Here is a 57,671-nt window from a genome sequence, read left to right as displayed (position 1 = left end):
ATGCGGGCACCGATGATGAGCATACATACCGTTGCTGCAGGCGGTGGCTCCATCCTGCATTTTGACGGTACCCGTTATCGCGTAGGCCCTGACAGTGCAGGTGCCAATCCTGGCCCCACCAGTTACAGGCGCGGTGGTCAATTGGCCGTAACCGACTGCAATGTCATGCTGGGTAAAATCCAGCCCAGCTATTTTCCTAAAGTGTTTGGCCCCAAAGCAGACATGTCGCTGGACAGGGACGCCGTTGTAGAAAAATTTACAGCCATGGCAGCAGAGATAGAAAAAGCCACAGGCATACGCAAGTCCCCTGAAGAAGTGGCAGAAGGCTTTATTGAAATTGCCGTCGGCAATATGGCCAATGCCATCAAATTTATCTCGGTACAGCGCGGCCATGATGTAACTGACTATACCCTGACCACCTTTGGCGGCGCTGGTGGCCAGCATGCCTGTTTGGTGGCAGATGCGTTGGGCATGACTAAAGTGTTTGCCCATCCATTTTCCGGCGTTTTGTCTGCCTACGGCATGGGCCTGGCAGACCAGACTGCCATGCGTGAACTGGCGATGGAATTACCACTCGCGCCCACCTCCATGCCAGCGCTGGAAAAAGAACTGGCGCGCTTGTCCGACGCAGCCAGCAATGATTTGCTGAGCCAGGGTGTCGCACCAGAACACCTCAGCGTCAAACAACGCGTGCACTTGCGCTATGAAGGGACGGATTCTGTCATCGTCGTAGCGATGCAGGATATTGCCAGCATGATTCATCAATTTGAATCTGCCTACAAAAAACGCTACTCCTTCCTGATGACTGCCAAGCAGCTCGTCATAGAAGCGATTTCTGTCGAAGCCATAGGTAGCTCTGGCGAAGGCAATGAAACTGTAGAGCAGTTGCCTCCACGGGAGAATGCGCAGCCCTTGAAGCCAGTGGAAATCGTGCAGTTATTCTCTGGTGGACAATGGCATGACACAGGCTTGTATGACCGTGATGACATGCGCCCCGGTGACAAGATCAAGGGGCCAGCCATCATTGCAGAAAAAAATGCCACCAACATCATAGAACCAGGCTGGGGTGCGGAAGTGACAGCACTGGACCACCTGGTATTCACTCGTCTGGAAGCTCGCCCCAAACGCCAGGCCATAGGCACCAAGGCTGACCCGGTCATGCTGGAAGTGTTCAATAACCTGTTCATGAGTATCGCCGAACAAATGGGCTTGCGCCTGCAAAATACGGCCTTCTCGGTCAATATCAAGGAACGCCTGGATTTCTCTTGTGCCCTGTTTGATGCAGAAGGTAACCTGATCGCGAATGCACCGCATATCCCTGTGCATCTGGGTTCCATGGGTGACAGTATCAAGACCATCATCCGCGCCAATGCAGGCAGCATGCAGCCGGGTGATGTGTATATGCTCAATGACCCGTATAACGGCGGCACGCATCTGCCTGACGTTACAGTCATCACGCCTGCCTTTAATGCCGAAGGTACCGAAGTATTGTTCTACGTAGGTTCACGCGGCCACCATGCCGACATAGGTGGCATCACGCCTGGTTCCATGCCCGCAGACAGCACGGTAGTCGAAGAAGAAGGTGTGCTGATCAATAACTTCAAACTAGTCAGCGCGGGAAAGTTGCTGGAAAAAGAAACCATCGCCCTGCTCTCTTCCGGCAAATACCCTTGCCGCAATATTCATCAAAACCTGGCTGACTTCCAGGCGCAAATTGCCGCCAACCAGAAAGGCGTCGATGAACTACTCAAGATGGTGCAGCACTATGGCCTGGATGTCGTACAAGCCTATATGGGCCATGTACAGGACAATGCAGAAGAAGCAGTAAGGCGCGTCATCACTGCCCTGCAAGATAGCAGCTATGAATACAAGCTCGACAATGGTGCCATCATCAAGGTCGCAATTCGTGTTGACCATGCGTCACGTTCTGCTGAAGTGGATTTCACTGGCACCTCGCCGCAACTGAATAATAACTTCAATGCGCCGAGTGCGATTTGCATGGCTGCCGTGTTGTATGTCTTCAGGACCCTGATTGACGATGACATCCCGCTCAATGCCGGTTGCCTCAAGCCATTGAAAGTCATTATCCCTGAAGGCTCGATGCTCAATCCGCGCTATCCGGCGGCGGTCGTATCCGGCAATGTGGAAACCTCAAGTTGCATCACCAATGCACTGTATGGCGCGCTGGGCGTGGTGGCATCTTCACCTGGTACCATGAATAACTTCACCTTTGGTAATGATGATTATCAATACTATGAAACCATCTCTGGCGGCTCTGGTGCGGGCGAGGGTTTCCATGGTACGGATGTAGTGCAAACCCATATGACCAATTCACGCCTGACTGATCCAGAGATACTGGAATGGCGTTACCCGGTCAGGCTGGAGAGCTATGAAATCAAGCCAGATTCAGGCGGTGCAGGTCGCTGGCATGGCGGCAATGGTGGCGTGCGCAAGATACGCTTCCTGGAAAACATGACGGCTTCGATACTCTCGAATAATCGTGTGTTTGCCCCCTTTGGTGCTGCGGGTGGTGCTTCTGGTGCCTGCGGTAAAAACTATGTCATCAGAAATGATGGCAAGACCGAGGAACTGGGTTTTGTCGCCAGCACCGATATGCAGCCTGGCGATATCTTCGTCATTGAGACGCCGGGTGGGGGTGGCTACGGGAAAGCATAAACACTCGTTGCAGGTTTGAAGCTTGCAGCAAAGGCTGGGGAAGAGATCTCACCCGAGATATCACCCAGCCTTTTTATTTTGCGACAAACAGTTGCAGAAATCATGCAAACCCAAGAGAACTAATATTTCCCCATCTCAACTTCAACTTTTTAACAACGTTAATATTATTATTTATCGATAATTTATCAATAAATTATATGTAAACTCATTAATTTTCATCGATAATAAATTACCGACTGCAATCACAGGAAATCCGGTTGGTAATCGCTGCTACTAATCACATTGCACACTGCCTCTTCAGCACATCATGCAAAGGCGATTTTTTACTGCACATCATTTCCTTATCTATTTTTGAGAGTATTAAATGAAAAAGACTTTCCTTGCCATGAGCATGATGAGTGCTATTGGCTTTATGAGCACTTTCGCCGGTTCTGCCGCAGCACAATCCACTGTCACTATTTACGGTATCGCTGACACCGGCATCGCCATAGAAAAAGGTGGCAGCGCTGGCTCTGTCAACAAACTGACCAGTGGCATAGGCTCAGGCTCACGCCTGGGCTTCAAGGGTACAGAAGATCTGGGCGGCGGCCTGTCTGCCTTCTTCCTGCTGGAGAGCGGTATCAATATTGATGCAGGTTCTTCAGGTCAGGGTGGCTTGATGTTTGGACGCCAGGCCTACGTCGGCATCAAAGGTGACTTTGGTAGCTTGACTGCAGGTCGCCAGTACACACCAGAATACCTGACCCTGGCCTTTGCCGATCCTTTTGGCACAGGCTTTGCGGGTGATGCTGCCAATATCATGCCCAACTCTGGCACTGGCGCCAGCCGCATGGACAATACCCTGAAGTACGTCACACCTTCTTTTGATGGTTTTACGGGTGAGCTGGCATATGGTTTTGGCGAAACTGCAGGTGACAATTCTGCGGGTCGTCAAATTGGTGCTGCGATTGCCTACACCTCTGGCCCGTTCGCAGTACGCCTGGGTTACCACAACCGTAACAATGACACGGCAACGCTGAAAAATACTGACGATGGCAAAACCACTTTGCTGGCTGCGACTTATGATTTTGGTGTAGCCAAAGCCCATCTGGCTTATGGCATCAACAAGGGCCTGAACAGCTCACCATTGCGCAATACGGCTAACCCTTATGGCAGCCTGATCGCGCCAACAGCATCGACAGATTCCACAGACTTTTTGCTGGGTGTGACTGTGCCTTTTGGCAGCAACAAGATATTGGCTTCCTATATCCGCAAAGACGACAAGACAGCAAAGAATCAGGATGCCAGCCAGTTGGCCGTGGCGTATGTGTATTCCTTATCCAAGCGCACTGACCTGTATGCAGCCTATGCCAGGATAGATAACAAAAATGGCGCTGGCTACACAGTAGGCAGCGCCATCGAGGCGGGTTCTGGTGATAGCGCACTGCACCTGGGTATACGCCACAGCTTTTAAATAAAGCCTGCTGTGTCGTTTTACGCCGGAATAATTAAGGATTATTCCGGCACTGCTATTAAATTAACGATGCTGATTAATCGCATCACGCGTTTCCAGCGCCACACGGCGGATAGCATCTGCCGTGCTTTCGCCCGCTACTGGTGTGGCATATAAAATGGCGCGGGAAGAATTAATCATCATGCCCGTACCTGCGGCTGTTTTACCAGCCTGCACAGTCGCCGCAATATCACCGCCTTGTGCACCTATGCCTGGCACCAGCAAAGGCATGTCACCGATGCCTGCACGCACCTGTGCCAATTCTTTCGGGAAGGTCGCGCCCACCACCAGCGCGCATTGGCCATTGGTATTCCATTTATCCGCCACCAGCTGCGCCACGTGCTGATACAAGGGCTTGCCACCTACATCCAGAAATTGCAAGTCAGAGCCACCCGCATTGGACGTACGGCATAATACAATGGCGCCACGGTCTTTCCATTCCAGATAAGGGGCGACTGAATCAAAACCCATATAAGGATTGACGGTCACAGCATCAGCGTCATAACGCTCGAAAGCTTCGCGTGCATATTGTTCTGCTGTCGCACCGATATCGCCGCGCTTGGCATCGAGTATCACCGGGATATGCGGATAAGCAGACTTGATATAGCGACAGATTTCTTCCAGCTGGTCTTCAGCACGCAGGGCAGCAAAATAGGCAATTTGCGGTTTGAAGGAGCAAGCCAGGTCTGCAGTTGCATCCACCACGGTTTTGCAAAATGCATAAATGGCATCTGGCTTGCCTGCCAGTTCTGCCGGAAAGCGGCTGACATCCGGGTCCAGGCCTACGCACAGCAGGGAATTATTGGCCGACCAGACAGCGGAAAGTTTTTCTATGAAAGTCACGATTTACCTCTTACAGTGGGGCGTGGCAGCGCACGCATAATTGGCGACATTATACCTTGCAGCACTCTTGGAATTGGCCTGCACGTCAGCAAGTTCAGCACGGCGCAGGCAAAAACTGTTTATCATGCCTGCAAATCCCCCTACACACATTGCCAGAGTGCCAAAATGAAAACACCCGCAGAAACACCCATCAATATGCTGGCACTGGAAAATCAATTCTGCTTTGCGCTGTATTCATCATCCCTGGCGCTGACCAAGGCTTACAAGCCCATGCTCGATGCCCTGGGCCTGACTTATCCGCAATATCTGGTCATGCTGGTCTTGTGGGAACAGGATAATGTGCTGGTCAAAGATATAGGCCATGCCCTGTTCCTGGATTCTGGCACCCTGACGCCCTTGCTGAAACGACTGGAAGCGAATGGACTGCTGGAGCGCCATCGCGACGAAAGCGATGAACGCCAGGTGAGGATCACGCTGACTCCGGCAGGCAAGGATTTGCGTAATGCCGCCCTCGACATCCCACAAAAAATTCTCTGCGCCAGTGGGCAAAGCAAGGAAACCCTGATGCAATTGCGCAGCCAGCTCAATGATTTGCGGAATGAATTATTAAATCCTTAAATTACTACATCCTTAAATTAATAAATCCTTAACATTTTCTCTCATTTGAACTAATCTGGCTTGCTAATGCTATCGCGATGATAGAAAAAGACAATCGTAATTTAGATTGCACACAATTAAATTGTTCGCTATAGTTCATCCATCGACTCAGCAGTCGAACCTAAACAACCAGTCAATTTAAATCAGGAGTTCACCATGCAAGTACTTTACACAGCAAATGCAACAGCAACCGGCGGTCGTGATGGCCGCGCCGTTTCCAGCGACAATCAACTTGAAGTCAAACTGACGACACCAAAAGAACTCGGTGGCGCTGGTGGTGAAGGCACCAATCCTGAGCAATTGTTTGCTGCCGGTTACTCTGCCTGCTTTATCGGTGCGATGAAATTTGTTGCCGCTGCTGGCAAAATCGCCCTGCCTGCTGACGTCTCTGTCAATGGCCTGGTAGGCATAGGCCCGAATGGTAAAGGCGGCTTTGGTCTGGCTGTGACGTTGAACGTCAGCCTGCCAGGCATGGATAGTGCGGCGGCAGAAGCACTGGTACACAAGGCACATGAAGTCTGCCCTTATTCCAATGCAACACGCGGCAATATCGAAGTGACTTTGAATATCTTGTAATGTCTGGGCCATTGAGCCCAACGGAAACCAGCAGCCAGGCTTGCAGAATGATTTTCTGCCAGCCTTTTTATTTCTCCGTCACAAAATCACAGTCAGATAAAAATCCCGGCATGAATGTAAAGCGTACTTGACATATTTATTCTTTGATCTATGATGACAAGCATGCTTTACATCTCTCGGGATGAAACTGCCTGGGCAAGACTTGCTCCCTGTCCTGAAAAAAATCAGGATTAGTCTTCCAGGTATTTTTTATGCGCATGCATGTAAAGCAAACTTTACTCTTTCTAACGACTACCCTCTGGAGAAGATAATGCGTGAGAAACAAGCCCAAGCTATTTATTTACGTGAACTTTTTGCGGCACTGGCAATGTATTGCCTGTTTGTATTCGGCAGCAACTACATCGCTGACCCTATGGTCGCCAGCCCTGCCCGCAGCGCCATCATTGCCAGCCCCATCTTGCCAGCCTTATTGATGGTCTGGAGCATAGTCAGGCAATTCCAGCGCATGGATGAATATGTACGGCTCTGGTCATTGGAAAACCTCGGCATGGCAGCGGCGGTGACCGCCGCTTTCTCTCTCAGCTACGGCTTCATGGAAACCACCGGTTTCCCCAAACTCAGCATGTTTGTCACCTGGTCTCTGGTCATGGGGTCCTGGGGTGTGATCACTTGCCTGCGTAGCTGGAAAGAGAAATCGCAATGAAAAATATCGTCAGAGAATTGCGCAGCCAGCACGACTGGAGCCAGGCCCAGTTGGCGGACTTGCTGGAAGTATCTCGCCAGACTGTGAATGCGATAGAAACTGGCCGTTACGACCCCAGCCTGCCATTGGCTTTCAGCATTGCCAAATTATTCCAGCTACCGATAGAAAAAATATTCGCGGCTGAATAAGACACTGTTTAAATTAAAAGTCACGAAAAACTTCCAGAATAAGTAGGAGCGACTTCAGTCGCGAACCATTTTGCCGGATCCGGCTTTCCCAGCAGTATCAGCTAATCGCGGCTGAAGCCGCTCCTACAAAATATAGGCATCATGCAAAATAAATCCCTTGTACAAGAGTTTGCGCAAGGGGTTTATTTTGACATGCCAAGGCATCAATGCTGATGTGCCGCTTCTGCTTTCTCCAATACGTCCAGCACAGGTGCGGGTGCTTTCAAGCTCTTGCCAGCCTGGCCATCTGCCGGGATTTCTACCCAGTCCAGCCTGCCTTTTTCACACAACTGCGTGACCTTGAAATACACCTTGCCAGCCTTCTCAGGCAATTTCACCTGTATGGCAAACTCATCATAATGCGCATCTGGCAAAGGGCCGCCAGTCCAGCTCACTTCCCGCACATCCTGGCTGATGGTTTTGCCATGCGAGTTATACGGCACACTCAAGGGCAAAATGCTGGTATCGATTTTCCACCCTGCCTTGGGCATGGGCTTGGCACCGCTGACGCTTTCAGGAATGCTGACCTTGACTGCCGTAGTAGCACTGCCCTCGCAACCATGGCCTATCTTGAATGTCAGTTTGTGATAGGCCCCTGCATTGGCAGTGGCCTGCTCCAGCGTGACATGGGCATAAGCTGTTTGCACCAGCAAATTCCCGGCGGCAAAAAGGCTGCATATCAGTAATTTTTTCATGTCATTATCCTCGATGTGTTTTGTTGATGCCCAGGCAGTGGCTGCCATTCCATGACATGCGGCCTGGCTTCATATGTGATGGCCTGCTGCAAATAAAAGGCATAGGCATGCCACACTGACAGTGCGCATATGGCCGCCAGATTAAAGCATTGCAATATCTTGAAGCCAGCGGCAATTCTGGTTTTATTCATAGCGCCACCCATCAGTGTTGCGCAGCCTGGTTCAAGGGCTTGGCCGTTGCCTTGATTTCTATGATTTCACGCTTCTTGTCCTTGCCTTCAACAACCAGGGTAATCGGCACGACATCGCCATCCTTGAGCTGGCCTTTCAAGTCCATCAGCATCACATGATAGGCACCTGGCTTGAGTTCCACTACCTTGCCTGCGGGCAGGTCCATGCCATCGACGGCGCGCATTTTCATGACATTGTCGACCATTTCCATTTTGTGGACTTCAGCAATACCGGCCACGGGCGAGCGCACTTCCAGCAAACGCGCATCCTTGGCAGACTTGATTTGCATGAAGGCACCAGTGGCTTTTTGCTGTGCCACGGTGGCACGCACCCAGGCATCGCTAACCGTGACCTGGGCCTGTGCAGACATGCTCAATACGGACACTGCCAGGGCCATCATGATTTTATTGAATGTAGTCATTTTTTATCCTTTAAATAATTTACTGGTTTATGCAGCCATCAGCGCACGCAAATCTGCCGCGCACTGTTCTGCCGTTTGTTCATGCTTGAAAGCCAGGCGTATCTTGCCCTTGGCATCAAACACGTAGCTGATGGAGGTATGATCCATGGTATAAGAACTGCCACTGGGTACTTTCTGGTAAAACACCCTGAAAGCGGCAGCCACTTCCTGCGTTTGTTTCATGTCCCCATACAAGCCCAAAAAGCCGGGGTCAAATGCTTGCATATATTGTTTCAGCAATTCCGGGGTATCTCTTTCCGGGTCTATGGTAATAAAAATCACCTGCAATTGCTCAGCCTTGTCAGCCAATAATTTGCGTATGTGCACAGCACGGCTCAGGGCGGTAGGACAAATATCCGGGCATTGGGTAAAACCAAAAAACACCAGCACATACTTGTCCTTGAAACTGGCCAGGCTATATTCCTTACCATCTTGCCCGCGCAAATGAAAATCATTGGCATAAGGAGCACCAGTGATATCTATGCCGGTGAAAGCGACAGGCGTGCGGCTGCAAGCCAGCAATGACAAGCCGCCTAGCAGCGTCAATACAGAACGACGTTTCATTTCGATTTCTTTTATTCATTCACCATCATCGATGGTGATGGATTAATAGCGCTCAAGCATCTACAAATGCATACAGCTAAAGCAGGAAGATATTCAAACCAGATAGACAGGCGGGCCGCGCGGCTGTGCCGCAATCCAGGCAAATAAAGTATGTGGGGATTGATAAAACAGTAAGGGTGCAGCCTCAGGCATGTTCAGCTGCGGCAGGCTGGCGACAGATCCAGGCAAGACAAAATCATGCCCCGCATGCGGCAGGCAATAAGCACAATGCACAGCCATATGCTGCTGGTCTTGCGCAGGCTTGCCAGGCACCAGTTTGATGAACTTGCCAGTCACAGCATCGATCAGTTTGACACCCTCAACACTACAGACCTCAAGCACACCTGGCTTGTTGCCAACGCTGCTAATATCACCAATAGTCTTGCCCACACTCATCCCGCCAGCCATGGCTGGCAGCAAACCATTAAGCACATTGAATAACAAGGCAAGACATGCAAGCCATATCGTCAAGTGCCGGGGTCGGAGAGAAATACGCATGCGCAGATTATAACCAATGCGCAGACAATTGAAAAACAAGTTAGCAAAACAGGCAAGCCGCACCCATGAAAGGCCAGTGACAGAGCACTGGCCTTTCATCCTGCATAAAAATTACATCCGCATCACATCAATAACAAAGCCCCCGTTTCCAGTTGTGGCCTGGTGTGCAAAGTCTGGCCCTTGTTATTATTGAAGTCGTTGGCCGCCAGACTGGTCTGGACTACGCTAAGGCCTATGCCCGTCAGATTACCATTCAAACCATATTGATAACTGAGGTCACCACCTATCGCCACCGTGTTCGATCCATACAAGTGCGCATCCAGCATGGATGTCATGACAGCCCATTGATTCAGGTTTGGTGTTGCCGTCAGGCTGGCATCAAACTTCTGCACCAGTTTGCTGAAGTCAAACACTTCGACCTTGCTATTCTTCGTCTTGTCAGTCGAAGCTGCATCATAATCGCCACCTTCGGTGATGAATTGCAGGCGGTCTACCCCACGCAAACCCTGGTTGGCATACCAGTCTTTCAAGGTGATGCTGTCACCCTGGCCCAATTTCAGCACCAGGTCCATGCCGGATTTGCTCAGTGACAGGTCAGCATACTTGATACCCTTGCCCAACGAAATGGTATTGCCGTTGACCTTGTTGTTCTTGTAGATGTCAGCACCGTCACCACGATTAAAGGCAAACACATTCAAACCCTGGCCAGGGTCTATCGTGTCATTGCCTTTGCCACCAGCATACCAGTGGTTGCCCACATTCATGGTAATAGTGTCGTCGCCATCACCACCGTCGACCAGCTTATTGCCATAGTCGCCAGTGATGCTGTCATTGCCAGCACCGCCCTGAGCAACGTCGTTGCCATTGGCCAGGGTGATCGTATCGACGCCATTGCCGCCATCCACATAGTCATTGCCATAACCAGCGCTGATGATGTCGTCGCCGTTGCCGCCGTACAGGGTGTCATCCTGATCGCCGCCATCGAGATTGTCGTTACCGTCACCGCCGTCCAGCATGTCATTGCCATTGCTACCGGTGAGTTTGTCGTCGCCAGCGCGGCCATACAGGATGTCTATGCCATCGCCACCATCCAGGGTATCGTTGCCATTGCCACCGTCGAGGGTATCGTTACCGCTGCTGCCGTCGAGCAAGTCATCGCCATCTTCGCCGTACAAAACGTCGTTACCACTTTGGCCGTACAAACGGTCATTGCCGACACCGCCGTAGGCGACGTCATCACCATTGCCACCATCAAGCTTGTCGTTGCCATAGCCACCGTAGAGAGTGTCATTGCCGTCAACACCAAAAATGGTATCGTCGTTACGCCCACCACGCACTACTTCAGCAGCGTTACCACCATTGACAGTGACTTGCTTGACCAGCAAATCATCCCAGCTCACTTGCTTGCCGTCAGAGAGCATGAATTTCTCGATAGGCGACACTACCTTGCCTTGCGCATCAAGGGTGACTTCAAAGTCCAGACCCTGACTGGCGTCACCATCTGCAGTAATTGCGCGTACCTGGGCAAACTTCTTGTTACCTACCGTTGCAACCGAGGCTATCAGGTTGTCCAGACTCAGACCAGCGCCAAAGTGCAGCGTATCCACGCCCGAGGTATCCGTGATGAGGTCCAGCCCATCACCCTGGGCATAGTAATAATGATCGTCCCCTGCATCACCATTCAAGACATCATTGCCTGTGCCACCTGTCAGGCTGTCATTACCGGCACCGCCGGACAGCGTATCCGCACCGGCACCACCATTCATAACATCGGCAGCCGCCGTGCCGGTTAAGACATCAGCAGCATCTGTACCGGTGAGGCCACCAGTAGCAGCACTGGCAATATGCAAGACCAGCTTGCTGCTGGCCAGTAAACCGCCCTTGTCTTTGGCAGAGATAGAGACAGCCAGGTCCCCCACGGCAGCATGATCTGGCGTGCCGCTCAGTGTTTTAGTCTGAGCGTCAAATACCAGCCAGGCTGGCAAAGGCTTGCCATCTGCCATGGTCGCGCTGTAAGTCAAGACATCACCCGCATCAGCATCAGTGAAAGACCCTGCTGGCAAAGCAAAGCTGAATGCGGCTTTCTCAGTCAAAGTCTGGTCGGCCAATACCTTGGCAGCCACTGGCGCAGTGTTTGGTGCGACGTATCCTGTCACATGCAAGTTCAATCCTGTCTTGGCTGTCAGACCGCCCTTGTCCTTGACCGAGATGGACAAAGACAAGTCCCCCACAGCGGCATGATCTGGCGTACCACTCAGGGTCTTGGTCGTGGCATTAAATGTCAGCCATGCAGGCAAAGGCTTGCCATCTGCCAGGGTCACGCTGTAGGTCAATACATCACCTGCGTCAGCATCGGTAAAGGTGCCTGCAGGTACAGCGAAGCTGAAGGCTGCTTTTTCTGTCAGATTCTGGTCTGTCAGAGTTTTTGCAGCGACCGGTGCGGTATTTGGTGCAACGTAGTTTGCCACATGCAAATTCAAGGCTGTTTTTGCAGTGAGGCCACCTTTATCCTTAACCGAGACCGACAATGCCAGATCACCGACCGCAGCATGATCCGGCGTGCCACTCAGGGTTTTGCTTACCGCATCAAACGTCAACCAGGATGGTAAAGCCTTGCCGTCTGCCAGGGTCACGCTGTAGGTCAATACATCACCTGCGTCAGCATCGGTAAAGGTGCCTGCAGGTATAGCAAAGCTGAAGGCTGCTTTTTCTGCCAGGCTCTGATCTGCCAGAGTCTTTGTGGCGACCGGTGCGGTATTTGGTACAACGTAGTTTGCCACATGCAAATTCAAGGCCGTTTTTGCAGTGAGGCCGCCTTTGTCCTTGACCGAAACCGACAATGCCAGATCGCCGACTGCAGCATGATCCGGCGTGCCGCTCAAGGTTTTGGTTTCAGCATCAAACACCAACCAGGATGGTAAAGCCTTGCCGTCTGCCAGGGTCACACTGTAAGCGAGCACATCGCCTTGGTCTGCATCAGCAAAGAGAGTATCTTGTATGATCAGGCTAAATGCTTTCTTTTCAGTCAGTGTCTGATCTGCCAGGCTGGCTTTCAGTTCAGGTGCAGTATTAACCGCTGCAGACGCTGTCACGCTCAGACTAAAGTCAAGGGCTGCTGATAGTTGACCACCATCCTTAGCTGTTATGCGCAGCGCCAAATCACCAATGTCTGCATGCCCAGGCGTGCCGCTGAGCTTGCCAGTTTTTTGATCAAACTTGAGCCAGGCTGGCAGAACATCGCCACTGGCAAGGTTGACGTTATACGTCAGGGTATCACCAGTATCCGTATCTCTGAAGAGGCCATCAGATAAAGTAAAACTGAAGTCTTTGTTTTCGGTAACTTTTTGAAGGGCGATAGAGCCTACTGCAACTGGGCCCGTATTAGTACCAAGCCCCGGCCTTGCTGGTGCACGCGCGATCATCTGATTCAAGCTTAGCTTACCACCATCTGCAAATTCAAAAGTTTCGATGCCAAATCCAAGTTTATCCTGTTCGTTGGCTAAAGCGATTCTTACACCCTTGTTTTCACCCCAGGTAATATCCAAGGTTTGATGCACAGTATCCGCATCAAGTTTGCCCCAGGAGAAATGCAAATCAGCAAGTTTAATGCTCGCATCAAAGATAACTTTATCCTGCGGCAAAGTGCTTTGATCGATATCTACCCAGAAGAAACCTTCTGCCGGGAACCCAAATCTGCTACCTTCGGCAATACCTGAATCGAAAATAATATCAATTCCTGTGTCGGCGCCAGACAGGCGATACTGATCGCCCATGGCACCGCCGTTCATGAAATCATTTCCGTTACCACCTTTTATTTCATCGCTTTGATAAGTCCCAAGTAAAATGTCATTGCCAGCACCGCCAGCGATATTTGATCCAGAAATAAAGTTGTCGTTCGCATAGAAAACAGATTTAACATCGGATGGCTCTGCATTAAAAGCTTTTATTGCAGGGTTAAATAGCGTCCATGAAACTTGTTCAAATGCCGGGTCAAATTTGATAGCGTTGTTATCAACAGGTGTTACTGGGGTAGCAGAACGAAGCAAGACTTCTTCCGCTGTCCATGTAGTCCCATCTGCAAACTTCACTAATTCAACACCGCCAGAATATGTCGCATTCCAGCTATTTTCATAATGTTCACGCAATGTGATCTGGTCGTTTGTACCATCGATTTTTAATATCAACTGATTTGTCTGAGGATCTTTTTCTACAGTCACATCGCTGGTAAAAATGTCAGGACCAAATTCAATAACGTCAATTTCAGTGCTGGAAGTTGTACCTGCTTCTTCCACAACATCCATCCCAAATCCGCGCGAAAATCTGTAAGTATCACCGCCTTCACCACCAATTAAGGTGTCGTTGCCCGCACCTGCAGTCAGGGTGTCATTGCCTTCGCCACCAAACAATAAATCATCGCCTTCGCCATCAATTAATTGATCATTACCGGCATCACCTCTCAAGACATCATTGCCACCCTTGCCATCAATAACGTCATTACCTGAGGTACCATTAATAATGTCGTTACCTGCAGTACCATTCATAACATCGGCAGCACCGCTTGCAGTATCAGAGCTATTGGTCAGCAAGCGCGTGACCAGAGTATCTACACTCCAATAACTGCCATCGGCAAACCGCAAGCGAGAGATACTGTTGGAACTCGTGGTTTCAGTTGCATTGTCAAAGAAATTTTCAATATCAAATGCATCTTGCGTTCCACGTACCTGCACCTGCAAAGTCTTGCCGTTGCGGGATACAATCAGGTCATTACCATGAATATCTGCCTTCAGGGAGATAACATCATTACCTGTGATTCCACCTGTACCTGTAATTTTATCGTGGCCGTAGCCTGCTCCAAAAACATAGGTGTCGCTACCAGTGTTGCCAACGAGGATATCGTCTCCCTCTCCACCGTCCAATGTGTCGGCTCCACCAAAGGAATAAAGTTTGTCATTACCAGCTCCGCCAGACAAAAAGTCCGCATCAGCAATGATTTCCGGGCCTTTAAATGAATCTAACTGACGCAATCCATTATTGGAATTATCATAAATAGTGTCATTCCCGCCGCCGCCAATAAGCCTGTTATCGCTCTTATTGCCAGTAATAACATTATCATTACCGTCACCACTCAAATTAGATGCGCCATTGAGGTCGCTCAGGAAAATATTCTCGACATTTTGATAATTCTCCAAAGAGAAAGAGCCAGTTTTGGTGACATCAAAAGTGACGGAATCATTACCTTCGCCTGACTTCTCAAGTATGAGATCGCCATCTCCGACGATATAGACATCATCCCCCTTTCCTCCAGCCAGTGTATTGACCGCCTTATTCTGACTACCATCCAGCACATTATTCAGCTCATTGCCAGTGCCATTGATAGCTGCATTGCCAGTCAATACGAGATTCTCCACATTGGCAGTCAAGGTATAGCTAACACTGGCTTCGACAGTATCTGCAGCCTTGATTCCATAATTGGCGGAAGCCTCGGAACTGCGCTCAATGACCACGTCTCCAACATTGTCAACAACAAACGTATCATTGCCTTTACCACCTATCATGGTATCGGCACCAATACCACCATCAATCCGCGGCGCACCTTCAGTAGTCTGAGAGAGGTCGATAACATTATCGAGCGCATTTCCTCGGAATACACCCGGGATATATATATACGATGCCGTCGAAACTGATCTTGTATACAAAATGCCATTGGTTTTAACAGTCAGGTTCTCTACATTGTCTGGTAGCGTGGCGTTATAAGCTGTCGTCACTATAGTGTCGATTCCTTCCCCACTATTTTCAATGACAGTGTCCCTTAAGTAATCTGTCGTATCATAGCCATAGTGCCCTGGTACGATGTAGGTATCATTTCCAGCGCCTCCAATTAATGTGTCAGAGAGACCATTGCCGCCATCAAGAATATTATTTCCACTATTACCCTTGATGACATTACTGTTGGCATTTCCTGTAGCGTTGATATTTGCCGTCCCTGTCAGCTCCATGTTCAGAACAATCGACGAATCGACACTTGTACCAGGCAACTTGTAAGAGACTGAGCTAAGTACCTTATCTTTCCCTCCTGGCACGCCAACCAAAATCTGATCAAAAGGATGATCGACAACAAATACGTCGTCACCTGCCGTACCAGACATGACGTTTGGCGAACCGCCCTGAATGATTGTTTTGGATGCGATCGTACTGCTATCCCATACAGTGCCGTCAGCAAAAACAAAACTCTCAATTGCCAGATCTTCTGTTGTACTAAAGAAATCACCAATGCGGATTTTTTGATCAGTCCCATTGATTTCAATGAGTAAATCATCAATGTTGATACCATTCGGGGAAGTCGTAACATCACTGGGAACACGTGTAATCGTGATACCTCCTGGGGAGATCCCTTCACCAAAAACAATTTGGTCTTTACCGTTTGCCACATTGCCATCATCACGTTCGAAAATATAGTCATTTCCCTGGCCAAGGCCTATACGGTAAATGTCATTACCTGTTCCGCCGCGTAAAATGTCGTTTCCTAATCCACCAATCAGTGTGTCGTTGCCACTCCCACCGTACAATGTATCGTCACCGGCGCCACCATCAATCAGGTCGTTCGCAGCTGTGCCAAAGAGTTCGTTATTGGCATCAGTTCCGGTTAATACTTTCCGCCTGATTTCATCCAGATTCCAGACTGTGCCATCAGCAAACAAGACTTGCTGAACGCCGAATCCTCCTAAACCATCCGTATTCGAGCTTGCATATACTTCTAACCGGTTCCCAGATATTTGCTGTTCAAAAAGCATTAGGTCGCCCAGGAAGGTCAGTTTAATTTCAGACGGTCGGATCCCCTCGGTGAACTTGATAACATCTGTTTCCAAGTGTTGCTCAGATGCGATAACGTCCTGCCCCCAGTCAGCATCAAAAACATAGGTGTTATGACCTTTTCCGCCTCCCATCCTGTCATTACCGGCGCCACCGTTGATCGTATCATCGCCGTCACCAGCAAAAATAATATCGTTGCCGTCTTCGCCATAAATGAGATCATCTCCAGCCATACTATAGATACTGTCATTGCCAGCGCCTGCATGGATAGTGTCATTCCCATTAAAGCCCAATATATCGTCTTTGAGAGATGACCCTGTATCGGCTATCGTCAAGATCGCTTTCGCGTCCCAAATGGTTCCATCTGAAAAATGAATTTCATCCGTCGTACGTAACTCATTATTGGCACTAATAGCATCCCATATCTTCAGCGTTTCACCGGTAGATTTAATCTTGAGTATCAGATCGCCTCGATATGTACCCAGACTATGAGTAATACTGACATCTCCAGGAGCTGTACCTTCCGCAATTTTTATAATATCCTTCCGTTCTGTTGAGGCATCTTGCTCATAAATTTCATCATCCCCATAGCCTTTACCCCAGACATATGTATCATTGCCACTGCCGCCCATAAGAACGTCGTTGCCACTTCCGCCATCAAGAACATCGTCTCCGTCACCACCATCCAAGGTATCGTTGCCTGCGTCACCATTGATGGTGTCATTACCGCCCGCACCATAAATACTGTCGTAACCACTTCCACCATTGATCAATTCATTCGTAGAAAATCCAACGATAAAGTCCTGCTGATCAGTGCCCAAAATCGCAGCAGCTTCGATATTTTTCTTGTCCCAGATCGTACCGTCAGAAAAACGGATTTCATTTACCATGGCAGCCTGGTTCACACCGTTCTGATCAAAACCATTAAAAACCCTCAAGCTGTCAGTGCCCCCCTTAATACTAAGGGTAACGCTTGAACCATCATTACGCACAACCACATCACTGACATTGGTATTAGCTTTAATCAAAATGCGATCCAAACGATTACTCGCTTCATCATCATTTATGATCAGATCGTTGCCACTACCTTTCCCCCAAACGTAAATATCGTTACCAGAACCACCGGTTAACAAATCGTCACTGGCACCACCGCTCAAGTAATCGTTGCCAGCGCCGCCCTTCAATTCGCTACTATCCGGGCCACCAAACAACATGTCGTCGCCATCATTCCCCTCAAGGCGACTCCATCTTGTTTCGGCAAAAATAATGTCATTCAACACAGTGCCGCTATAAGTGCTGCTCGTCGTTGGCGTCGTGATGATGCCTTGCTCCTGATAAAGCGCCGTGGCAGCAGCGCTAAGAGGCGTGGTACGTATCAGTTGCTCCATCAACTGTCGCCCATCCCAATTACTGGATGTGAGCAGCGGTACAACATATTTATTGAATTCGATCAGGTCAGCCAATCCCTCCAATGAATTATTCGCAGTAATTTTTTCAAAGTATGCTTTAGCCTTGGCGTCGTTTAAACGCATGCCCGAATTATTTGTCAGATCAATCTGAACAAACAAATCCTGGAAGCGTGTTTGCAATAACAAACTGCTGTACACAGAGTCACGCAAGCTTAACCAGGCGAAATCGAGAACGGCTAACCGCTCACTTTCAAGTTCCACTGTAGAAATGTTTCCTGGGCCGACAACTACTCTACGCTCCAGGAAATTAGTGCCGTTAAATTTTTCAAGCGCATCAATTCGTTTGAAAACGTCAGGCTGCGCTTTGGCAAAATTCTGGACAGCTGTTGATCCACCTGCGCCCATTGCCTTACTCGCAGTCAGGCTCGTTGCCATACTGCTTGTCGCGCCCCATGCAACGACAATGTCATCCAGCATCGCACGTTGCTCTGCATGCGTTTTTGCATTGGCAAAAGCGATGAGTTTGTTTTTAAGCGCTTGGCCAGCCACAGTAGTCATACTTGCAGCTTCTCTCAAATCTCTGACTTGACCAGAACCCTGCATATCAGGCAAAACGTCGACGCCTGATGCCAGGGCGATGTGGTCCGTAAATTTACTATGGAAGGTGTCTTCTGCCAGATTGACGTCTGCAACCTGGCCAGCTTCGCCAACAGTACCTTTATTACCATCCTTCTTGGTATACGTTCCCAAATCAGCAATTTGATTGCCATTCGCCAGGAATACACTATTAGAAGTTTTTGCCACATTGAAACTGACGATACCAACCTGATCAAGTGAGAATAATTCACCAACCTGAGACAAACCATCTTGATTCAAGTCACGCCAGACCCTCAGTTCACTCCAATGCGTATCCTGACTATCTACCTTGCCATCATGATTGCTGTCTTGATCAGCCAGTGCGGCAAAACCATCAACGGCTTTACCCCCAATATATAAAGGAGTGGAATCGCCAAATAATTCCGCACCTGTGTCAATCGTGCCATTTCCATTACGATCAAGCGCCAGGAAACCATCGTCAGAGGCAACCCAGCCTGTAGCAGTTTTAAGTCCGTCACCATCATGATCAAACAAGATGGGATTTGTTGGAGAAACACCAATCGTGTCAAGACCATTGCCGTTCAAATCGATAGTCAATGGATCACGACGACGCTGCCATTTGATTGCGTTGTTATAATTTGTTGACGTCCCGATGCCAACACTTCTTCTTTCAATGCGAACCTGTGGATCAGGACGAGTGTGACCATTACCTCCTGTATTAACAATATCACCCGGTTTCACGTCACCTGGAATTGGAATATGACCATCACCCGGCGTCACGTCACTTGGAATTGGAATAAGACCATTACCCGGAAGCACTTGAGAAGGAATATTCGGGCCACCATTCTCAGGTTTCTCTTTAGGTAAATTGTCCGAAGTTTTACCAGTCGAGATGCTGGGATTCCAGACTGACACAGCAAGATCAGGGGGACGCGCTTCAACCGCCGGGGCTGTATCTGGTCGCATATCTGGCTTGGACAAAATCGTGATTTCACCAGGCCCGAGAGTTTTCTCAGTTGTACCATTTATAGTTGTGGTAGTGGCTGTGCCACTGCCATCCGGATTGTACTTGATTGTCGTATTCGAAGTAATGCCTAAACCACCTTCACCGAAGGTGGTTTCAGTTCGTGTGCCGTTTCCATCATCAGTAGAAGTTTTATGCGTACCATTGGTGTACACCGTAAAATTGGTGATCACACCATCTTTCTGATATGTCGTCACATTTTGTTTCTCTGTACCGTTTCGACCACCTAAGGAAAACTCGATGATATTACCTTTACTGCGCTCATCGGTTGATCCATCGTCACGTTTACCATCACTGATATAAACCCCGCCAGTTGTACCATCAGGTTTATTATAATTTGACGAGACAAAATTACCCACTTTGTCATAGATGACACTGGAGCTAGCTCCATTTACCGTATCATTGACATAACGCATGTGATTACCATCAACACCAAAAGCAATACCGGTACTGACCTTGTTAACATCCGTTTTTTCAATTCCAAAACTGCCATCTGCTTGCGACCAGAACAGTTCTCGAGGGTTGTTTTGACTATCACGCTTTATGACCGTGATATTCCCCCTGCCATCATCACTGATTGTGCGGGTGCTTTTATCTGCATTGACGGTGACAGACGCATACTTGCTACCATCAAAAGTCTCTTGACCGTAACTGCCATCTGGGTCTTTCCAGGTGTGGGCAGTCTTTTGCCCCCAGTTGGTATAGAAAGTCGTTTCAGTGGCGCCGTCAATGTCTTTGCTGAAGACTTGTTTACTGCCGTCAGTCAGTATGGTTGTACCAGCCTGGACACCGTCGGCACCTTGATAGAGATTTCCTTTGCTGCCGTCATGCTTTTTCCAGTCGGTCATGGTACTACCATCATTTGCAACCTTGGTAGTTTGTTCACTTCCATGGCCATCATTACTGTAGATGGTTTTTGTACCATCTATATATTTCATGTTGCCATAACTGTCGTCTGGATTAGTCCATTTTTCGCTTTTCTGTGCGCCATCTTTATCAACAATAATCTCTCTCGTTCCCCCTTTTTTGTCATCCGAGAAATATGTTGTATTCCCATCTCGATCTTTGGATTTTCTTAGAATAGAACCGTCTTTGGGACTGATAGTTTCGCTACTTTCGGTGCCGTCCCAAAGCGTCGATGAAGATTCAAATAATTTCCCATCTTTATCATATCGCTTATAAAATTTACTCCCATAAGAGTCTTTAGAATTTTCTACTTTAGTTTTATCTGCAAAGACAATCGTTTCAGTCCTTGAACCAGTTTCTGGGTTAACGGTTGTAGTCTCGACATTTCCATTTTTTCTCTCTACTATCTGACTCGTGACATTATTATTTTTGTCGAGAACAATTGTAGTTTCTGTTCCTGTTTCAAGATCTCGTTTATAACCACCGTGCTCACCGGTATCTTTGTGAAGCCAACTACCTTCAATCTTTATATTGTCTTTATCATATTTTGCTTGTGAAACGTTGGTATCAGACACAATCTTCACGATAGAAGTACCGTCTTTTGCGATACGATCTTCCCTACTATAGGTAGCTGCCCCATTTAGATCAGACGCCGGTTTCACTTGAAACAATTCTACTTTTTCACCAGTTTCCCTGTCAGTATAAGTTGTGACGACATTGAAATTAAGGTTTTCTCCATAGGTTACATTTCTTTTAAGTACTGGCTCAGACGCCCATGGCTTTCCTGAAAACTCGTAGGTAGTTCTCTCACCTGTGCCTGAATTTAATTGCACCTCATGCGTACCGCCAGTTGTCAAATCCGGTATGGTCCAAATAGTGTCGACTCCAGAAGCTCCGCTTTTTGACTTGACTATTGCTCCGTTAGAGAAAGTCGTCACATCCCAGTCTTGTTCTTTGGAAAAGACTGGTAAGTCGCCATTCATTTTAGTAAATATTTTATCAACAACACTCCCTGCAATCCCGCCCGCCGCCGCACCAGCTGCTATTACAACACCAAACCCAATAACAGCTCCGAGTGGCGTCGCCAAAGCAAGCCCTTCAACAAAGCCAAGCGCAAGTGAGGAGGCAAGAAAACCAACTCCCATTTCTACGCCAAGCACAGTGCTCTTCTCTCTCAGAATGCGAGTGGCTACGTCATGTTGACCGCGTTCATCAGCTTCTGCGGCTTCCTTAGCAATTTGAAGCGACTCCAGTCCCAGTACGGCAACGCCGGCCAACAATCCAATAGCTTCGAGTGATGCCTTACCACTTTGTTTAGCAATTTTTATGAAATTCTTTTCAGCTAGAAGCTCAGAAGATGCGCCTTGTTCAGCTAAATATTTCGCCTCTTGTTTTAAATATTCCGAAAACTTTACTTTATCTTGAATCGCAAAAGCTTCATCCTGAACACTCCAATTCATGAACCTCTTTAAGTTATCAATTGAAAGTTCGCTTAAAAAAACATCCTTTCTGGCTTGAGATACAACAACGTCCTTCACATCTGAGAAATTAGGTAATTTATTTAACTCAGACACTTCTATACGATTTATTGTCTTACCAGTGTTTTTTAAAACCTCTGGTAATTCGCTTTGATAGAAAACACTAGTTTTGTCAGCACCAGTGCCCATGTAGAGATAGTTACCTTTAGCATCGCGAGTGTATGCTCTAGATGCATAATCCCATACCGAATCTGAACTAACGCGATTTGGAAAGGGTATGTCAACATCCTTTCCTGCCATATAGAACTCCATTTTACGACGCATCATTTTCTCCATCGCAATCTTTTGGTCTGCAGGAGGTAAGACTATCAGTGCATCGAGTTGAGCCTGTGTCATTTCCTTCACCAGTTCTTTAGCTACGGCACTTCTCATCGCGCTAAAAAATCCAGAATCAGGATTATCAATAAATTTTGCTATTTCGCTGTCACCAATATAAACTGCATTAGCTCTCGAATCCAAAGTAGCGGTGTAAGCGATGGACCTCATCGTCTTGTCAGAGTCTGGTAAAAGCCCGCCATAAAGCAAATATGTAGATTCACTGTTCCCGGATATGACAGAGCCTGAAATTTTCTTTAGAAAATCAAATAAGTTGCTGACTGTTTTATATTCCCCATTTGCCACGCCTCGCGCCAGTTCGATCGAAGCTTCTTCGGCAGTATAAAGTCCGTTAATAGGCATAATTTATTTTCCCGTTTCTTGCGAAAATTCGAAAACGGTATCTATATTGTCAAATTTAATACCCAATTTTTCGGAAAATATATTTGCTGCATCTTGATACGGTAAACCTAACTCAAGAAAAGCTGACGCGAATGACTGCTGCATGTCAGAACTCTGCCATTTATCGGAAGACAAATTAACATTAACCTGAACAGAAAATTTAATAAACATTCCAGTCACAAATAATTCATAAACTGTATTCTCATAAGAAAAAATATACACTTCGGATATTGCAGACTCTCGTGACAAGACTGGCACCTGCGCATTACATAGGTATGAGTTTCTTTCTCGATCAATCACCCAGGTTTTTCCAACCAAACGCGTCACATCTGCGCTAGCAAGTTCATCTAGGCAACTAGCCTTTCTCAAATCCATTTTTATTTTCTCAACATCCAATTCAGAAATTTTTTCTTTTATATATTTCATGCTAGCTCTCACATTAAAAACCATTTTCATTGAGAACATATCTGATAAATCTTTGTTTAAAATCAGAATCTGTTCGTACTTGCTGTGCAATCACTGCCGCAATTTTTACATTCAATTATTCCCTAATTTTTTTATAAATCTTTATTTAATATATCGGCTGTTAGCCAAAGTTCCAATCAATTCGATCTCTTCTACTTTACAAACTCAGTTGAAAAGCAGGATTTATACACTCATCTTCCTTTTAGAAAAAGAGAATCGGTAATCTGGTGCTCTAATATCGAAGCCCATTTAATTTTTTCAATATCCAACTCAGAAATGATCTCTTTTCTGTAATTCATACCATCTCCTTCTTGATCACATGACGCCTATTAGGTAAATTTTCTCAATTGACATTTATCTGCTAAATTCCAATTTTTTTGGAGATATCAATAAATCATACGAGAAGCAATGAAATCAATTAGGATCAAGAAAAAATCCTTATTTCGCTTAAATTTACATTCATAACTACTTTAAGATTCATATCTAAATAGCTCACTTCACCGTTCCCGCCCCGCCTCACTAACCGCCTTCTGCACCGGCGACAACAAATACTCCAGCACACTACGCTTACCCTGATTAATTTCCGCCACTACTTGCATACCCGGTGTCGTGCTGAGCTTGTTCCCCTGCGCATCAATCAGCGTTTGCTGGTTCAATTGCACCCTGGCTTTGTAAGTAGCGACGCTGGTGTTGCTGCCACCGTTACTGCTGGCATCGCTGTTCTGGCCGTTGTTTTGCTTGCTGACTTCCGTCGCATCTGCACTGACGTGTATCACTTTGCCCTTGAGCATGCCGTAACGCTGAAAGGGGTAGGCAGCGAGTTTGATCTGGGCTGACTGGCCTACCTGCACAAAGCCGACATCTTCATTCTTGATTTGTACATCGGCATATAGTTGCTCGTCTTTGGGGACGAGTGTCAGTACGACACTGCCGGGCTGCACTACTGCGCCGCGAGTTGTCGTGGCGAGGTCTTTGATGATGCCGTCTTGCGGGGCTTTGAGTTCCATCAAGCCTTCTTTGTAATTGCTTTTGTCCAGGGTTGGCTGCAGCTGGGCGATACGTGCGCGTATGTCGGCCAGTTCTTTTTGCAGTTCAGACTGGTAGTTGCTCTGGATCTGGCTGAGCTTTTTTTGCTGCGCATCGATGGTGGCATTGAGTGCGGCGACGCTGGCGTGCTGGGCATCGAGGTCTTTGGATTTCTCAAGTGCTTCGCGTTGTTTGTCGGCACTGGCGAGGTTGCCGACATAGCCTTCTTTTTCCAGCTTGCTGTAGGCGTCTGCTGTCTTTTTGTAAGTGGGCAGGGTTTGTTCCAGTTTGCTTAAGATCTCTGTGGCGCTTCTGCGTTCATGCTCTGCCCTGGTCAGTAAGGATCTTTCCTGGTCGAGGTTGTCGAGATAGGCTTTGCGGTGGGCGTGGTACTGGCTTTGCACCTGGGCGAAACGGGTGGCATCATCGCCTGCCTTGGTGAGCATGGGCTGGTTGGCGAGTTCTGCTTCTATGCGGCGCACTTGCAGTTGCTGGCTGGCGATGTCGCTGCTGACGCTGGTTTTATCGGCACTGGCGAGGGTGGTGTCTAGCCTGGCGAGGACTTGTCCGGCTTTGACGCTGTCACCTTCTTGTACCAGGATTTCTTTGAGTACGCCTGCTTCTGCGGGTTGCACGATCTTGACCAGGGTCTGGGGCGTGAGTTTGCCTTCGGCAGTGGCGATGATGTCGAGCTGGCCTATGGCTGCCCAGACCAGCAGGATGAAGACTAATACACAGACCGCCCACAGGACGATGCGACCTATGTGGCTGGGCTGCTGGGTTTGTATGAGATGCAAAGGGTCATGCCAGCGGCTGGGTGGGCGCAGGGGGATGATTTTAGCGGTGCTGGACGCGGTCTTTTCTGATGCGGCAGTTTGTGTTGCTTGTGCTGCTGATGTCGCATCTGGCGTTGTCATGCCCTGGTCGGGCTGGGGTGTTGGTACTTGCTGCATGGGTGCTTGCCTGTCTTGTTCTTTACTTGCTCAATTTTGGATTTTTTTGTCCGGCTTGTCTTATTTCTTTGCCCTGTTTGCCTTGGCCTATGCGGCGGTACTCGCCTGCACCGCCACGGGTGCCGGGTGCATTTGCTGGGCACCGTTATCAGTCAGGCGATAGATGGCATCGACTTTGAGGCCTTTGGGCAAGCCATGGGTAATAAAGAGCATGGTGACTTTGCCTTTGAGGGCATTGATGGTCTGGGCGAAGTGTTCTGCGGTGGTGGTATCAAGGGCGCTGGTGGCTTCGTCAAAGATGAGAATGCTGGGGCGTTTGAGCAAGGCGCGGGCAATGGCGATGCGTTGCTTTTGACCACCGGAGAGACCGGCACCACGTTCGCCGATTTCGGTCTGGTAGCCATTGGGCAGGGCTTCAATGACGCTGTGGATTTCTGCCATTTTGCAGGCGGCGACGATTTGCTCGAAGCCTGCATTGGGGCTGGCCATTTGCAGGTTGTCGTAGATGGTGCCTGAGAATAAGGTGGTTTCTTGGGGGACAACACCAAAGTGGCTGCGCAGTTCATTGGCAGACAGGTAGCGTATATCGACATTGTCGATGAGGATGCGGCCCTGGCTGGGCTGGTAGAAGCCTTGCATGAGTTTGGCAAGGGTACTTTTACCGCAGCCTGAGGGGCCCATGATGGCGATGGTCTGGCCTTGTGGGATGTGGAGGTCAAGGTTTTGGTAGACGGTGGGCAGGTGTTCGCCATATTTGAAGGCGAGGTTGTGAATTTGTATGCTGCCTGCCTTGTTGCCATCACGGGCGGGGATGACGGAGTACGGTTCTACCGGGGCATTCATGAGGTCGCCAAGGCGGTCTATGGAGAGGCTGGCTTGCTGGAATTGTTGCCACAGACCGACCAGGCGCAGCATAGGTTGTGACAGGCGGCCTGAGAACATCTGGAAAGCGACGAGCATACCGATGGTGAAGGCAGTGTCATGCATGACGGTGTAGGCACCAATTGCCAGTATCAACAGGCTCATGATTTGCTCAAGCAGGTTGGCAAAGGTGTTGTAGGTGTTGGCCAGTTGTTTGGTGGCGAAACCTGCTTGCAGATAGCTGGCGAGGTAGCCGCTGTATTTGCTGTTGAGCTGGGGTTCAAGCTGCAGGGATTTGACGGTTTCGAGACCAACGATGTACTCGGTCAAAAATGCCTGGTTGCGCGCACCGAGCTGGAATTGTTCTTGCAGTCTTTGCTGGAACAAGGGGGCGACGATGGTGCTGAGGATGACGATGGTGGTGAGTATGGCTAAAGCAATCAGGCTCAGGGTGACGCTGTAGTAGAACATGATGCCGACGAAGATCAGCAGGAAAGGCAGGTCAAGCACGAGGGTAACGCCAGCGCTGGCGATGAATTCGCGTATGGTTTCTACGCCATGCAGACGGGCGGCGATGACGCCGGTAGGCCGGTGCTGGAAGTACATGGGTGGCAGCTTGAACAGGCGTTCAAACACGGCGGAGCCGAGTACGGCATCGACGCGGTTACCGGTGTGCAAAATCAGGTATTGGCGCAGCCAGGACAAACCCGCAGAGAACAGCATGAAGACGGCCATGCCTATGGCAATGACGATCAGTGTGCTTTGGGTGTGGTGGACGACGACCTTGTCGATGATGGCCTGGGTGAACAAGGGGGTGGCCAGGGCAATCAGTTGTATTACCAGTGAAGCCAGCAGGATTTCTTGCCAGAGCTTTTTATGCTTGAGCAATTCTGGAATAAACCAGCGGAAACCAAATTGGCGTTGCTGGCTGGCGGCCTGATCACTATCCGGGTCTGCTGCAGGATCGGCTTGTGGGGTGATGCGGGTAATCTGGCCCTGGTAACGCTGGGAGAGTTCTGTCAGAAGGATGCTGCGGGGGCTTGCGTCTGAGGATTCTACGAGGAGGACTTGGCTGGTATCGGCTTGCAGGATCAGGGCGGGGACTAGCGTGGGGGCAGATGTTGGGGCGGGTGTCGGTATATCCGGACTTCGCTCTTTATCTGTCGGACTTCGCTCGTCAATTCTATAGGCGACGTCGGTGACTTCACTTGCTGCTTCCAGAGGACTTAGCCAGACGATCAAAGGGAAGGATTGCTGGTGTAATTTAGTTGCCTTGCATTTGCGGGTGTCGGCAGTAAAGCCATAAGACTTTACAGCGGTCAGCAAGCCATCGCTGGTATACGGGGCGGCAAACTGCTGGGTGGCCAGTTCAAGTGAAAAGGGCTTGCGATGCAGTGCGCACAAACCTTGCAATGCCCAAAACCAGGCATTGCGGTCTAGAGAGTGAGAGATCATGAAGAAAATAGAAGAGAAGAAGATGTTTGCCGTAGGAGCATGCCTACATTATGTATCGCATTGTATCTTTTATGCCGAAGAAATGCAATTTCTTGTGAAATAAGTGTACAAAATTCAATTTTTGTGCATTGATATATTTACATGCGACTTAATTTCCGCTAAGCACTATTTACCAGCCGCATTATTGCTCAACTACACTAGCGACCCCAGACGGCGTCGTTTGTCGAAAAAATTTCTACACGCTTGTAAATTTCCAGGCTCCCCCGCGAATAAAAGAATAAGCGTTTGGTGATGCAAGACACGATGCACGCTCAATATCAACGCAATATTCCAGAGGGATACCATGGCTGTTCTGTTACGCATTTTTGTATTTATTTTATTTTTTTCATATTGGCCTGATACTGCATTTTCTCAGCCGGACAAGGCCAGTGCGCCAACTATGCCAACTGCATCAGGCATGACACTGGAGACAGTCATGCAGCGCTACCTGGCTGCATTGGGGGATATTAACAAGATGCAGATCAGGCGGATCAAGATGCGCGTTACGGGGATTGCACCATTTGCAATCCCTATCACGATAGAATCCAAACGTCCGAATTTGGTGCGCAAGGATATGCAGTTAAAGGAGTATGCGCAGGTGGCCAGCTATGACGGCAAGGATGCCTGGATGATCGATACTTTCCTGCCCAGCGGGATGCAAGCCGTCGATGTGCCCCAAAAAGAATTAGCTGATTTGCTGCAGGAAAGTTATTTTGACGGCGCCCTGGTGGAAGCATACAAGCAGGGGTTTCCTCTGCGTTATGCCGGCATTGAGCGGCATGATGGGCGAACTGTCCATGTATTGAAATTGAAATTGCCAGGCACTAACGAATTAACCATACACCTCGATAGCAAGAGTTTTCTCGAAATCACACATATACAAAAAGTTCTGATTAATGGGCGCATGAGTGAACTCACCGTCCGTAGCCACGATTATCGCAAGCAGGGTGATTCCATGACCCCCTATCGCTTTGACTTTGTCAGCAAGGGTGAAAACTACAGTGGGAGCATGGTAGTGGATTCCGTAGAAAATAATCCTGTGATTGCCACGAGCCGCTTCCAGCGTCCAGCAGCAAAAACCGCAACGCATTGAAGCAACATACAAAACGCACTGGCAATGAATGTCGCGCAATCTGAGCCAAGGCTTGTAGCAAGCTAGCCACTAACGATTTATTCAGACCTTAGGTATATGGACGAAGAACTCTTCTTGCAACAACTTGCTGCCCACAAGCGCCTGCTCTACAAGGTGGCTTATGGCTATTGCCGCCATGCAGAAGACCGGCGTGATCTGGTGCAGGACATGGTGATGCAGTTGTGGCGTTCGTTCCGTAGTTTTGATCAGCGCGTGCAGTTTTCTACCTGGATGTATCGCATCGCCATGAATGTCGCGATCTCGCATTATCGGAGCGAAAAGCGACAAGTGCGCGACACGCTGCCACTGGAAGAATTTGGTCTGGATATCGCTGAGGCAGAACAGCTTTACAGTGCCCAGAGCGACAATATGCGCATGCTGGACAAACTCATCAGTGAACTTGATGAGTTGAATCGTGCCCTGATCCTGCTGTTCATGGATGGTCATGGCAATGATGAAATAGCCAACATCATGGGCCTGAGTGCCAGCAATGTTGCCACGCGCATGACGCGCATCAAACAGAAGCTGCAAACCCGCTTTGCAGAAGGAGGCTAAGATGAATCTCGATCTATTGAAAGCTGAATGGGCAACCAGGGACCAGCGCCTGGAACAGGCCGTGAGAATGAATACGCAGATGTTGCGCCTGACTTTACTGGAGCAGCACAGGCGCGACATTGCCAAATGGAGCTGGACAGATAAATATGAAATCATCGCTGGCACGCCTGTGCTTATCTTTCTGATCTGGTTCCTGAGTCATCACATCAGTGAATGGCAATTTGCCTTGCCCGCCTATGCCATGCTGACCTGGACGGCTGCCATGCCTATCCTTAATCACAGGTTACGCCATGCTTTGCAAGAGATGGATTTTGGTCAGCCCATCACAATGGTGCAAAAGCAATTGGCTGAACACAAAGCGCGTCGGTTGAGCCTGTTCAAATGGGCATTTTTACTGGGGCAGATAGTCTGGTTCATCCCTTTCATTGTGGTGTTTTTTAAAGGTGTGTTTGGTGTTGACCTGTATCTGAAAACCGAAAACTTCATAGGACCCAGTCTGATCGCTGGCGTCTTGTTTATCCCGCTGGCTATAGCTATCTCCAAACTGCTGTCGGGGCGCTTAAAGCACTCGGCACGCTTCCAGGCTTTCACGGATATGCTGGCTGGCAATGATATTATTCAAAGCCGCCAATTCCTGAGCAAGATTGCGCAGTTTGAGGAAATGCCGCGTGAAGCAGAGTGAAGTGGCTTGCTTGTGTAGCAGAGCATGAACCGTGCTATGGTTGATGGCAATCACTTTGACCAGACATCGCAACACTATCGCTCAAACAAACATGATCCCCTATTTCAATAAAGAGCAAGTCAGCACTGCCCTGTCGTATGTCGCACTGATACCCGCCTTGCGACAGGCTTTTACTGAAGACATGATCGTACCCAGGCGACATGCACATACTTTGTCGGAGGCAGATAGTTCCAGCCTCTTATTGATGCCGGTATGGCAGCCGCAAGGTCATCTGGGTGTGAAGCTGGTAACGGTCGCACCACACAATACGGACTTGCCAACTGTGCATGCCATCTTTATCTTGTTTGATACCAAGACCGGTGCGCCACTGGCTTTAATGGATGGTGAAGAATTGACTTTACGACGTACGGCGGCGGCCTCTGCGCTGGCATCGTCATATGCATCACGCAGCGATGCTCGACATTTACTGCTGGTGGGGAATGGCAGTCTGGCACCGCATATCGCGGTTGCGCATTGCCAGACCAGGGCAATTACTGATATCAGTATCTGGGGCAGATCCGTCGAGAAATCGGAAACTGCGGCACAAGTGATACGCGAGCATGCAGAGTTTCTTGCACATATCAGGCTGCATATTGTTGAAGACCTGGCAGCAGCCTGCCATGCGGCCGATATCATTTGCTGCGCGACGACCAGCAAGACACCGATTGTATTAAGCGACCATGTCAGAGTGGGCACACACCTGGATCTGGTTGGCGGCTTCAAACCTGATATGCGTGAAGTGGATGATGCATTGATGAGCCGGGCAACTGTGTTTGTCGATACCTATGCCGGTGCTTTGGCGGAAGCCGGGGATATTACGCAGACGCTGGCGAATGGCAGTTTATTGAGGTCAGCGATTGTGGCTGAACTGGCGGAGCTATGCTCGGGTAAACATGCTGGGCGCAAGGATGATGCGGAGGTAACGGTGTTTAAGTCAGTGGGGACGGCGCTGGAGGATTTGTGCGCGGCGAATTTGGTGTGGGTGGGACAATATTGAGGTAGGTTGAGCCCCGTAGGTTGGGCTACGTTTTATCAGCCCAACACTGGGCCTGAACAAACGTATACGTCATTTAAACGCCGAGTGTTGGGCTGGTAAACCGCAGCCCAACCTACGCATGACATATACATTCAGCAAAGTCATCGACCTTGCGATATCCAAATCAATTCTTAGGAAACCCACCCAGCAAAGCCGCGCGTTTTTGTGGCTTGGCTGGTGTGTTGGCGTTGGATGGCGATGCCATTGAGGCCGTCGTATTGCTACTATTTGAACTGGCACCAGAACTTGGTTCGTAAGGCTTAAGGAACCATGGATCAACTTTTTCTTTTGGCGGCTGATAGCTACGTGCCGGGCGTTCACTTCTTTCACCACGCTCAGAACGGTCGCGACCACCTGAACGATCACCGGATTCACCACGTTCACGCGGTGCGCGGTGTTCTGGCTGATGGACGGATGTTGCCACAAAACCGGCCAGATTCAGGCGCACGATTTTTTGCTTGATCATTTTTTCTATATCGATCAGCAAGCGCTCATCCTGATCCGTATGCAGGGAGATAGCATCACCCTTGGCACCGGCACGACCAGTACGGCCTATGCGATGGACATAGTCTTCGGCGTTATACGGCAAATCAAAATTGATGACGCAAGGCAGTTCGGCGATGTCCAGGCCGCGCGCAGCAACGTCAGTTGCCACCAGCACTTCAACTTCACCCTGCTTAAAGGCTTCGAGTGCGGCCATGCGTTCTTGCTGTGACTTGTCACCATGAATCGCCGATGCCTTGACACCCTGCTTGACCAGATGCACGGCCAGGCGCGAAGCACCTATCTTGGTATTGGAAAACACGATGACCTGCTTCAAGCCGCGTTCACGGATGATGAAGGACACGGCATCACGTTTTTCTTCCGTCGACACCTTGTACAAAATCTGTGTAACATTATCAGCGGTAGCATTGCTGCGTGCCACTTCTATGGTCTGCGGATTGGTCAGGAAACTGGCTGCGAGCTTTTTGATCTCTTGTGAGAAAGTCGCAGAGAACATCAGGTTCTGGCGCTTCTTCGGCAGCAGGTTGATGATGCGCTGCAAATCAGGCAGGAAGCCCATGTCCAGCATGCGGTCTGCCTCATCCATGACCAGGATCTGGACCTGCGACAGGTTGACGGTTTTTTGTTGTACGTGGTCAAGCAAACGACCAGGTGTGGCGATCACGATCTCAACACCGTTGCGCAAGATGGCGGTCTGCGGTGCCATGTCCATGCCACCAAATACGACAGTGGAACGCAAAGGCGTGTGACGAGAATAGGCTTTGACGTTTTCTGCAACCTGGTCAGCCAGTTCACGTGTCGGCGTCAAAATCAGGGCGCGTACAGGGTGGCGGGCCGGTGAAGCACTGGTGCTTGCATGGGCCAGCAGCAACTGGATAATAGGCAAGGAAAAACCTGCCGTCTTGCCTGTGCCGGTCTGGGCTGCGCCCATGACATCACGGCCTTGCAAGACTACCGGGATAGCCTGTTCTTGAATGGGGGTTGGATGCACATAACCCTGATCTGTCAGGGCGCGCAAGATTTCCGGCGACAAGCCGAAATCAGCAAACTTCACTTCTGGTGTAGTTTGTTCAGTAGTAGGTAGATCTGGGGACTTGATATCAGTCATGGTAGTTGGTGGGCCCAGCAGGACTTGAACCTGCGACCAACGGATTATGAGTCCGCTGCTCTAACCAACTGAGCTATGGGCCCAATTCTTTCTGCAAGCTTTGCCTGCCTTAATCTGAGGTTAATCCAGTTTGGAAAAATACTTCAGGTTTTGCAGGTAAAGCCAGATGGTGCCGCCTGCAAAAAATTGCGCCAAATTTCAGCACAACAATTTCAATGGGCACCGGAAAACCGACGCCCATTATATAACATTAATTACCTTCTAGGAAGCTCTTGAGCTTGTCTGAACGTGATGGATGACGTAATTTTCTCAAAGCCTTGGCTTCTATCTGACGGATACGTTCCCTGGTCACATCAAATTGTTTACCTACTTCTTCCAGGGTGTGATCAGTCGACATTTCAACACCAAAACGCATGCGCAATACTTTTGCTTCACGCGGCGTCAAGGAGTCGAGCACGTCTTTTACGACATTGCGCATCGATGCATGCAAAGCTGCATCGGCCGGCGCCAATGTGTGATTGTCTTCGATGAAATCGCCCAGATGGGAATCATCATCGTCGCCTATCGGTGTTTCCATGGAAATCGGCTCTTTCGCAATCTTCATGATCTTGCGAATTTTATCTTCCGGCATTTCCATCTTGATCGCCAGCGTTGCTGGATCAGGCTCTACACCTGTCTCTTGCAAAATCTGACGGGAGATACGATTCATTTTATTAATCGTTTCTATCATATGCACAGGAATACGGATCGTGCGCGCCTGATCGGCGATAGAACGGGTAATAGCCTGACGTATCCACCATGTTGCATAGGTAGAGAATTTATAACCGCGACGATATTCAAACTTGTCCACGGCTTTCATCAAACCGATATTGCCTTCCTGGATCAGATCCAGGAATTGCAAGCCACGGTTGGTGTATTTCTTGGCGATGGAAATCACCAGACGCAAATTGGCCTCGGTCATTTCACGCTTGGCTTTACGTGCCTTCATTTCACCCGCGGACATCTTTTTATTGATGTTGCGCAGATCAGGCAAAGGCAATACTACACGGGATTGCAGGTCGATCAGTTTTTGCTGCAGTTGTTGCACTGAAGGGATGTTACGGCCCAGCACAGCACTGTAGGAATGACCAGAATTCACTTCACCTTCAACCCAGCTCAGATTGGTTTCATTACCAGGGAAAACCTTGATGAAGTGGGAGCGTGGCATGCCACAACGATTAACCACAACTTCGAGTATCTGCTTTTCTACATGGCGCACTTCGTCCACCTGGCCACGCAGGGTGTCGCACAGTTTTTCAACGACTTTTGCAGTAAAGCGTATGCCCAGCAATTCGCCAGAAATGGCTTCCTGTGCCTTGATATACGTCTTGGAGTTGTAGCCCTCTTTTTCGTAGGACTTGCGCATCTTGTCAAAATTCGTGGAAATGATTTCGAATTTTGCCAGTGCATCGCGCTTCAATTGTTCGAGTTGTTCAGCAGAGATTGCAGCAGCGCCTGCGGCACCGCCATCATCGTCTTCTTCTTCCTCTTCTTCTTCCTCTTCTTCTTCGTCTTCTTCAGACGACTCTTCGGCCACCACGACAACTACCGGCGCAGCTTGCTCGTCGGCATTCGGGTCAACCAGGCCATCGACGATTTCATCAATCTTGATTTCATCGGCGGCGATGCGTTCAGCCGCAGCCAGGATTTCTGCAATCGTGGTTGGACAGGCGGAGATCGCCTGTATCATGTCTTTCAGGCCTTCTTCGATTTTCTTCGCGATGACGATTTCGCCTTCGCGCGTCAGCAACTCAACCGAACCCATTTCACGCATATACATGCGGACAGGGTCAGTGGTGCGACCAAAATCAGAATCAACTGTCGACAGTGCGGCTTCAGCAGCGGCTTCAACTTCATCATCATCGGTCGTGACAGTGACAACGTTATCCGACAACAACAGGGTTTCAGCATCAGGTGCCTGCTCGTAGACAGCCACGCCCATGTCATTGAAAGTACCGATGATGCCTTCGATGGCTTCAGGGTCGACAACGTTTTCTGGCAAGTGATCGTTGATTTCTGCGAACGTCAGGTAGCCACGGTCCTTACCCAGTTTGATCAGGGTTTTGAGCTTCTGGCGACGGCGTTCGAGTTCTTCTTCAGTCGCTTCAGGATCAGAAGAGAAGGCATCTTTGAGCAAAGCCTTTTCTTTGGCCTTGCGGTCTTTTGCCTTGGCCTTGTCGATGGCTTTCATCTCGGCACGCTCTACTGCATTGAGCGCGGCGATTTCTTCATTCTCAGGCTGGTATTCTTTTGGCTTGCGACCACGACGGCCAGGCACCTTCACCCCGGGCAATACATAGCCGGAAGTGTCGATTGCGGCAAGCACCGCAGCATCGGTCGTCTGGCTTACGGTAGGCGCAGAACCGGATTTGATTTCCTGCACCTCTGGTGCAGCTTTCGCTGAATTCTTGGTTGGCTTAGTCACTGTCTTTGAATCGGTTTTGTTAATTGTCACAGAAGCTTTCGATGATACGGATACTGGTTCTGGCCGGGCTGCAGATGCACTCCTGGTTTTTCCACTGAGCTGGGATTCGGCCGCTTCTGCTGGCTGAGTCCCTTTTCTTGCCAGTGGTGTCGCATTCTTGCCGCTCACTTCCTTACCAGCCGTTTTTGTCGCAGACGCGGATACTGCATCCGTGTCTTTGGCTTTTGTTGCCGTTTTCAATACTGCTTTACTTGTTGCCTGTTTCACCTGGACTGTCTCTGCTGCCAGTGAGGTCTTTATCACTTTAGGCGCTTTAACGTCTTTCGCAACCCCTTTTTGTTCCGCTGCTTTGTCCGTTTTACTGACATTCACAGCCTTACTACTCGTACTCCGTGCAACAGACGCTGCAACTGTCTTTGCCTTGGTGTCAGCACTTGCTGCGGCTTTCACTGCCTTGCTCGTCGCTGCGGCAGGCGCTTTTTTGGGCGCTACTGCCACGGCTTTTGTTACCGTAGTGGACTTCAGGGTTTTCGCGGGTTTCTTCATTGCGCTAGCCATTGAATCAAACCATCCGGAACTGAGGAAGTCGCCTGTGGGCACATCACAAAAAAGAAAATGCGCTGCCAGCAGATCTGGTGATCGGCATCGCAGAGCAAAATCTGGTTTGTTGCAGACTTCCCGAGTCTCAGCGCCAGTGTTTTGGGTTACTCGGAGGAGCATTACGCTCACCTAAACAACACATTCTGTGCAAATGCAAAAGCTTCGCCCAGAATGAAACAACCTAAGACCTTGAATCGAAAGCCTTTAATTATACCACGCGAACCTACTTTACTCCAGCCTAAGACTGTGCTTATATCAACTTAGTGGCAATTTGGTGAATAAATTTTAGGCAAATACTGGAGAAAAAAGAGGCAAAATAGCTACTTCGCACCACGCTAGCCTGTTAAATTACTTGATAAACAATTAAATAATTTGATCTCCATCCTGATTTCAATAGTAGAAATGAAGTCAAAACTGGAAATAACAAGACCCTGCCGCAAACTGCCAAGGCAGCCCGACCATGCATGAGAAAAACTTCCAACGCTGGGAATTGCTTTTGTTTAACGCAAGGCGGCTTCAGCGGCTGCCTGCTTCCTGAGCTGGTCTTGTAATTGTGTAATCTCACGATAACGGGCCACATCTTCAGGGGCACGCAAACCACGCGCCGCCAAGCCCTCCATTTCCATCTTCAGCACCTGATGCCGCATCTGGCGCAAGGCACCAGCCAGTTCCAGTCTGACAATATCAATATCTGTTTCAGCCTGCTCCGCCATTTCGGCGATCAAGGCATCAAAATCAGAACCAAGTGAGCGCAGTTGCTCAGCCAGTGCTGCAAACTGGGCGTTTTCACCCATGCTTTGTGCCGTAAATACCAGGCTACGCAGCATATTGGCCCCATCGGGTGCCAGCGCGGCAGCGTCTGCCAGCACGCTTTCATCCAGCATCATCGCCAATGAAGGATGCGCAACGAGGATGCGCATGATCTGCAGTTCCAGCCCCACCGGTGCATTGCGCTTGCTCTTGGGCGGTGCTTGTTTGATGCGCGCCACTGGCTGACTGAGTTCAAACATGGTTTCAATTTCAGCCGGGCTGGTTTGCGTGACCTGAGCGAGATTGCGCACCAGTTGTAAACGCATGCCGGATGATTGCATGGCCTGCAACAAGGGCTTGGCATCAAACTGGGTGCGGGCACGCCCCTCTGCCGTCGTCAAATCATTGTCGCCTATCATTTCACGCATGAAGAATTGCGACAGCGGCATGGCATCACGCACCTCCTGCTCAAAGGCATCTGTACCAAATTCGCGGATATAGCTATCGGGGTCATGCTCTTTGGGCAAGAACAAGAACTTGATGACCTTGTCATCATTCGCATGCGGCAGGCAGGCATCCAGCGCACGCCTGGCTGCACGGCGACCGGCACTATCACCATCAAAACTGAAAATCACATGATCAGTCTGGCGCAAGAGTTTTTGCACATGGGTAGGCGTACAAGCCGTACCCAAAGTTGCCACTGCTTGCGGAAAACCCATTTGCGCCAGCGCCACCACATCCATATAACCCTCGGTGACGAGCACATAACCGGCTTCACGTATGGATTGGCGCGCCTCAAACAGGCCATATAATTCCAGGCCTTTTTGGAACAGCGGTGTTTCTGGCGAGTTCAGGTATTTGGGCTCACCCTGCTCCATGATACGCCCACCAAAACCGATAATCTGGCCTTTGGTATTACGGATAGGGAACATGACACGGTCACGAAAGCGGTCATACCGCTTGCGACCACCACCCTCTTCTTCACTCTTATCGATGACCAGGCCCGCTTCGACCAGGGCCGGGATATTGTAGTCAGTGAAGACGCTACGCAAACCATCCCAGGCATCTGGCGAAAAGCCAAGACCAAAGCGCGCCGCTATCTCACCAGTCAAACCACGCTTCTTCAGATAAGCGATGGCCTGCGGTGCAGTACGCAACTGCTGCTTGTAATATTCGCCTGCCTTAGTCATAACTTCTGACAAGGCCAGGTTTTTTGCCGTGACTTCTGCCCGCTGCGCAGGCAAGAGCCGGTCTTCTTCCGGCACAATCATGCCATTGTTTTGCGCCAGGTCGCGTATGGCATCCACATAGCTGAGACCAGAATACTCCATCAAAAAACCGATGGAACTGCCATGCGCGCCACAGCCAAAGCAGTGATAAAACTGTTTAGTCGGGCTGACGGTAAAACTTGGGGATTTTTCGTTATGAAAGGGGCACAAACCCATGTAGTTTGCGCCACCCTTTTTGAGCTGCACGTATTTACCCACCACGTCGACAATATCAACGCGGGCCAGTAAATCCTGTATAAAACTTTGTGGTATCAAAGCAGGACGCCAGCTAAAGGATAAAACAAAAGTCTAAGGCAAATTATTTGGACAATGCTGCCTTGACCAAACCAGAAACCTTGCCCATATCAGCACGGCCAGCCAGTTTTGCTTTCAATACATCAATTACTTTACGCATGTCTTGCGGACCAGCGGCACCAGTTTCTGCCACGGCAGCAGCCACGGCCGCCTGCACTTCTTCTTCCGTCATCGCCGCGGGCATGTAGACAGACAAAACCGCCAGCTCAGCTTTTTCTATATCAGCCAGATCCTGGCGACCACCCGCCTCAAACTGAGTGATGGAATCTTTACGCTGTTTGAGCATTTTCTCTATGATGGCCAATACCATGCCATCGTCCAGCTCTACGCGTTCATCGACTTCTTTTTGCTTCATGGCAGCCGTCAGCAAGCGGATAGTACCCAGCTTGACTGTTTCTTTGGCGCGCATTGCAGCCTTCATGTCATCGGTGATCTGTTCTTTCAAACTCATAAGCTGCTCCTGAAATTATTTAAATGGATACCGTGCACATTTGCACAGGGATCCGCTACCAATCTCGTAACTCAATCTCACCCATCAATCCGGGGGCATGCAATCTGCCCCGTACAATGCCGGAGACAAAGACAACAAAGCCCGCTGCGGCTGACCGGAGCGGGCATGCAAACCTAAGTTTAATGCGCTAACCGCGATGCACCCGACAAATTGCCGGATACAAGAGCTGGATTAGTACATCTTCTTAGGCAATTGCTGACTACGAATACGTTTGTAGTGACGCTTAACAGCGGCAGCCAACTTACGTTTGCGTTCTGCTGTTGGCTTCTCGTAGAACTCGCGAGCGCGCAATTCGGTCAACAGACCGGTCTTTTCGATAGTGCGCTTGAAGCGGCGCATGGCAACTTCGAACGGCTCGTTTTCTTTAAGGCGAATTGTGGTCATGTAAGTTCAAACCATGGAAAGATTTATAGGAAGACCGAGATATTAACAGGAAAATTAAATTAATGGAAGGAAGTTGATTAAATCTTGCGCAAAAACTTGTGGCAGACAACAAACACGCATCAAACTCACTTCTGGTTTCACCTGAAAATCCCGGCATTTACTGGGGTATCCCTGGAAAGGGTCAATATCACGCAGGAAAATACGTCATAAGCTGCGTATACTACCACCCAGTACATATTCATGCAAAAATACAACGCAAATTTTAAATTGCCAGACCCGCTGCTGTGCCCGATGCCCAGGCCCACTGGAAATTATAGCCACCCAGCCAGCCCGTCACATCCACCGCTTCACCGATGAAATACAGGCCAGGCACTTTATTAGCCATCATGCTTTGCTGGGACAATTCACGGGTGTCAACACCACCGCGGGTAACCTCGGCCTTGCGGTAACCTTCAGAACCATTGGGTATCAATTCCCAGCGGTTCAATTTCTCTCCCAACAGACGCAAGCGCTTGTCCTGCATGTCCGCCACCCTGGCATCACCGGCAAAGCCGTGGGCCGTCAGCAAACCATCAACCAGACGTGCTGGCAGGTATTGCGATAAATGATTTGCCAGATTCTTTTTGATGGTGGATTTATTGCCCACCAGGTCTTCTGCCACATCCACTTCTGGCAAGAGGTTGATGCGTATGGCCTTGCCCGGCTCCCAAAAGCTGGATATCTGCAATACCGCCGGGCCAGACAAGCCGCGATGTGTGAACAACAAGTCTTCACGAAATACCGTGCGGGATTTTTTCTCACCTGTCTCTATATCCACTTCCAGCGAAATACCAGACAAGGGCACGAAAGGTTCCCAGGCTTTGGCATCAAAGGTCAAAGGCACAAGGGCCGGACGAGGCTCTATGATCTTCAGGCCAAATTGGCGCGCTACCTTATGGGCAAAGTCAGTCGCGCCGATTTTTGGGATGGACAAGCCACCACAGGCAATCACCACTTGCGCAGTGCGGATGACGCCTGCGCTGGTTTGCAGCAAGAAACCGCCCCGCTCCTGCTTTTGCACATCATCGACCTTGCAGCCCATGCGCCAATCAACCTTGCCGGCATCACACTCAGCCTTGAGCATACGGATGATGTCTTCAGCACTGTCATCACAAAACAATTGCCCTTTATGCTTTTCATGCCAGGCAATCTGGTAGCGCTTCATCAGCGACAGAAAATCTTGCGGTGTATAACGCGACAAGGCGCTTTTACAAAAATGCGGGTTCTCGGAAAGGAAATTATTCGGCCCGGCATGCAGGTTAGTGAAATTACATCGCCCACCACCTGAGATACGGATTTTTTCTGCCAGACGGGTGGCATGATCTATCAATACCACGCGCTTGCCACGCTGGCTTGCAACAGCAGCACACATCATCCCGGCTGCGCCTGCGCCTATCACGGCAAGATCAAATTGATTACTCATGGTATTTACTTTCGGTGCTTTCAAAAATTCAGGCGAGATTGTAGCTTATGGCAGGCAGAATTTGCCTGCCTGGTCCAATCTTACTGAATACCCTTGAGATAAGCGCAAAACATATCTGCCATGGCATCAGCATAGGTTTTGATCTCTGCCTGGGTATGGCGCGTCGCGGAAAAACTGCTGCCGACCGAACTCAGGGTCGTGGTAATCAAGTCGCCGGCAAGCGTGCGCGTGGCCACCGATGCCCTGGGCAATACTTCTTCCATGAACAGGTCGATAGTCTGGTCTGCTGAGGCCCGCACTTCCTGTGCCTCTGGCGCATCACGATAGAGCGGAGCCGCGTCACTAAGGGCCAGGCGTGTTTCAGCTTCCTCACATTCCGAGATAATGAAAGCGTGGACCAGCGTGCGCAAGCGATCCAGCGGCGGCTTGCTGATATCTTCCAGAATGTGCCGCAGCATGTCCGTGGTCTGTTGCCATTCGTCGGTTTGCAGCCGGAAAAGGATGGCAGCCTTATTTGGGAAGTACTGATAAACCGAACCTATGCTGACCCCGGCCCTCTCTGCCACTCTGGCTGTCGTAAAACGCGTCACACCTTCTTGCGCCAACACTTGAGCTGCAGCCTGCAGGATTGCCGTGACCAGCCCGGTTGAACGAACCTGCTGTGGTTGCTTGCGCGTGGAAACCTGGGGGCGACGACGGGTGGCCATAGTGAAATAAATAGTGGAAGCGAACAAGAAACAGCAAACTCATGCCGTTGTAATGCGATGAATTCGTCACATCTTAACCCAAGCTTGTTTATCCCTCAAACAATCCATCACTGCAACAATCATCACAACAATCATTGCAACGAAAACAATTTTTCGACCAAGCAAAACCTGAGCTTTTAACTGATGGAGTAGCTTTCAATACCTCAATAGCACCGCCCTGTCCGGGAAATTCTCATGGACAATCAATGGCTTAGCAAGCAGCGCAAGGCTGTACGAAAACGCGAAGCCCAATGCGATTAGTCAACGCGAATAATTATCCGTATCATTTTTCACCAATGCGACGAATTAGTCGCGTTTCATTTGTAGTCACTTGTCTGACAGGCGACGCCCCATTATTTGCACTCGAATTCGAACTGGATACACCCATGATCAATACATTGACCTCCACCCGGCTGGCATCCCTGCTTGAACGCCTGTTCAAGCAGGCAGCAGCCGCAAGCAGCCCGGCCATCGCCAGTATCTCGCGCGAAGAACGCGAGCGCCTGATGCATAGCAAGACCGAATACTTGGATTTTTATAGTTTGCTGAAAGATCTCTGGCTACCAGTTTCACGCGAGACTGGCGTACTGCTCTACATGCTGGCCCGTAGTAGCAATGCAAGCAATATCGTCGAATTCGGCACCTCCTTCGGCATTTCCACTTTGCATCTGGCTGCGGCACTGCGCGATAACGGCGGTGGCAACCTGATTAGCAGCGAGTTTGAACCATCCAAGGTAGCGCAGGCACGCAAGCATCTGGACGAAGGCGGCCTGGCTGACCTGGTCGAGATACGCGAAGGTGATGCGCTGCAGACCCTGGCAGTTGATCTTCCCACATCTGTCGACCTGTTGTTGCTCGATGGTGCCAAGGCACTCTATACCGACGTACTGAAGCTGGTCGAAAGCCGCTTGCGCCCAGGCGCACTGATCGTCGCTGACAACGCCGACTACAGTCCGGATTACCTGGCGCACATACGCGCCCCGGGTAGCGGTTATTTGTCTCTGCCATTTGGCGGGGATGTAGAAGTATCGATGTGGCTGGGCTGAATATAGACAGACCTCCACACAACATAACAATTAAGGAAAATAAAATGCACGTATTTGTCACAGGAGCCACCGGCTGGGTGGGCTCTGCAGTAGTTCAAGAACTGATAGACGCAGGTCACCTGGTGACCGGACTTGCCCGTACTGCCGAAAAAGCGGCAGCGCTCGCCGCCACGGGAGCGAAAGTCTTGCTCGCCACACTGGAAGATCTTGATGTCTTGCGCACAGCTGCCTATCAGGCGGATGCCGTCATCCACACAGCCTTCAATCATGATTTTTCAAAATTCTTAGCGAATTGCGAACAAGACCGTCAAGTCATCGAGGTGCTGGGAAGCGCCCTGGAAGGATCAAGCCGCCCGCTCATCGTGACCTCCGGTCTATTGGGAATGGCGCGTGGGGCAAGCGAACTGGACCTGCCCCATCCAGGCTCTCCACGCAAGTCCGAACCAAGTGCCAGGGCCTTGGCTGAACGCGGCATACGTGCGGCGACGGTGCGACTGGCACCGTCAGTCCACGGCCTTGGTGACTATGGTTTTGTACCACTCTTGATACGGCTGGCGAAGCAAACCGGTGTATCAGCCTATTTGGGTGAAGGTCAGAATTGCTGGGCTGGCGTGTACCGGCAAGATGCTGCGCGCGTCTACCGTCTCGCACTTGAGCAGGGTGTCACTGAATCGGCCTACCATGCCATTGCCGATGAGAGCATACCCTTTAAAACGATAGCCGAAATGATAGGCCGCCAGCTTGGCTTGCCAGTCGAATCGCGCGACGCTGAGCATTTTGGCTGGTTTGCCAAAATGGCCGGTGCGGACATGGCCGCCTCCAGCTTGCGAACCCGGGAGTTGCTGGGCTGGAAACCAGAAGGCCCTTCTTTGCTCACCGACCTTGATCAAGCAGACTACTACGCAGCTTGAATGCGTAGATAAGTCGACAACTGCTTCACAAGAGCTTGGCAACGCTGACATCAGTAGTTGCCAAGCTTTTTTGATTTATACGACTGCAACAATTTGAGGACAGGGTTAATTTAATACTCTCAGCATTTGTTTTCAATACTCAAAAATCAGACTAAATTGTAATTCGAGCGGGATTTCGAACAGAAAGAACATTACAATGAATTTCAATTTCTAATCAAAATTGAAAGCATTTATTTTCCATATTCAATCTTAAAAAGAAACTCTCCATGCGTCCTGCATACATCGTCAAATGTCTCATTTCCAGCTTGCTTGCAGCAAGCACTTTTAGCAGTTTTGCGGGAGTGATTACTTTAACACCCAACGCCCAGATTAACTCAGCATATGATTTCCAGAGTTTGACTTGCAGCGATCAATTATTGCCAAATCGTCTGGTCATCAGCGGTGGCGTCAGCGCAGAAAGCATACGCCCCAAGGATGGTAGCGATCAACTGGACAAGCAGATGGCAGCCATACGCACCTATGTCGAAAGCAAGGGCGGCAATTTGCTGGAAAAAGAAAAATTGAGAGCTGCGCGCAATCTGGAAAAGAGCAGTGATGTCCAGTCAAAATTTCCTTACATACAGGTACAGCGCATAGAGGCAGAATTCCCACTCACCGCAAATGCTGATGAAGCCATAGAAAAATTACTCAAGCTCGGCATGGACAGATATGGCAGGGATGCAGGCATTGATGCTTACAGTGGCAGGGATTATAAAAACCTGAGTTTCTACCGCATCGGCAAACAAGATGAAGTGCTGGCCGACATGGTGTCCCAATGCGTACGCAAGGAAGTACAAAAAATCTGCCCACAAGACAGTAAAAACCATTGCAAAGACAAGATCAATATCCAGACTGCGGTAATACAGACCGAGGCTTTCAGCAACCGTGATGGCTATAAAAATGCGCAACATATCTCCATCATAGAAAATGGCATACAACTACACCCGGAAGCAATAGAGTCTTTAGGCTCACTAGCCATACGCCTGCGCTTGATTGTCGGTATAGCAGTAGCACATGGCGCTACAATTGATGGCGATACCAGTGCCACAAACAAGAAGGCAAGCGAATGAGAAAAATTGCTATCGCCGCTACGACATTCTTGCTGGCATCGATCGCAAGCTATTCTACAATTGCGCATGCAAGAGATGTGGCCATGCAAAGCAGCCCGGCAAAAACAGATGCCTTGGATTACCCCAACGACAGACAAAACAATCAAGCTTTATCGATAGAAGCGCGTCTGTTTTACTCGACGCTGATCGGTCGCCCCTATGGCCTGGCAAGTGAAGATTTGTACTTTGCCAGGCTACCCAAAAATCTGTCTTATGCGGGCTTTAGCATTGCGGCGGCAGCCAGACAAGCACTGCGCATTCCTGACGGTGGCTTGATCAATAGCCGTGCCCGACTGGAAGAATTTTTGAGTAGCACTACCGGGCCATATGCGATACAAGATTTGCCCAAAGATATGCCCGCCGGTATGCGTGCCGATGATCTGGCGATGCTGCACATCTATGCATTGGTCATGTCTGACCAGACTGAGGCAACTGTGCAGTTACTGGAAAAATACCTGAGCAGCAAAAATGATTTTACCCGCCATTTCGTTATCATGGCTTTGCGCAGCATAGGCACAGCCCAGGCCCGCGAATTGATCAAAACCCGCAGCAAAGATAGCGCAGACAGCGTGATGGCACGTGATGCACTGGGCATGGTGGTTCCCAACTTCAGTGAACCAAGAATGTATGCTGCTGAAGTACCGGTCGCCCAGCGTTTTCGCGAGAACTTGCTGACCCAGGCAAAAACTGCCGGGACTACATCTATCCTGCCCACCTTTTTGCTGACTTTTGTAGGCGAGGATAGCAACCCTGCCCAACTGGCTGCAGAAAAAGACTTTTTGATGAATCTGTACAAGACTGCCGACAATGCCTTGTGGCGCAAATATATGTATGGCTATGCCGCCCTGGCATATCGTTTCAAGCTGCCCTATGAGCATTGGCTGGAAATGGCAAAAACTGATAGCGATCCTCACCGCCGTTCTTTTATTTTGCGCTCCATGGCCATGCAATATCCAGATCGCTTCCATAAGGAATCCCTGCCACTTTTTGAAAAAGAAAAAAATGGCGCAGTACAAGTGGAATTTTTTTCCCTGTATTCCAGCCTGATCACAGGCGAACAATCCTTTGGTCCCTATGACGCAATCTGGATGCCCAATCTGCGCTACCGTTTAAGCTATCCCTACCTCAAAGACACACGCAAAGCACGCTCAAACAAAGCCTTGTTTGCCTTTTGGGCACAGGGCCGCGTGCCGGAAGATACGCACTGGCCAGTATGGATGGCGGATCTGATGCATGCCGAAAATGAAAAGGATTTCATGCTGGGCTATCTGCAAATGAAAACCCATAGCACTTATTCTGCCTATGCCCTGAGGCAGGTAAAAAACCGTAATATGCTGCCTGTCATCAAATACCTCATCAAACATGAAGCCCAGGCGGACGTCAAAAAAGCCACTCAGGATGTTTACAATGAACTGCTGGGCAATGACAAGCAGGCGGACTGTTGCACTGATGAATCCTGCCTGCTTGAACTTGTGCGCATGAAGACACAGAACGAGATCAATCTCAGTAGCGAAGATGCGGCAAAAAAATACCTGGCACAACTGAGCAACAGAAAAATGTCTGTGGAATTTCTCGATGAGCTGCACAGGTCTGCAAGAATTAAAGGGGGCGGCAAACAAGGACAAGTGTGGGAGCACTGGCTAGGCTGCTGGCGCCCGGTTGGTGGCCAGATAGCAAATCCTAAGCCGGAGTAAAACCCAAGCTGAAATGCCAATTTTTCAGCGGAAAACATAATGTGTTTGGGCGTTAGTAAATACTAAAAAACTAGCATAAGCATCTCAGGCGTTTTCAACAAAGCTGGTCATATAATTAAGGTCTTTCATACCAGTATTTTTTTCAAAATCCTGCCTTGCCATGAAAATTTTCATGGCAAGCCTGGCCCGCACAAAGACCACTTGAGAGCACCAGACTTTTTATTGCCCCATTTTTAAGCACAAAATGAAACATGTTCGCGGTAAAAAAATAATACCCAACAGCAAGAATGTTGTTTGAAATTCGCAACATTTTCGCAGCAAAAACCGCATTTCCTTATTTGGATTTAAGTAGTTCTTGACTTGTCTGCTGGCAAGAGAGATAACAGATTCGCCGCCACGCAAACGATTACGCAAACGATTGCGGTGGCAACCGTAGCGAAATCCCTGATTTCAACACGCCCCAATTCAGGGATGGTGCAGATGCACCATTTCAGAACACCATTGTTTAACTCAACTTGGGAACTTACCATGCGCAAAACCATTTCTCAGCAATTGCATAAGGGAGTCAGTCTGAGCGTGATCGCTCTGGCCGTCACTGCTGCCTTCCCCCTGCAATCTGCCTGGGCTCAGGATGCCAAACCTGCAGCCAAAAATGACGGCACACAATTGGAAACTGTCATCGTTACAGCTAACCGCCGTGCAGAAAACATCAAGGAAGTACCGATGTCCATTTCAGCCATCAAAGGCGAAGCACTCGATACTTACAATGCCAGTGGTCAGGATATTCGCTTCCTGGCAGCACGCGTACCTAGTTTGAATGTGGAATCCGACTTTGGTCGTTCCTTCCCACGTTTCTATATCCGCGGCCTGGGCAATACCGATTTCGATTTGAATGCATCCCAACCAGTTGGCCTGGTCTACGATGACGTCGTGCAAGAAAGCCCTATGCTGAAAGGCTTCCCGGTCTTTGACGTAGACCAGGTAGAAATCCTGCGCGGCCCACAAGGCACACTGTTCGGTCGCAACTCTCCAGCAGGTGTTTTGAAGTTTGACTCTACCAAGCCTACCCGTCGCCTGGAAGGTTATGCCAACCTCGGTTTTGGTAATGACAAGGCCATCAACCTGGAAGGCGCGATCAACGTGCCTTTGAACCAGGACTGGGCCATGCGCTTCTCTGGTCAGTCCCAGTCACGTGATGACCGAGTGACCAACCCACGTCCTACTGGTGAGAAAAATCTCGAAGGTTACCGTGACAATGCAGCACGTCTGCAATTCTCATATAAAAACGGTGATTTCAGCGCCCTGGTGAATTTGCACGGTCGTGACATGTCGGGCAACGCTACCCTGTTCCGCGCCAATATCATACAAAAAGGCACGAATGAGATCGTCCCAGGCTTTAACTATTCCAACTATCCTACTGATGGTTTGAATACACAAACCCTGCAATCCTCTGGTGGCAGCCTGCGCTTGCGCTGGGATTTGCCAGGCATGAGCCTGCACTCCATCACAGCCTATGACAAGGCAAAATTCTATAGCCGCGCCGACGTTGATGGCGGCTATGGTGCGTCCTTCGTGCCAACTATGGGCCCAGGCTTTATCCCTTTCCCTGCTGAAACAGCCGACGGATTGCCTCGCCTGAGGCAGATCACGCAAGAGTTGCGCGTTGAATCCAATACCAAAGACGCCTTGCAATGGATAGGTGGCTTGTACTACTTCAGCGAAGACTTGCAAGTTGACAGTTTTGACTACAATTCCCTGGCACCAGGTAATCCGCAAGATGGTTACGCTGTACAACATCAAAATGCCAAATCCTGGGCAGCCTTCGGTACTTTGAACTATGCAGTTACAGAGCAGTTCAAACTGCGCGGCGGTATCCGTTATACCAGCGACAAAAAAGACTTTGATGCGCAACGTACCTGGACACCAGGCACGGCATTTGGTACGCCAGGTACGCCAGTACTCAGGGCCAATCCATCTGCCACCAATATCAGCTGGGATTTAGGCGCGAACTACACACTGGATAAAGCAACATCCGTATTCGCCCGTATCGCAACTGGTTATCGCGCACCTAGTATCCAGGGTCGCGTACTGTTCGGTGACAGCATCTCGGTTGCCAATTCAGAAAAAAATCTGTCTTTCGAAGCTGGTATCAAAAAAGATATTCTGGATAACACCGCACGTATCAGCGCAACTGTATTCCAGTACACAGCCAAAGACTTGCAGTTAACCGCAGGTAGCGGTGGCGTCAATCAGAATAAACTGGTGAATGCAGACAAAGCCGTAGGCCAGGGCTTTGAAATGGATTTGCAAGCCAACCTGAGCCGCAACTGGAAAACCACACTGGGCGTCAGCTATAACGATACCGAAATCAGAGATGGCAAACTGTTCGTCGCACCTTGCGGCAATGGCTGTACTGTCACCAACCCGGCAGGCCCGGTTGCCGGCACCGTCCTGATCGGTGGCAACCCACTGCCACGCGCACCTAAATGGGTAGGCAACTTCTCGCTGCGTTATTCCACACAAATCGGCGAAGGCACGCTGTATGCCAATACCGACTGGTCTTACAAAGACACTTACAACATGTTCTTGTATGAAGCCAAGGAATACAAAGCCAAGTCCCTGCTCGAAGGTGGCTTGCGTGTGGGCTATATGTGGGCTGACGGCAAATATGAACTGGCTGCTTATGGTCGCAACATCACCAACAAGCAACAAGTCATCGCCGCTATCGACTTCAACAACCTGACAGGTATCCTGAACGAACCACGCAGCTATGGCGTGCAATTCAAGGCTAACTTCTGATCGTTTGTTAAGCTAATAAAAACGCCGGAGTGATCCGGCGTTTTTTTATGGGTGACGTGTTTGAGGGATGATCGAAAGTACCTTGGGATATGACTGGCCGTCGTACTGGTTTGGGTTTGGGTTTGGGTTTGGGTTTGGGTTTGGGTTTGGGTTTGGGTTTGGGTTTGGGTTTGGGTTTGGGTTTGGGTTTGACGTTGATGTTGATGTTGATGTTGATGTTGATGTTGATGTTGACTTTAGCAGTTCCCATGTGTCGACGCCGTTTGTGCAGTACAAGAAATGGAAAAAGAAGAGCCGATGTTTGAGCCGCAGGCGAGTTTCTGATCTTCCCATTTTTTGTACTGCACAAACGGGAACCCCGTAGGGGCGGCGATGCCTGGGTCGCCTTTTTGGCACAACTTTTTGGCGAAGCAAAAAGGTGTGTAGCTGCCGGTCTACCACCGGCCTGCAATCTAAAATTACGTGTGCAGGTATTTAAAAATCAGATACGCAAAACAATTCGAATCTGAAATTAATGTATCTGACAGAATGTCACGAACGCCACTGGATTCCTGCCAAAAGCATGCAGGAATGACGTTAATAATATTGTCCCGGATTTATGGGTTACTTAATTCTGTGAAGTATGCAAGATGATGGATTACATTTTCTAAGCTCAATTTCACCAAGCACAACACAATAAACCCCAGACTACTCCCGCATCCACCTCAACATATGAGGAAACGCTGGCTTACCCTCTTTCTCAGCCCGCACCGGCCCCAAACTCAAACCCGCCCATTCCAGAAATGGCAGACCTATAAAATTACCCGATTCAAAAGTCTCGACCAACCAGTTGGCATCGTCTTTATACCCATTAGCATGAAATACAAAATCCAGCGGTAAATCGAGTTCTCTGGCCACAGCAAGTGACCATAGAATGGCAGCAATTTCTTCACCCTGTGGTGGCCAGTCCTTATCCTGTTGATCACTGCCTATAAGCGCACGATTCGCCGATGGCGTCACTGCCAGATGCCCGGCCTCATGCACCATGTCGCCGGGATATTTGAGTTTGCCGTAATCGACATATATACAGCCAGGCCCGAGATCAAGACCAGGCAAGAACGTCACATGTGCCAGTTCACGTTCAATGACCGTGATGCCGATACTGTCCAGGAAACGCAATACCTTATGCAAACGCGGGTCATCACGCACATCAGGATTGATTTCTGCCAGATCGGTTTCCATCATGGAATAGCCTTAGGCTCGTTGCCGCAAGCGCCGGGCGATGCTGGCGCAATGCTCAACTTGTACTGCAATATTTTCAGGTATGGCAATATCACCAGCCAGTACGGACCTGATCCAGGCAGCGGTCGTGGCAGCATCTATGCTATCGGGGACAACAGGCACTTCCGCCAAAGGTTCTTGCTGCGCTGGAACCAGGGTAATGCCCTGTCCTGCATGGAACCAGTCTATCTGCTGGGCCCGGCCAGTACTGGCGACAGCCTCTCCTTCAGTGCCACGCATGAGGAAGATATCTCCGGCTTCAGCAGGTGCGCAGCGGGTAAAATAGTCTTGCAGCATCAACAGATATTCTGGGTGGGTATAAGAACTCAGACGCAAGGCAGGCACGGCAAAAGGTTGCAAGAGCTTGACCAGGGTATGGGTGGAATTGCGCACCCCCAGAATACGACGCAGGCTCAGCAAATGTGCCATTGCAGGCGATAAGGCATCTATAGGTATAAAGGCTGGCTGCTGTTGCTGCATTTGCGCCAGCACTTGCTCTGCCGTGTTCACCAGTGGCAAACCCAGGGCCTGGAATATCTCTGCCGTAGCAACACGCCCCGCATCTGTGCGTACACCATGTACCAGCACGGGTATACCACGTCTTGCCAATAGCAAGGCCAGCAAGGGCGTCAGATTGGCTTTTTTGCGAGCACCGTTATAAGTGGGGATGACTACTGGCGCATATGGGCCATCCACTGGCACTTGCAATGGCAAAAGATAAGGCTGGGCTGCCTGCATAAAACCAGCAATTTCTTCTATGGATTCACCCTTGATACGCATGGACAGCAAGATGCCGCCCAGCTCCAGGTCTGACACTCGTCCTGCCAGCATGGCTGTATACAGTGTCGCCGCATCGGCCTGCGTCATGCTGCGCGCGCCGTCTTTGCCGCGCCCTATTTCCTTGATGAATTTGGCTGCTGCCAGAGGCTCAGTCGAGTCTGTCGCAGAATTTGCAGTGAATGGAGTAAATTTCAAACCTATTCCTTCAGCAATTTTTGGATAAAGCGCCACTCATCTGGTTTCACTGGCGTGATGGACAGGCGGCTACCTTTTTGCAATACCGTCATATCCGCCAGCTCAGGATAAGTTCTGAGTTCTGCCAGGCTCAGCAAGCGGGTTTTGCGCTTGGCCTGGACATCCACCATCATCCAGCGTGGAGTTTCCTGCGTCGCCTTGGGGTCAAAGTATTTGCTGTCTTTTTCAAACTGGGTATGATCAGGATAAGGTGTACTTACCACTTCGGCCAGGCCAGCGATGCCGGGCTCAGCGCAACTGGAATGGTAAAACAAGACACCATCGCCGACCTTCATGCCATCGCGCATGAAATTACGTGCCTGGTAATTGCGTACGCCAAACCAGGGTATGCTGGGCAAGGCCAGGACGTCATCAATGCTGATTTCATCCGGCTCAGACTTCATCAACCAATAGGCCATGTTGAACACCTGCAAAGTCAAAAAGAAATTGTCGCACATTTATCTAGCGACGACACAAACACATGAGAACGATAAACATCATGGATTGATCATCCATAAAAAAACGGCTGTCATAAAAATGACAGCCGTTCAGAATAAGTCCCCACCGATGCCGCTATGCCGGCATCCTGAACCTGAGCGGTTCAAGTTGGCCACGGTCAATTCAATTTCGGGTTCATCGGACTAGCGACGCTCACACCTATCGAATAATGTTCCACGGCCTATGCACTAAAATGGTTCAAGGAATATATGACATTGGCGAACACGGCAGGGATCTAAAGTGTACCTCGAAATGCCCAGTGTTCGCCAGCTATTTTGATTAAATTAAATAATAAGATTGCAGATCAAAATAGTTTTTCTTGTGGCGTCAAGGCTTGATCCATAGTGTCATGCATATCCTGGATTTTTTGCTTGACTTCTGCCAGTGACAGACCAGACAAAGGGCCCTCTGGAGATTTGGTTGCGAGCAACTCTGTCGTCATACTCAGCGCAGCCATGACCGCGATCCTGTCAGTGCCCTTGACTTTGGCTGCATCACGTATGGCCGACATCTTGCCATCAAGATAGGCTGCCGCCTCACGCAAGGCGCGGTCTTCACCTTCTTTGCAACTAAGCTTATAACTTTGGCCCATGATATTGACATCGACCTGTATCACTTTTGCTTCGCTCATGCGGCTTCCTTGTCATTCAATACTTCTGCAGGCAATTGGGCCAACAGGGAGGAAACACGATCATGGGCTTGCTGCATACGCTGTTGCAGGTCTGTATTTTTCGTCATCATGGACGTTACATCGTTACGTAATCTGGCATTTTCACTACGCAGGCTATGTGCCAGCACGGAAAGCTGCGTCACTTTTTCAGCTAGCAATTCGAATTCGGAAATCATCATGTCTCAGTGTTTAAGGGGATATGCAACTCAGTCATTAATTATACGAGTAAATTTTCTCTCAGAGCAGGTCTATCAGGCTGCCATTGCTCAAAATAAGTGCAGCATGGACAGTTTTATCAGAAAACACCTGATTTAGAGCGTCCACATAAGTGAGTAACTGCTGACGATAGCCCGCTTCCTGATGAGGTAACAGCTGACGCTTGTAGTCCAATATCCAGACTTCATGCGAAAAAACCACAACCCTGTCCAGGCGGAATAATTTTTGATCCACCAGCACATCCATTTCATTGCGCGCATATATATAGGCGGCAGGGTCATAGAATTTTTGCATTGCAGAATTACTGAATATACACTCAGCTTGCGTGCGTATGGCCGCAGCGACAGTGCTGGAACAGGGCAGCCAGGCAGCGATGGTTTCTGCATCCGGGACGGTGACAGGCCAGATCTTTGCGTTATTGCTCAAACGCTCCATCAAGGTGTGCAGGGCTATACCTTCTATTTGCTCAGCGCTGCTTTCTTCCACGACGGGCTGCTCAACAGGCATGGCTGGCGGCTCGAACACTGCCAGGCTGAATTCCTGGCTTTGCTCTGCTCCTGGCGCAAAGCTGGCAGCAAGCGACAATTTTTCTTCTACATGATCCAGATAGCCATACCAGCTGGGGGCAGGCTGTTTTTTTGCACTCTGTACACCGCTAAGTATCAATACCTGCTTGGCACGGGTGATGGCAACATATAAGAGATTCCAGTTTTCTTGTGTGGCCTGGGCTTCTTCCTGTGCAAAAAAACGATCACGCGCCGCACCGCGCTGGTCTTTCTTGCCAAAGACAGAAAAATGTCGTTCTTCCCCGGCTTGCAAAGGCCACTGACACAGCACACCTATCCGGTCTTTCATCGATTCACTATGATTGGCATCGAGCATGACGACGATCTTTGCTTCCAGCCCCTTGGCACTATGAATGGTAAGGATACGCACAGCATCCGCCGCGCTATCGACCGCAGATTCGTCAGGCGCATCACTGTCGCCGCCGCGGCGCAAGGCACTCAGGGCAGCGATGAACTTTGGCAGGCTGGGGTAACGCCCGGCATCAAGATTTAACGCCAGTTCAGTAAAACTATGGATATTGCCCATGACCTGACTACGCTGTGCGACTGAAGAGATTTGCGCATAGCGTTGCAAGACCTCGCCCTGATGCAGGATGCGGTCCAGCAAATCATGCACGGGTAAATAATAAGATGCCTCCATCCATTGCTGCAACAAGCTGGCGGCACGTTGCAAAACAGGGTAAGAATCATCCTGCTTCGAAGCCAAGGCCAGGGCTTGCAGGCGCTTCCACCACGTAGCTTCATCGCGCATGGCCAGCGCAATCAAGTCCTCATCACTGGCTGCCATGATGGGCGATTTCAAGACATGTGCCAGCGCACGGTTGTCACCCGGCGTCATCAGGAAATTTAATAATGCGATCAAGTCCAGCACTTCCAATGCATCCAGCAAGCCGCCGCGACGGCTGGAGACAAAGGGGATACCGGCCTCGCGCAAGGCTTTTTCATAGGCAGACAAATGGGTGCGGCGCTTGACCAGCAACATCACATCACTCCAGTGCCAGCTATCTGCGCCCTGCGCGGCACGTATGCCCAGCAAGGCTTGCGCGACTTGCTTGCCCTCCTCATAGCGCTGCTGGTTTTCTGCTTCTTCCAGCGGTGTCGTCAGTGAATTGCGCAGGGGGAAGCGTGAAGGTGCAACTTCTTCCTCACTAATCTCTTCAGTATCACTTGGCGCAGTCATGCCTATCAATGGCAAACGCCAGACCGCGCCCTCTGCATCAGATGCTGTCGTCTGCGCATGAAACAGCGGATTGCCATGCATGCTGACATTGAGCACATCAACAATCGCGGGTGCATTCCTGCGTGTCTGGTTGGTACGTAAAACCCGTGCTCCCTGCGCTGCCAGCATATTTTGTGCGGCAGTAAACACTCTCGGTTCAGCACGGCGGAAACGATAAATAGATTGCTTTGGGTCGCCCACCACAAACACGCTGGGCTTGGCACCATCATCCCCATAGGCTTCCAGCCAGGCTTGCACTATGCCCCATTGCAGGGGATTGGTATCCTGGAATTCATCCAGCAAAATATGCTTGTAACGCGCATCAAGGCGGCTATGCAGGTAGGCTGCATATTCTTCATTACTCAACAGTCGATATGCCTGCCATTCCAGGTCAGCAAAATCAAATACGCGCTGGTCAGCTTTGAGGCTTTGATAGCATTCCAGATATGCCGTACCAACAGAGAACAGGGCTTCATTGACTTGCATGACCATTTTTTCTGCACTGCGTTTTTGCAGTTGATTCAGCGCCTGTACTATCGCTTCACATTCATCTTCAAAGGCATTGATCTGATCCAGGCCCAGGTGTTTTTCTATGGACGCAACCAAGGCCTTGACCTTGACATTATGCGAGCGGATATTACCCTGGCCATTGATGAAGCCATCGCAAATCATGGCAAAGGCATCCAGGCTGGGGCCATCTGTCAGACCCTGCTCTATCTTGCTGGCATTGGTCTGGTTATTTTTCGAACCCTGTCCCAATACCAGAGCCATATGGGCAATGCGCTGGTATAGCTGGGCATCGTCCCAGATGCTGAGGCGCGCATCCTGATACAGGTCTGCGCCGCATAAATCACGCAACCAGTCCAATGGGCCACCAAGTTCAATTTGCTGGTTGCTGGCCCACCATTCTGCCCGCTTGTCGAGAAAAGCTTCCAGCATTTCGCGGGCATTGAAGTCACCAATTTCCTGATACAAAAATAGCAGTGCCTCTTTGATCTCTGCATGCTCTTCCTGCGCCAGCATTTGCATGAGCTGGCCATAGGCTTCGCGCTGTATATCGCCACTGGCCTCGACTAGCGTAAAGCCATGTGGCACGCCAGATGCCAGCGGTGCCAGTTGTATCAGGCGGCCAAACCAGCTATGGAAGGTATCCAGTGATAGCGACTGCGGGCTGGACAAGACTTTTTCATACAAGCCGCGTGCCAGCGGTATGACATTCTGCAAATCAGCCTCGGCTATGCCACGCTCAGTCAGCAATTGCCGCACATGGGCAATGTCTGCCAGTGCCAGTTCATGCAGCAAATCCATGAGGCGCTCACGCATTTCCTGCGCAGCTTTGCGGGTAAAGGTAATCGCCAGTAATTCTGCCGGTTCTGCCCCGGCCAGCAAGAGGCGCAACATGCGCGACACCAGCAACCAGGTCTTGCCACTACCAGCGCAAGCCTCGACGACGACACTATGACGCGGGTCACAGGCAGTTGCCGTAAAGTGGGCATGGCTGACAGCCTGGCCATTGACTTCATAAGCCTGGGAGTATTGTTGTGAATATTGTAGGGACTCGCTCATCACCATGCCCCCTTGCGGCAGAGCCCACGCATTTCACAATACTGGCAATTTGCTTCTACACCATGGGCTGGCAAGCTTGCGCCTTTCTGTATAGATGACATGCTGGTTTTAATCGCCAAGGCCAGCTCTGATACCCAGCGTTCAAAATCGTCAGCAGCTACATCGCCAGCCTTGCCCTGGCTGAGTTCCAGCGCCACATAATTGCCTGAACTGACAGGCAAATCCGTCAGCAAGCCATAAAATGGCAATTGATGATCTTCACCTTCCTTCAGCCTTCGGCGCAGGTCTATCAGGTTTTTAGTCTTGTAATCGAGTACTGCCACTTCACCATTCATATTTCTGTCTATGCGGTCTATGCGGCCTTTCAGCATGATCTGGCCACCCTGCCATTCCAGCGTCTTTTCATTCTTGATTTCACCCATGTCAAACTGCCAGCCAGCTTCTTCATGTGCCTGCATCCAGGCGACATAGGCGGGGATGACTTTATCCCAGCGCACGCTATAAGCTAGGGCCGCCGGGCTTTTTTGCAAGACATCGGCAAAAAAATCAGCGGATATGCTGCGCAAGAGAGCTTCTTTATCTACCCCCGGCTGCGTGACTTGCGCTAGCTTCAATTCTTCATGGTAACGCTTGAGTATGGCATGCAGCCAGTCGCCATAGTCGCGCTTTTCCGGCATGTCTGACAGCTCATCCAGGGCACTCAAGCCCAGCATGCGGCCGGCAAAAAACTGATAAGGGCACACCACCAGACTGGTATATGCACTGGCAGATAAAGTTGCTGGCAACAGCGCCGCCGCAGAGGGCGTGGGCATATGCGGGCTGCTGGCTTGCAGGGTTCTGGCTGGCAAATCCAGGGGATGGCTATCCAGCACGCCCTGCTGGGTACGCTCCAGTGTCAAACCCAGTTGTTCCAGCCAGGGACTGACGGGATTATGTTCACCATTCAGGCTACCCTGCCAGGATAAAACAATGTCGGTGTTGCTCAGCAATAGCTCAGCAAAGTCGCGTAATTGCTGCTGCTGGCGCGACTCGCGGGTTTCCAGCCCACATTCGCGTCTGACGGCATTTGCAAAAAATAAAATCTCACTGGCCTGGGATGGCAGGTGGGAAGCATCTGCCCCCACCAGTAACACTGCATCAAAGGGACGCAGGCGTGCGCCATTCAGCGGCAACATGACGACACGCTTGTCGGTATGTGCAAACACAAATGCCGTGCTCTCCAGTTGCAGATTCATCAGGGCACGCCATTCAGCAAAGGTGAATGGGGTTTTCAAATCCTGGCAGGCAAGCTGCAATTTCTGTAGCAGTTGTATGATTTGCGCGCCAGCCGGGTCTGCCTGGAAGGCATTGAACATGGAGAGGTCAAAGAACACTTGCAGGCTCAGCGCACTCCATTCCGACAAACTGCGCCTGCCTGTGAAATTGCCCGCCTGCCGGGACATGGACCTGATCCAGCGGCTGGCTGGCCCTGTATCCTTCCCCCCATCCAGCGCTGCCAGGACGGATTCCCAACCGCCCAGCACATTGGCACGGCGCAAGACCAGTTCTATGCGCATGACCAGGTCGGCCTTGGCGGCAATGGCATCCTGCTCAGGCTCAGGATTATCAGTATCTTTCCACTGCAGATAAGGTGATTTCAAGAAATCCAGCAAGGCCATGGTATCGGCCCGTGTGGTCACCACTTCCAGCCAGGCGGCGATGGCTGCCGCAGCGCGGGTGGTCGACAGCTTCCAGCCGGTTTCATCAGCCACCATGATTTGCGCACGTTCCAGCAAGGCACGTATGCGGCGGGATACCACACGGTCTTGCGCCACCACGGCCACACTTTGCTTGCCAGCCTGCAGCCAGTTGATGATGGTTTGTGCACCCTGCACTGCCTCATCTTCCAGCGAAGTGGCGCGACACAGACGTATGTGGGATGTCTCTACATACTCAGTCAGCGCTTGCTGATGCTGGCTGCCGGTATCATGCAAACCCGGCCAGGCATGGTAATAAGGCTGCGGCAAGGTATGGGCGCGCCAGTCCAGGCTGATTTGCAATACACTTT

At 49.9% G+C, this 57,671-nt stretch carries 40 protein-coding genes, 1 tRNA gene and 1 other RNA gene (2 of these 42 cut by a window edge); 15 read left to right on the top strand and 27 right to left on the bottom strand.

The window, feature by feature from the left end; all coding sequences use genetic code 11:
• Together ACO0LF_RS00425 and ACO0LF_RS00420 are read left to right on the top strand one after the other, a co-directional pair.
• Positions 1-2,676: the 3' portion of a hydantoinase B/oxoprolinase family protein gene (locus ACO0LF_RS00425; RefSeq protein ID WP_423010892.1), read on the top strand. It extends 966 nt beyond the left edge of the window; the window shows 2,676 of its 3,642 coding nt (coding positions 967-3,642); its start codon lies off the left edge, out of view; its stop codon occupies positions 2,674-2,676.
• A gap of 364 nt (positions 2,677-3,040) precedes the next feature.
• The gene (locus ACO0LF_RS00420; RefSeq protein WP_423010890.1) at positions 3,041-4,129 is read left to right on the top strand and encodes a porin; all 1,089 of its coding nucleotides are present in this window, start codon (positions 3,041-3,043) and stop codon (positions 4,127-4,129) included.
• A gap of 63 nt (positions 4,130-4,192) precedes the next feature.
• On the opposite strand, the gene pyrF is transcribed toward ACO0LF_RS00420, so the two are convergent.
• Positions 4,193-5,011 carry an orotidine-5'-phosphate decarboxylase gene (gene pyrF, locus ACO0LF_RS00415; RefSeq protein WP_423010888.1) on the bottom strand — a complete coding sequence of 273 codons (819 nt, stop codon included), beginning with the start codon at positions 5,009-5,011 and terminating at the stop codon, positions 4,193-4,195.
• A 165-nt stretch (positions 5,012-5,176) separates the two neighbouring features.
• Between pyrF and ACO0LF_RS00410 the strand changes: the two genes are divergently transcribed.
• The 4 genes from ACO0LF_RS00410 (at position 5,177) to ACO0LF_RS00395 (ending at position 7,135) form a co-directional block, all read left to right on the top strand.
• Positions 5,177-5,629: a MarR family winged helix-turn-helix transcriptional regulator gene (locus tag ACO0LF_RS00410; RefSeq protein WP_423010886.1), complete on the top strand. Its 453-nt coding sequence runs from the start codon at positions 5,177-5,179 to the stop codon at positions 5,627-5,629.
• Between the two features lie 195 nt (positions 5,630-5,824).
• Entirely contained in the window at positions 5,825-6,244 is a 420-nt protein-coding gene (locus tag ACO0LF_RS00405) for an organic hydroperoxide resistance protein (RefSeq protein ID WP_423010884.1), read from the top strand.
• Between the two features lie 310 nt (positions 6,245-6,554).
• The gene (locus ACO0LF_RS00400) at positions 6,555-6,947 is read left to right on the top strand and encodes a hypothetical protein (protein WP_423010882.1); all 393 of its coding nucleotides are present in this window, start codon (positions 6,555-6,557) and stop codon (positions 6,945-6,947) included.
• Positions 6,944-7,135: a helix-turn-helix transcriptional regulator gene (locus ACO0LF_RS00395; RefSeq protein ID WP_423010880.1), complete on the top strand. Its 192-nt coding sequence runs from the start codon at positions 6,944-6,946 to the stop codon at positions 7,133-7,135. Before ACO0LF_RS00400 ends, ACO0LF_RS00395 begins: the two co-directional genes overlap by 4 nt.
• A 203-nt stretch (positions 7,136-7,338) precedes the next feature.
• Here the strand turns inward: ACO0LF_RS00395 and ACO0LF_RS00390 are convergent, their stop codons facing one another.
• From ACO0LF_RS00390 to ACO0LF_RS00350, 9 genes are all read right to left on the bottom strand, one after another.
• Entirely contained in the window at positions 7,339-7,869 is a 531-nt protein-coding gene (locus ACO0LF_RS00390) for a YcnI family protein (RefSeq protein ID WP_423010878.1), read from the bottom strand.
• Positions 7,866-8,060: a hypothetical protein gene (locus tag ACO0LF_RS00385; protein ID WP_423010876.1), complete on the bottom strand. Its 195-nt coding sequence runs from the start codon at positions 8,058-8,060 to the stop codon at positions 7,866-7,868. The genes ACO0LF_RS00390 and ACO0LF_RS00385 overlap by 4 nt, the downstream gene beginning before the upstream one ends.
• An 11-nt stretch (positions 8,061-8,071) precedes the next feature.
• A complete protein-coding gene (locus ACO0LF_RS00380; RefSeq protein WP_423010874.1) occupies positions 8,072-8,521 on the bottom strand; it encodes a copper chaperone PCu(A)C in 450 nt (149 codons plus the stop codon).
• A gap of 27 nt (positions 8,522-8,548) precedes the next feature.
• On the bottom strand, positions 8,549-9,124 hold the full coding sequence (locus ACO0LF_RS00375) for an SCO family protein (protein WP_423010872.1): 576 nt from the start codon (positions 9,122-9,124) through the stop codon (positions 8,549-8,551).
• A 93-nt stretch (positions 9,125-9,217) separates the two neighbouring features.
• Positions 9,218-9,661, bottom strand: coding sequence for a DUF2946 domain-containing protein (locus tag ACO0LF_RS00370; protein WP_423010871.1), 444 nt, complete (start codon positions 9,659-9,661; stop codon positions 9,218-9,220).
• A gap of 122 nt (positions 9,662-9,783) precedes the next feature.
• A complete protein-coding gene (locus ACO0LF_RS00365; RefSeq protein ID WP_423010869.1) occupies positions 9,784-22,623 on the bottom strand; it encodes a putative Ig domain-containing protein in 12,840 nt (4,279 codons plus the stop codon).
• Between the two features lie 3 nt (positions 22,624-22,626).
• Positions 22,627-23,088, bottom strand: coding sequence for a hypothetical protein (locus ACO0LF_RS00360; protein ID WP_423010867.1), 462 nt, complete (start codon positions 23,086-23,088; stop codon positions 22,627-22,629).
• Positions 23,089-23,624: 536 nt separating this feature from the next.
• Positions 23,625-25,106: an HlyD family type I secretion periplasmic adaptor subunit gene (locus ACO0LF_RS00355; RefSeq protein WP_423010865.1), complete on the bottom strand. Its 1,482-nt coding sequence runs from the start codon at positions 25,104-25,106 to the stop codon at positions 23,625-23,627.
• An 87-nt stretch (positions 25,107-25,193) separates the two neighbouring features.
• The gene (locus tag ACO0LF_RS00350) at positions 25,194-27,422 is read right to left on the bottom strand and encodes a peptidase domain-containing ABC transporter (RefSeq protein WP_423010863.1); all 2,229 of its coding nucleotides are present in this window, start codon (positions 27,420-27,422) and stop codon (positions 25,194-25,196) included.
• 343 nt (positions 27,423-27,765) lie between these two features.
• On the opposite strand from ACO0LF_RS00350, the gene ACO0LF_RS00345 reads away from it, so the two are divergent.
• The 4 genes from ACO0LF_RS00345 to ACO0LF_RS00330 all read left to right on the top strand — a co-directional run bounded on the left by ACO0LF_RS00345 (position 27,766) and on the right by ACO0LF_RS00330 (position 30,866).
• Positions 27,766-28,554, top strand: a complete 789-nt coding sequence (locus ACO0LF_RS00345; RefSeq protein WP_423010861.1) for a hypothetical protein — start codon at positions 27,766-27,768, stop codon at positions 28,552-28,554.
• A gap of 96 nt (positions 28,555-28,650) precedes the next feature.
• Entirely contained in the window at positions 28,651-29,148 is a 498-nt protein-coding gene (locus ACO0LF_RS00340) for an RNA polymerase sigma factor (protein WP_423010859.1), read from the top strand.
• 1 nt (position 29,149) lies between these two features.
• Positions 29,150-29,830: a hypothetical protein gene (locus ACO0LF_RS00335; protein ID WP_423010857.1), complete on the top strand. Its 681-nt coding sequence runs from the start codon at positions 29,150-29,152 to the stop codon at positions 29,828-29,830.
• Positions 29,831-29,873: 43 nt separating this feature from the next.
• Positions 29,874-30,866 (top strand): ornithine cyclodeaminase family protein, encoded by a 993-nt coding sequence (locus tag ACO0LF_RS00330; protein ID WP_423010855.1) that lies wholly within the window; start codon positions 29,874-29,876, stop codon positions 30,864-30,866.
• A 163-nt stretch (positions 30,867-31,029) separates the two neighbouring features.
• Here ACO0LF_RS00330 and ACO0LF_RS00325 read toward each other — a convergent pair whose 3' ends face one another.
• The 8 genes from ACO0LF_RS00325 to ACO0LF_RS00290 form a co-directional block, all read right to left on the bottom strand.
• Positions 31,030-32,517, bottom strand: coding sequence for a DEAD/DEAH box helicase (locus ACO0LF_RS00325; protein WP_423010853.1), 1,488 nt, complete (start codon positions 32,515-32,517; stop codon positions 31,030-31,032).
• A gap of 6 nt (positions 32,518-32,523) precedes the next feature.
• A tRNA-Ile gene (locus ACO0LF_RS00320) sits at positions 32,524-32,600 on the bottom strand.
• A 167-nt stretch (positions 32,601-32,767) separates the two neighbouring features.
• Positions 32,768-35,527: an RNA polymerase sigma factor RpoD gene (gene rpoD, locus ACO0LF_RS00315; protein WP_423010851.1), complete on the bottom strand. Its 2,760-nt coding sequence runs from the start codon at positions 35,525-35,527 to the stop codon at positions 32,768-32,770.
• A 554-nt stretch (positions 35,528-36,081) separates the two neighbouring features.
• On the bottom strand, positions 36,082-37,875 hold the full coding sequence (dnaG, locus tag ACO0LF_RS00310; RefSeq protein ID WP_423010849.1) for a DNA primase: 1,794 nt from the start codon (positions 37,873-37,875) through the stop codon (positions 36,082-36,084).
• A gap of 43 nt (positions 37,876-37,918) precedes the next feature.
• The gene (locus tag ACO0LF_RS00305) at positions 37,919-38,365 is read right to left on the bottom strand and encodes a GatB/YqeY domain-containing protein (RefSeq protein WP_423010847.1); all 447 of its coding nucleotides are present in this window, start codon (positions 38,363-38,365) and stop codon (positions 37,919-37,921) included.
• A gap of 231 nt (positions 38,366-38,596) precedes the next feature.
• Positions 38,597-38,809 carry a 30S ribosomal protein S21 gene (rpsU, locus tag ACO0LF_RS00300; protein ID WP_005877634.1) on the bottom strand — a complete coding sequence of 71 codons (213 nt, stop codon included), beginning with the start codon at positions 38,807-38,809 and terminating at the stop codon, positions 38,597-38,599.
• A gap of 262 nt (positions 38,810-39,071) precedes the next feature.
• A complete protein-coding gene (locus ACO0LF_RS00295; RefSeq protein ID WP_423010845.1) occupies positions 39,072-40,271 on the bottom strand; it encodes an NAD(P)/FAD-dependent oxidoreductase in 1,200 nt (399 codons plus the stop codon).
• A gap of 80 nt (positions 40,272-40,351) precedes the next feature.
• Positions 40,352-40,978: a TetR family transcriptional regulator gene (locus ACO0LF_RS00290; protein ID WP_423012395.1), complete on the bottom strand. Its 627-nt coding sequence runs from the start codon at positions 40,976-40,978 to the stop codon at positions 40,352-40,354.
• Positions 40,979-41,403: 425 nt separating this feature from the next.
• Between ACO0LF_RS00290 and ACO0LF_RS00285 the strand changes: the two genes are divergently transcribed.
• The 5 genes from ACO0LF_RS00285 to ACO0LF_RS00265 all read left to right on the top strand — a co-directional run bounded on the left by ACO0LF_RS00285 (position 41,404) and on the right by ACO0LF_RS00265 (position 48,615).
• Positions 41,404-42,063, top strand: coding sequence for an O-methyltransferase (locus tag ACO0LF_RS00285; protein WP_423010843.1), 660 nt, complete (start codon positions 41,404-41,406; stop codon positions 42,061-42,063).
• Positions 42,064-42,107: 44 nt separating this feature from the next.
• Positions 42,108-42,974: an SDR family oxidoreductase gene (locus tag ACO0LF_RS00280; RefSeq protein ID WP_423010841.1), complete on the top strand. Its 867-nt coding sequence runs from the start codon at positions 42,108-42,110 to the stop codon at positions 42,972-42,974.
• Positions 42,975-43,240: 266 nt separating this feature from the next.
• Positions 43,241-44,083, top strand: coding sequence for a hypothetical protein (locus ACO0LF_RS00275; RefSeq protein ID WP_423010839.1), 843 nt, complete (start codon positions 43,241-43,243; stop codon positions 44,081-44,083).
• Complete coding sequence (locus tag ACO0LF_RS00270) at positions 44,080-45,816, top strand: hypothetical protein (protein ID WP_423010837.1); 1,737 nt, start codon at positions 44,080-44,082, stop codon at positions 45,814-45,816. The genes ACO0LF_RS00275 and ACO0LF_RS00270 overlap by 4 nt, the downstream gene beginning before the upstream one ends.
• A 528-nt stretch (positions 45,817-46,344) precedes the next feature.
• Positions 46,345-48,615 carry a TonB-dependent receptor gene (locus ACO0LF_RS00265; protein WP_423010835.1) on the top strand — a complete coding sequence of 757 codons (2,271 nt, stop codon included), beginning with the start codon at positions 46,345-46,347 and terminating at the stop codon, positions 48,613-48,615.
• Between the two features lie 7 nt (positions 48,616-48,622).
• Here the strand turns inward: ACO0LF_RS00265 and ACO0LF_RS00260 are convergent, their stop codons facing one another.
• The 9 genes from ACO0LF_RS00260 to ACO0LF_RS00220 all read right to left on the bottom strand — a co-directional run.
• Positions 48,623-48,865, bottom strand: coding sequence for a hypothetical protein (locus ACO0LF_RS00260; protein ID WP_423010833.1), 243 nt, complete (start codon positions 48,863-48,865; stop codon positions 48,623-48,625).
• 437 nt (positions 48,866-49,302) lie between these two features.
• The gene (locus tag ACO0LF_RS00255) at positions 49,303-49,839 is read right to left on the bottom strand and encodes a hypothetical protein (RefSeq protein ID WP_423010831.1); all 537 of its coding nucleotides are present in this window, start codon (positions 49,837-49,839) and stop codon (positions 49,303-49,305) included.
• A 9-nt stretch (positions 49,840-49,848) separates the two neighbouring features.
• Positions 49,849-50,850, bottom strand: coding sequence for a DNA-binding protein YbiB (ybiB, locus tag ACO0LF_RS00250; protein ID WP_423010829.1), 1,002 nt, complete (start codon positions 50,848-50,850; stop codon positions 49,849-49,851).
• 2 nt (positions 50,851-50,852) lie between these two features.
• The gene (locus ACO0LF_RS00245) at positions 50,853-51,308 is read right to left on the bottom strand and encodes an EVE domain-containing protein (protein WP_423010827.1); all 456 of its coding nucleotides are present in this window, start codon (positions 51,306-51,308) and stop codon (positions 50,853-50,855) included.
• 135 nt (positions 51,309-51,443) lie between these two features.
• A non-coding RNA gene (ssrS, locus tag ACO0LF_RS00240) (6S RNA) lies at positions 51,444-51,624 on the bottom strand.
• Positions 51,625-51,691: 67 nt separating this feature from the next.
• On the bottom strand, positions 51,692-52,003 hold the full coding sequence (locus ACO0LF_RS00235) for a cell division protein ZapA (RefSeq protein WP_423012393.1): 312 nt from the start codon (positions 52,001-52,003) through the stop codon (positions 51,692-51,694).
• Positions 52,004-52,014: 11 nt separating this feature from the next.
• Entirely contained in the window at positions 52,015-52,236 is a 222-nt protein-coding gene (locus ACO0LF_RS00230) for a DUF904 domain-containing protein (RefSeq protein WP_423010825.1), read from the bottom strand.
• Positions 52,237-52,294: 58 nt separating this feature from the next.
• Entirely contained in the window at positions 52,295-55,624 is a 3,330-nt protein-coding gene (locus tag ACO0LF_RS00225) for a UvrD-helicase domain-containing protein (RefSeq protein ID WP_423010823.1), read from the bottom strand.
• Positions 55,624-57,671: the 3' portion of a PD-(D/E)XK nuclease family protein gene (locus ACO0LF_RS00220; RefSeq protein ID WP_423010821.1), read on the bottom strand. It continues 712 nt past the right edge of the window; 2,048 of the gene's 2,760 nt are visible here — the last part of the coding sequence; its start codon lies off the right edge, out of view — the gene reads right to left on this strand; it ends in the stop codon at positions 55,624-55,626. The genes ACO0LF_RS00225 and ACO0LF_RS00220 overlap by 1 nt, the downstream gene beginning before the upstream one ends.

The organism is Undibacterium sp. Di27W (assembly GCF_049340345.1).
GTDB lineage: Bacteria > Pseudomonadota > Gammaproteobacteria > Burkholderiales > Burkholderiaceae_D > Undibacterium.
The sequence above is the reverse complement of the archived record's forward strand: the minus strand, read 5'-3'. Positions and strand labels throughout refer to the sequence as shown.

Coding starts and splice junctions, on each gene's coding strand:
- ACO0LF_RS00420 (WP_423010890.1), top strand. CDS start 3,041: ATGAAAAAGACTTTCCTTGCCATGAGCATGATGAGTGCTATTGGCTTT.
- ACO0LF_RS00410 (WP_423010886.1), top strand. CDS start 5,177: ATGAAAACACCCGCAGAAACACCCATCAATATGCTGGCACTGGAAAAT.
- ACO0LF_RS00405 (WP_423010884.1), top strand. CDS start 5,825: ATGCAAGTACTTTACACAGCAAATGCAACAGCAACCGGCGGTCGTGAT.
- ACO0LF_RS00400 (WP_423010882.1), top strand. CDS start 6,555: ATGCGTGAGAAACAAGCCCAAGCTATTTATTTACGTGAACTTTTTGCG.
- ACO0LF_RS00395 (WP_423010880.1), top strand. CDS start 6,944: ATGAAAAATATCGTCAGAGAATTGCGCAGCCAGCACGACTGGAGCCAG.
- ACO0LF_RS00390 (WP_423010878.1), bottom strand. CDS start 7,869: ATGAAAAAATTACTGATATGCAGCCTTTTTGCCGCCGGGAATTTGCTG.
- ACO0LF_RS00385 (WP_423010876.1), bottom strand. CDS start 8,060: ATGAATAAAACCAGAATTGCCGCTGGCTTCAAGATATTGCAATGCTTT.
- ACO0LF_RS00380 (WP_423010874.1), bottom strand. CDS start 8,521: ATGACTACATTCAATAAAATCATGATGGCCCTGGCAGTGTCCGTATTG.
- ACO0LF_RS00375 (WP_423010872.1), bottom strand. CDS start 9,124: ATGAAACGTCGTTCTGTATTGACGCTGCTAGGCGGCTTGTCATTGCTG.
- ACO0LF_RS00370 (WP_423010871.1), bottom strand. CDS start 9,661: ATGCGTATTTCTCTCCGACCCCGGCACTTGACGATATGGCTTGCATGT.
- ACO0LF_RS00365 (WP_423010869.1), bottom strand. CDS start 22,623: ATGCCTATTAACGGACTTTATACTGCCGAAGAAGCTTCGATCGAACTG.
- ACO0LF_RS00360 (WP_423010867.1), bottom strand. CDS start 23,088: ATGAAATATATAAAAGAAAAAATTTCTGAATTGGATGTTGAGAAAATA.
- ACO0LF_RS00355 (WP_423010865.1), bottom strand. CDS start 25,106: ATGCAGCAAGTACCAACACCCCAGCCCGACCAGGGCATGACAACGCCA.
- ACO0LF_RS00350 (WP_423010863.1), bottom strand. CDS start 27,422: ATGATCTCTCACTCTCTAGACCGCAATGCCTGGTTTTGGGCATTGCAA.
- ACO0LF_RS00345 (WP_423010861.1), top strand. CDS start 27,766: ATGGCTGTTCTGTTACGCATTTTTGTATTTATTTTATTTTTTTCATAT.
- ACO0LF_RS00340 (WP_423010859.1), top strand. CDS start 28,651: ATGGACGAAGAACTCTTCTTGCAACAACTTGCTGCCCACAAGCGCCTG.
- ACO0LF_RS00335 (WP_423010857.1), top strand. CDS start 29,150: ATGAATCTCGATCTATTGAAAGCTGAATGGGCAACCAGGGACCAGCGC.
- ACO0LF_RS00330 (WP_423010855.1), top strand. CDS start 29,874: ATGGCAATCACTTTGACCAGACATCGCAACACTATCGCTCAAACAAAC.
- ACO0LF_RS00325 (WP_423010853.1), bottom strand. CDS start 32,517: ATGACTGATATCAAGTCCCCAGATCTACCTACTACTGAACAAACTACA.
- rpoD (WP_423010851.1), bottom strand. CDS start 35,527: ATGAAGAAACCCGCGAAAACCCTGAAGTCCACTACGGTAACAAAAGCC.
- ACO0LF_RS00305 (WP_423010847.1), bottom strand. CDS start 38,365: ATGAGTTTGAAAGAACAGATCACCGATGACATGAAGGCTGCAATGCGC.
- rpsU (WP_005877634.1), bottom strand. CDS start 38,809: ATGACCACAATTCGCCTTAAAGAAAACGAGCCGTTCGAAGTTGCCATG.
- ACO0LF_RS00295 (WP_423010845.1), bottom strand. CDS start 40,271: ATGAGTAATCAATTTGATCTTGCCGTGATAGGCGCAGGCGCAGCCGGG.
- ACO0LF_RS00290 (WP_423012395.1), bottom strand. CDS start 40,978: ATGGCCACCCGTCGTCGCCCCCAGGTTTCCACGCGCAAGCAACCACAG.
- ACO0LF_RS00285 (WP_423010843.1), top strand. CDS start 41,404: ATGATCAATACATTGACCTCCACCCGGCTGGCATCCCTGCTTGAACGC.
- ACO0LF_RS00280 (WP_423010841.1), top strand. CDS start 42,108: ATGCACGTATTTGTCACAGGAGCCACCGGCTGGGTGGGCTCTGCAGTA.
- ACO0LF_RS00275 (WP_423010839.1), top strand. CDS start 43,241: ATGCGTCCTGCATACATCGTCAAATGTCTCATTTCCAGCTTGCTTGCA.
- ACO0LF_RS00270 (WP_423010837.1), top strand. CDS start 44,080: ATGAGAAAAATTGCTATCGCCGCTACGACATTCTTGCTGGCATCGATC.
- ACO0LF_RS00265 (WP_423010835.1), top strand. CDS start 46,345: ATGCGCAAAACCATTTCTCAGCAATTGCATAAGGGAGTCAGTCTGAGC.
- ACO0LF_RS00260 (WP_423010833.1), bottom strand. CDS start 48,865: ATGGGAACTGCTAAAGTCAACATCAACATCAACATCAACATCAACATC.
- ACO0LF_RS00255 (WP_423010831.1), bottom strand. CDS start 49,839: ATGATGGAAACCGATCTGGCAGAAATCAATCCTGATGTGCGTGATGAC.
- ACO0LF_RS00245 (WP_423010827.1), bottom strand. CDS start 51,308: ATGGCCTATTGGTTGATGAAGTCTGAGCCGGATGAAATCAGCATTGAT.
- ACO0LF_RS00230 (WP_423010825.1), bottom strand. CDS start 52,236: ATGATGATTTCCGAATTCGAATTGCTAGCTGAAAAAGTGACGCAGCTT.
- ACO0LF_RS00225 (WP_423010823.1), bottom strand. CDS start 55,624: ATGAGCGAGTCCCTACAATATTCACAACAATACTCCCAGGCTTATGAA.